50 protein-coding genes and 1 pseudogene (1 of these 51 cut by a window edge) are annotated in these 57373 nt (G+C 60.4%); 29 read left to right on the forward strand and 22 right to left on the reverse strand.

Annotation, left to right across the window (positions count from 1 at the left end; genetic code table 11):
* Positions 1 to 2 precede the first annotated feature (2 nt).
* The 5 genes from AB7M22_RS12825 to AB7M22_RS12845 all read right to left on the reverse strand — a co-directional run bounded on the left by AB7M22_RS12825 (position 3) and on the right by AB7M22_RS12845 (position 4034).
* Entirely contained in the window at positions 3 to 332 is a 330-nt protein-coding gene (locus AB7M22_RS12825) for a hypothetical protein (RefSeq protein ID WP_454186563.1), read from the reverse strand.
* Between the two features lie 75 nt (positions 333 to 407).
* Complete coding sequence (locus AB7M22_RS12830; RefSeq protein WP_454186564.1) at positions 408 to 1085, reverse strand: phosphoribosyltransferase; 678 nt, start codon at positions 1083 to 1085, stop codon at positions 408 to 410.
* A 44-nt stretch (positions 1086 to 1129) separates the two neighbouring features.
* Positions 1130 to 2017 carry a universal stress protein gene (locus AB7M22_RS12835; protein WP_454188796.1) on the reverse strand — a complete coding sequence of 296 codons (888 nt, stop codon included), beginning with the start codon at positions 2015 to 2017 and terminating at the stop codon, positions 1130 to 1132.
* Between the two features lie 174 nt (positions 2018 to 2191).
* Positions 2192 to 3010: an alpha/beta fold hydrolase gene (locus AB7M22_RS12840; RefSeq protein ID WP_454186565.1), complete on the reverse strand. Its 819-nt coding sequence runs from the start codon at positions 3008 to 3010 to the stop codon at positions 2192 to 2194.
* A gap of 130 nt (positions 3011 to 3140) precedes the next feature.
* The gene (locus AB7M22_RS12845; protein ID WP_454186566.1) at positions 3141 to 4034 is read right to left on the reverse strand and encodes a LysR family transcriptional regulator; all 894 of its coding nucleotides are present in this window, start codon (positions 4032 to 4034) and stop codon (positions 3141 to 3143) included.
* A 105-nt stretch (positions 4035 to 4139) separates the two neighbouring features.
* Here AB7M22_RS12845 and AB7M22_RS12850 point away from each other — a divergent pair, with 105 nt between their 5' ends.
* The 6 genes from AB7M22_RS12850 to AB7M22_RS12875 all read left to right on the forward strand — a co-directional run bounded on the left by AB7M22_RS12850 (position 4140) and on the right by AB7M22_RS12875 (position 11185).
* Positions 4140 to 4805: an RraA family protein gene (locus tag AB7M22_RS12850; protein ID WP_454186567.1), complete on the forward strand. Its 666-nt coding sequence runs from the start codon at positions 4140 to 4142 to the stop codon at positions 4803 to 4805.
* Entirely contained in the window at positions 4805 to 5467 is a 663-nt protein-coding gene (locus AB7M22_RS12855) for an RraA family protein (RefSeq protein WP_454186568.1), read from the forward strand. Before AB7M22_RS12850 ends, AB7M22_RS12855 begins: the two co-directional genes overlap by 1 nt.
* Positions 5467 to 6105: an RraA family protein gene (locus AB7M22_RS12860; RefSeq protein ID WP_454186569.1), complete on the forward strand. Its 639-nt coding sequence runs from the start codon at positions 5467 to 5469 to the stop codon at positions 6103 to 6105. Before AB7M22_RS12855 ends, AB7M22_RS12860 begins: the two co-directional genes overlap by 1 nt.
* A complete protein-coding gene (locus AB7M22_RS12865) occupies positions 6102 to 7316 on the forward strand; it encodes a pyridoxal phosphate-dependent aminotransferase (RefSeq protein ID WP_454186570.1) in 1215 nt (404 codons plus the stop codon). The genes AB7M22_RS12860 and AB7M22_RS12865 overlap by 4 nt, the downstream gene beginning before the upstream one ends.
* Before the next feature lie 286 nt (positions 7317 to 7602).
* Positions 7603 to 8826 (forward strand): DUF3422 domain-containing protein, encoded by a 1224-nt coding sequence (locus AB7M22_RS12870; protein ID WP_454186571.1) that lies wholly within the window; start codon positions 7603 to 7605, stop codon positions 8824 to 8826.
* A gap of 172 nt (positions 8827 to 8998) precedes the next feature.
* On the forward strand, positions 8999 to 11185 hold the full coding sequence (locus AB7M22_RS12875; RefSeq protein ID WP_454186572.1) for a TonB-dependent siderophore receptor: 2187 nt from the start codon (positions 8999 to 9001) through the stop codon (positions 11183 to 11185).
* A 106-nt stretch (positions 11186 to 11291) separates the two neighbouring features.
* Here the strand turns inward: AB7M22_RS12875 and AB7M22_RS12880 are convergent, their stop codons facing one another.
* Positions 11292 to 13379 (reverse strand): TonB-dependent siderophore receptor, encoded by a 2088-nt coding sequence (locus tag AB7M22_RS12880; protein WP_454188797.1) that lies wholly within the window; start codon positions 13377 to 13379, stop codon positions 11292 to 11294.
* Between the two features lie 317 nt (positions 13380 to 13696).
* Between AB7M22_RS12880 and AB7M22_RS12885 the strand changes: the two genes are divergently transcribed.
* Positions 13697 to 14743 carry a Rieske 2Fe-2S domain-containing protein gene (locus AB7M22_RS12885; RefSeq protein WP_454186573.1) on the forward strand — a complete coding sequence of 349 codons (1047 nt, stop codon included), beginning with the start codon at positions 13697 to 13699 and terminating at the stop codon, positions 14741 to 14743.
* On the forward strand, positions 14740 to 15690 hold the full coding sequence (locus tag AB7M22_RS12890; protein ID WP_454186574.1) for a PDR/VanB family oxidoreductase: 951 nt from the start codon (positions 14740 to 14742) through the stop codon (positions 15688 to 15690). The genes AB7M22_RS12885 and AB7M22_RS12890 overlap by 4 nt, the downstream gene beginning before the upstream one ends.
* A gap of 11 nt (positions 15691 to 15701) precedes the next feature.
* Here AB7M22_RS12890 and AB7M22_RS12895 read toward each other — a convergent pair whose 3' ends face one another.
* The 5 genes from AB7M22_RS12895 to AB7M22_RS12915 form a co-directional block, all read right to left on the reverse strand.
* Positions 15702 to 16415: a GntR family transcriptional regulator gene (locus AB7M22_RS12895; RefSeq protein WP_454186575.1), complete on the reverse strand. Its 714-nt coding sequence runs from the start codon at positions 16413 to 16415 to the stop codon at positions 15702 to 15704.
* Positions 16416 to 16508: 93 nt separating this feature from the next.
* A complete protein-coding gene (locus AB7M22_RS12900) occupies positions 16509 to 17750 on the reverse strand; it encodes a thiolase family protein (protein ID WP_454186576.1) in 1242 nt (413 codons plus the stop codon).
* Positions 17747 to 19630: a feruloyl-CoA synthase gene (locus AB7M22_RS12905; RefSeq protein WP_454186577.1), complete on the reverse strand. Its 1884-nt coding sequence runs from the start codon at positions 19628 to 19630 to the stop codon at positions 17747 to 17749. Before AB7M22_RS12905 ends, AB7M22_RS12900 begins: the two co-directional genes overlap by 4 nt.
* Positions 19631 to 19762: 132 nt before the next feature.
* Entirely contained in the window at positions 19763 to 21211 is a 1449-nt protein-coding gene (locus AB7M22_RS12910; RefSeq protein WP_454186578.1) for an aldehyde dehydrogenase, read from the reverse strand.
* Positions 21212 to 21339: 128 nt separating this feature from the next.
* Positions 21340 to 22170 (reverse strand): p-hydroxycinnamoyl CoA hydratase/lyase, encoded by an 831-nt coding sequence (locus AB7M22_RS12915; protein ID WP_007895816.1) that lies wholly within the window; start codon positions 22168 to 22170, stop codon positions 21340 to 21342.
* A 212-nt stretch (positions 22171 to 22382) separates the two neighbouring features.
* On the opposite strand from AB7M22_RS12915, the gene AB7M22_RS12920 reads away from it, so the two are divergent.
* Positions 22383 to 22871 carry a MarR family winged helix-turn-helix transcriptional regulator gene (locus AB7M22_RS12920; RefSeq protein WP_454186579.1) on the forward strand — a complete coding sequence of 163 codons (489 nt, stop codon included), beginning with the start codon at positions 22383 to 22385 and terminating at the stop codon, positions 22869 to 22871.
* Between the two features lie 57 nt (positions 22872 to 22928).
* On the opposite strand, the gene AB7M22_RS12925 is transcribed toward AB7M22_RS12920, so the two are convergent.
* Positions 22929 to 24239 carry an OprD family porin gene (locus tag AB7M22_RS12925; RefSeq protein ID WP_454186580.1) on the reverse strand — a complete coding sequence of 437 codons (1311 nt, stop codon included), beginning with the start codon at positions 24237 to 24239 and terminating at the stop codon, positions 22929 to 22931.
* 336 nt (positions 24240 to 24575) lie between these two features.
* Between AB7M22_RS12925 and mhpT the strand changes: the two genes are divergently transcribed.
* A complete protein-coding gene (mhpT, locus tag AB7M22_RS12930) occupies positions 24576 to 25793 on the forward strand; it encodes a 3-(3-hydroxy-phenyl)propionate transporter MhpT (protein ID WP_454186581.1) in 1218 nt (405 codons plus the stop codon).
* Between the two features lie 75 nt (positions 25794 to 25868).
* Here mhpT and AB7M22_RS12935 read toward each other — a convergent pair whose 3' ends face one another.
* From AB7M22_RS12935 to AB7M22_RS12960, 6 genes are all read right to left on the reverse strand, one after another.
* Complete coding sequence (locus AB7M22_RS12935) at positions 25869 to 28292, reverse strand: efflux RND transporter permease subunit (RefSeq protein ID WP_454186582.1); 2424 nt, start codon at positions 28290 to 28292, stop codon at positions 25869 to 25871.
* Between the two features lie 52 nt (positions 28293 to 28344).
* Positions 28345 to 29448 carry a WD40/YVTN/BNR-like repeat-containing protein gene (locus AB7M22_RS12940; protein ID WP_454186583.1) on the reverse strand — a complete coding sequence of 368 codons (1104 nt, stop codon included), beginning with the start codon at positions 29446 to 29448 and terminating at the stop codon, positions 28345 to 28347.
* A 69-nt stretch (positions 29449 to 29517) separates the two neighbouring features.
* The gene (locus AB7M22_RS12945; RefSeq protein ID WP_454186584.1) at positions 29518 to 30879 is read right to left on the reverse strand and encodes a DUF1329 domain-containing protein; all 1362 of its coding nucleotides are present in this window, start codon (positions 30877 to 30879) and stop codon (positions 29518 to 29520) included.
* Between the two features lie 15 nt (positions 30880 to 30894).
* Positions 30895 to 32544: a DUF1302 domain-containing protein gene (locus tag AB7M22_RS12950; protein WP_008012966.1), complete on the reverse strand. Its 1650-nt coding sequence runs from the start codon at positions 32542 to 32544 to the stop codon at positions 30895 to 30897.
* 101 nt (positions 32545 to 32645) lie between these two features.
* Positions 32646 to 33413 (reverse strand): coniferyl-alcohol dehydrogenase, encoded by a 768-nt coding sequence (locus AB7M22_RS12955; RefSeq protein ID WP_454186585.1) that lies wholly within the window; start codon positions 33411 to 33413, stop codon positions 32646 to 32648.
* Between the two features lie 59 nt (positions 33414 to 33472).
* A complete protein-coding gene (locus AB7M22_RS12960; protein WP_454186586.1) occupies positions 33473 to 34948 on the reverse strand; it encodes a benzaldehyde dehydrogenase in 1476 nt (491 codons plus the stop codon).
* Between the two features lie 294 nt (positions 34949 to 35242).
* Here AB7M22_RS12960 and AB7M22_RS12965 point away from each other — a divergent pair, with 294 nt between their 5' ends.
* Together AB7M22_RS12965 and AB7M22_RS12970 are read left to right on the forward strand one after the other, a co-directional pair.
* Entirely contained in the window at positions 35243 to 37018 is a 1776-nt protein-coding gene (locus tag AB7M22_RS12965) for a sigma 54-interacting transcriptional regulator (RefSeq protein WP_454186587.1), read from the forward strand.
* A gap of 126 nt (positions 37019 to 37144) precedes the next feature.
* Positions 37145 to 38041: an alpha/beta hydrolase gene (locus tag AB7M22_RS12970; protein WP_454186588.1), complete on the forward strand. Its 897-nt coding sequence runs from the start codon at positions 37145 to 37147 to the stop codon at positions 38039 to 38041.
* A gap of 53 nt (positions 38042 to 38094) precedes the next feature.
* On the opposite strand, the gene AB7M22_RS12975 is transcribed toward AB7M22_RS12970, so the two are convergent.
* Both AB7M22_RS12975 and AB7M22_RS12980 read right to left on the reverse strand, forming a co-directional pair.
* The gene (locus AB7M22_RS12975) at positions 38095 to 38958 is read right to left on the reverse strand and encodes a methyl-accepting chemotaxis protein (RefSeq protein WP_454188798.1); all 864 of its coding nucleotides are present in this window, start codon (positions 38956 to 38958) and stop codon (positions 38095 to 38097) included.
* Positions 38953 to 39750, reverse strand: a pseudogene (locus AB7M22_RS12980) (MCP four helix bundle domain-containing protein); the annotation flags it as partial. The pseudogene AB7M22_RS12980 and the gene AB7M22_RS12975, both read right to left, overlap by 6 nt.
* Positions 39751 to 39966: 216 nt before the next feature.
* On the opposite strand from AB7M22_RS12980, the gene fliB reads away from it, so the two are divergent.
* The 5 genes from fliB to AB7M22_RS13005 all read left to right on the forward strand — a co-directional run bounded on the left by fliB (position 39967) and on the right by AB7M22_RS13005 (position 44925).
* Entirely contained in the window at positions 39967 to 41142 is a 1176-nt protein-coding gene (fliB, locus tag AB7M22_RS12985) for a flagellin lysine-N-methylase (RefSeq protein ID WP_454186589.1), read from the forward strand.
* Between the two features lie 182 nt (positions 41143 to 41324).
* On the forward strand, positions 41325 to 42089 hold the full coding sequence (locus AB7M22_RS12990; RefSeq protein ID WP_454188799.1) for a substrate-binding periplasmic protein: 765 nt from the start codon (positions 41325 to 41327) through the stop codon (positions 42087 to 42089).
* A gap of 61 nt (positions 42090 to 42150) precedes the next feature.
* Positions 42151 to 42534, forward strand: coding sequence for a CesT family type III secretion system chaperone (locus AB7M22_RS12995; protein ID WP_454186590.1), 384 nt, complete (start codon positions 42151 to 42153; stop codon positions 42532 to 42534).
* A complete protein-coding gene (locus AB7M22_RS13000) occupies positions 42531 to 43694 on the forward strand; it encodes a T3SS effector HopA1 family protein (RefSeq protein WP_454186591.1) in 1164 nt (387 codons plus the stop codon). Before AB7M22_RS12995 ends, AB7M22_RS13000 begins: the two co-directional genes overlap by 4 nt.
* 19 nt (positions 43695 to 43713) lie before the next feature.
* On the forward strand, positions 43714 to 44925 hold the full coding sequence (locus AB7M22_RS13005; protein ID WP_454186592.1) for a T3SS effector HopA1 family protein: 1212 nt from the start codon (positions 43714 to 43716) through the stop codon (positions 44923 to 44925).
* 146 nt (positions 44926 to 45071) lie between these two features.
* Here the strand turns inward: AB7M22_RS13005 and AB7M22_RS13010 are convergent, their stop codons facing one another.
* Both AB7M22_RS13010 and AB7M22_RS13015 read right to left on the reverse strand, forming a co-directional pair.
* Positions 45072 to 45650: an N-acetyltransferase family protein gene (locus AB7M22_RS13010; RefSeq protein WP_454186593.1), complete on the reverse strand. Its 579-nt coding sequence runs from the start codon at positions 45648 to 45650 to the stop codon at positions 45072 to 45074.
* A complete protein-coding gene (locus AB7M22_RS13015; RefSeq protein WP_008010958.1) occupies positions 45647 to 46198 on the reverse strand; it encodes an RNA polymerase sigma factor in 552 nt (183 codons plus the stop codon). Before AB7M22_RS13015 ends, AB7M22_RS13010 begins: the two co-directional genes overlap by 4 nt.
* A gap of 353 nt (positions 46199 to 46551) precedes the next feature.
* On the opposite strand from AB7M22_RS13015, the gene sctW reads away from it, so the two are divergent.
* The 12 genes from sctW to AB7M22_RS13075 form a co-directional block, all read left to right on the forward strand.
* Positions 46552 to 47583 (forward strand): type III secretion system gatekeeper subunit SctW, encoded by a 1032-nt coding sequence (sctW, locus tag AB7M22_RS13020; protein WP_238542000.1) that lies wholly within the window; start codon positions 46552 to 46554, stop codon positions 47581 to 47583.
* Positions 47580 to 49673, forward strand: coding sequence for a type III secretion system export apparatus subunit SctV (sctV, locus tag AB7M22_RS13025; RefSeq protein ID WP_454186594.1), 2094 nt, complete (start codon positions 47580 to 47582; stop codon positions 49671 to 49673). The genes sctW and sctV overlap by 4 nt, the downstream gene beginning before the upstream one ends.
* A gap of 11 nt (positions 49674 to 49684) precedes the next feature.
* Positions 49685 to 50650, forward strand: a complete 966-nt coding sequence (locus AB7M22_RS13030; protein WP_454186595.1) for an FHA domain-containing protein — start codon at positions 49685 to 49687, stop codon at positions 50648 to 50650.
* On the forward strand, positions 50650 to 52005 hold the full coding sequence (gene sctN / locus AB7M22_RS13035; RefSeq protein ID WP_454186596.1) for a type III secretion system ATPase SctN: 1356 nt from the start codon (positions 50650 to 50652) through the stop codon (positions 52003 to 52005). The genes AB7M22_RS13030 and sctN overlap by 1 nt, the downstream gene beginning before the upstream one ends.
* The gene (locus tag AB7M22_RS13040) at positions 51992 to 52453 is read left to right on the forward strand and encodes a hypothetical protein (RefSeq protein WP_008010946.1); all 462 of its coding nucleotides are present in this window, start codon (positions 51992 to 51994) and stop codon (positions 52451 to 52453) included. Before sctN ends, AB7M22_RS13040 begins: the two co-directional genes overlap by 14 nt.
* A complete protein-coding gene (locus AB7M22_RS13045) occupies positions 52450 to 52983 on the forward strand; it encodes a type III secretion system HrpP C-terminal domain-containing protein (RefSeq protein WP_454186597.1) in 534 nt (177 codons plus the stop codon). The genes AB7M22_RS13040 and AB7M22_RS13045 overlap by 4 nt, the downstream gene beginning before the upstream one ends.
* Position 52984: 1 nt before the next feature.
* Positions 52985 to 54055, forward strand: coding sequence for a FliM/FliN family flagellar motor switch protein (locus AB7M22_RS13050; protein WP_454186598.1), 1071 nt, complete (start codon positions 52985 to 52987; stop codon positions 54053 to 54055).
* Positions 54052 to 54705, forward strand: coding sequence for a type III secretion system export apparatus subunit SctR (gene sctR / locus AB7M22_RS13055; protein WP_007895863.1), 654 nt, complete (start codon positions 54052 to 54054; stop codon positions 54703 to 54705). The genes AB7M22_RS13050 and sctR overlap by 4 nt, the downstream gene beginning before the upstream one ends.
* Before the next feature lie 41 nt (positions 54706 to 54746).
* Positions 54747 to 55007 carry a type III secretion system export apparatus subunit SctS gene (gene sctS / locus AB7M22_RS13060; RefSeq protein WP_007895864.1) on the forward strand — a complete coding sequence of 87 codons (261 nt, stop codon included), beginning with the start codon at positions 54747 to 54749 and terminating at the stop codon, positions 55005 to 55007.
* Between the two features lies 1 nt (position 55008).
* A complete protein-coding gene (gene sctT, locus AB7M22_RS13065; RefSeq protein ID WP_454186599.1) occupies positions 55009 to 55809 on the forward strand; it encodes a type III secretion system export apparatus subunit SctT in 801 nt (266 codons plus the stop codon).
* A gap of 33 nt (positions 55810 to 55842) precedes the next feature.
* Entirely contained in the window at positions 55843 to 56934 is a 1092-nt protein-coding gene (gene sctU, locus AB7M22_RS13070) for a type III secretion system export apparatus subunit SctU (RefSeq protein WP_007895866.1), read from the forward strand.
* A 255-nt stretch (positions 56935 to 57189) separates the two neighbouring features.
* Positions 57190 to 57373: the 5' end (the start) of an AvrE-family type 3 secretion system effector gene (locus tag AB7M22_RS13075; protein WP_454186600.1), read on the forward strand. The gene runs 5558 nt beyond the window's last position; 184 of the gene's 5742 nt are visible here — the first part of the coding sequence; it begins with the start codon at positions 57190 to 57192; its stop codon lies beyond the right edge, outside the window.

Consider the following 57373-nt stretch of genomic DNA (forward strand, 5'->3'; position numbering starts at 1 on the left):
GGCTACCGTTGCGCCAGTTCATGGTTGATGCATTGCTCGTAATACGTTTGCTTGATGCCGGACGGCTTGAGGCGCGAGGGACTGTTGTAGGTTTGTTCCGTGATCCCCATGGCTGTCATGCGCATCCACGGCCGGGGGAATTTTCGCGCTTGCAGTTTCCTGCGTGCCCCGTAAAGCGTGAGCCCGGAAAGCTTCGACGCCTGTGCGCCGGCAGCTATGTCCGACCCCCAGCTGCAGACGAAACGACTGTTTTTGCTCAGGTCCTTTGCCTGGGCCTCAAGCGAGAGAGTCACCCAAAAAAACGTTGCAGCCATCCAAACCAAAGTCCGCATATCGCCAATGCCTAACCTTCTGAAAAGAAAGCAAGTCTGACAACGAAACGGACATCGGGGGGCCAGCAGTTCGCCTCATTTCATCGCTGGCTCTCTCTGCCACGCCCGATGCAAAAGATCGATGACTTCTTCGTCCGATGTCTGCGAAAAATCCGTGTACCAATGCCCGATCGATATCAGCCAATCAGGGATCAGCGGGCAAATCAGCTCGTCCACTTCGTCGCGCAACGCCTCTGCCGTCTCCAGGGGGGCCACCGGCACGGCAACGACGATGCGAGACGGTGTTTGCAGGCGCACAGCCTGTATCGCGGCCATCATCGTAGCCCCTGTCGCCAGGCCGTCATCGATCAGAATCACCACCTGATCCTTGAGTGCTACAGGTACACGCGATGCCCGGTATACCCGCTCGCGACGCAACAATTCCTGCGTTTCCTTTGCAACCACGCCATCGAGCGTGCGTTGATCTATACCGTTAGCCCGCAGCGCATCGTCATTGACGATTTGTATGCCGCCACTGGCAATGGCGCCCATGGCGAACTCCTGGTGGGTCGGTACTCCCAACTTGCGCACCAGCATCAGGTCCAGGCGAACCTCCAGGGCCGTGGCCACTTCATAGGCAACCGGAACGCCGCCCCGGGGCAAGGCAAGGACGATGACGTCGGCTCTTTTAGCGTATTTAAGCAACGGCTCCACCAGGCCTCGGCCGGCATCGACCCGGTCATGCAAGATGGTTTGCAATGAAGGACTAGTCATTTGAAAACCTCCCTGGGGCGGGAGCCCGATAAGGGTGTCCGCCCCTAGACCGCCAGAATGCTGCAAGGCACCTGGTACAGGATATGCTCGGTTGTGCTGCCAAGCAGCCGCTCCAGGCCATGGTATTGAGCTCTGCCCATCACGATCACATCCACTTGATGCACGTGGGTGAATTCGCTCAGTACCGAGACAGGTTGCCCCATGATGAAATGTCGACACTCAGGCGGGACACCGACCCGAGCGGCCAGCTTGAGAAAAGCTTTTTCCAGGTCATTGCGCAAATCCTTGGTCAGCTCCGAGAGCGTCAGACCGCCGCCCAGATCCGCCAGAAAAGCTGCCGAAATGTCACACGCGTACAGCAGGTGCAGCTCGGCATTGCACTGCAGCGCAAGGCTCGACGCCTGCAGGATGATCCGGTCATTGAGTTCACTGTTCGAAGGCTCGGTGTCTGACACGTCAACCGCGGCCACCACCTTCTGCGGCAAGGCATGGCATTCACCCCCCACCAGATAAACCGGGACCGGGCAATGGCGTAACAAACGCCAATCCAGCGGCGTGAAGAACGCGCGCTTGAGCACCGGCTCATGCTGCACTTGCTTGATCAACAGATCGGGCTGCATTTGCGTGACGTGGTCAAGGATGTCCTGGCGCATGTTGTCAGCCCATGCGACTTCGGTTGCCACCTCGATCCCCCGGCCTTGCATCTTTACCGCCTGCTCCTCGAGCCAGTCGCGGTGCTCCTGCAGGTAGGTCGCGCGAGCCATTTTGCGGTCGCCTTCTTCGAGCAGCGACAGAATGTCCAACGAGGGAATAAGGCCGGCAATGTGCAAGCTCGCCCCGCTGGCCTTGGCCAGGGCGGCGCCATGGTTTATCGCAGGAGAATGGCGCAGGAGCGGGTTGATGATCAGTAATAACCGTTGATACTGGCTCATGATCTGACTCCAGACAGGTTGATCCTCGACGTCGGCTCGAGAATCCAGCATCAGGCCCAGACTCCACCCTTGAAGCCTCTTGGGCCTTGATTTATATCAACTCCTTGAATGAGGCATTGCAGGGGCCACTTGAGAAGAATAGTTCACAACGCTGCTGTTCATCTTGTGCCGGACTCATCCGCGATGGCCGTTCGCCTGAAAATCGGCGATCTGCTGCCACATCGCGATCGGGTTGGAATACATGGGGAAATGCCCGCACTGCGCGATCGGCGCCAACCGCACGCCTTGGGCCTGGATATGCGGCAGATAGGACAATGAAGCGTTTTGTTCGCCGTACATGAACATGCGCGGACATGGCAGGCCGAGGAACTTGCCCATCAAGTCGGCGTTGTCGGAGAGATCGACCATCGACTCGAAAATCCCGCGCACCGCTCCGGCACGCACCTTGTGGCGCAAGCTTGCGGAGTAAAGCGCACTGGCATAAGCCGGCGCGTGCCGGGCGCGTTCGATGAAGGCGGCGAAAAACACCTCGGGATCGTCCGCCGGGTAATCGACGATCTGCCGGCTGAGGAAGCAATCCTCCGGGGCGATGTTGCCCTCGATGTCGACGAAGCTGAGTACCCGGTCCGGGCATTGATGGGCCAGCATCAGTGCGGTCAGCCCACCCATGGAATGGCCGACCAGATGAAAGCGTTCGATACCGAAATGCTCCAGCACCTGCAACGCGGTCTTTAGCAGCAAAGGGATGGAAATCCGCGAAAGGTCACTGCACTGGCTTTCACCGCAACCCGGTGCGTCATAAGCGACGAAAGGATGACCGGCGAAGGCGGCCTGCTGCACGATGTCGGCATAGTCTTCCTTGGTCGAGCCAAACCCATGCAGGAACACAATCGGCGCCAGGACCCCGTCTCGGTGAAGGGTAGCGATGTTCAGCTGGACGCCCTCCACCGTCAGAGGAATGTGCGCTTGAGTGAAGGTTTCGGGTTTGGACACGTGATGGATTCCTTGAGCGAAAAGGTGACCGCCGGGCCGACTTTGCCGCCCGCAGCAAAGTCGTCAATCTCGCGGGGATCGGGCCTTCTGTAAATTCCTCATTCGGGAATACCGTCATAGGTCAAACCTATCAAACTGATTTTTTGAGCCGGGCGACCACCTCCTCCACCAGCGGATTGGGCCGATCGGCGTTCCAGGCAACCGCTGTCGTCACCACATTGAGCGGCTGGCTCAGGGGTCGCAACACCACATTATCGGGGGCCAGTTTTTTCAGCGACGCTGGCACCAAAGCGATGCCTTGCCCACAACTGACGAACGCGATTTGCGAAGCGACGGAGCGCACTTCATGCAACACGCGCGGGGAAAAACCGCTGGCGCGGCAGGTTGCGATCAGATTGTCGAAGTACACCGGGCTGACCTTTCGGGAAAACATCACCAAGGGCTCGGTGGCCAGGCTCGACAGGCTGATACGCTTGCGCGCAGCCAATGGATGATCGCTGGGCAGGGCCACGACCAGACGATCCTCGGTCAACGGCAGTGACTTGATCGAAGCCCCCAGGTCACCGTCCAGACGGGCGAAGGCCAGGTCGATGTCCCCGGCTTCCAGCGCAGGCACCGCTTCGACACTGTCGATTTCCCGTACGGACACGCTGAGGTGCGGGTAATCGATCTTCAGTTTCTCGATCAACCCGGGCAACACATCGAACATGGCCGTGGAAATCGCACCGACGGTCAACATCCCCGACTGCCCCGCCACCGCCTCTTCCACGGCCAGTTCGAGGCGCTCCAGTTGCTCGGCGAATTTTCGCACCGCCGGCAGGATCGCCGCCCCCACCGGAGTCAGCTTCGCGCCACGCCGCGAGCGGTCGAACAGTTTGACCTTGAGCGCCTGCTCCAGCACTTGAATCTGCTCGCTCAGCGGCGGCTGGGACATTCCCAAGCGTTTGGCGGCGCGGCCGAAATTCTGTTCTTCGGCGACGGCCAGGAACAACCAGAGGTGACGAATCAGACGGAAATTGATCATGGCTAATCCATAGGTTTAACGTATGTAACGCTTCTGTGATTAGTAATATACCTATCAAATTGTCTCGCTGACACTGGGCGCCTCCGTCACCACAGGGGCTTTCCCATGATCAATAAGAGTTTGCTGGATCGCTTGGCGGCGCTGGATACCAACACGGTCTCCGATGCGCTCGACTTCCTCGGCCTGCCGGGTGCCACCGTGGGGCTACGTCCGCTGTGGAACTGCCCGAAGATCGTTGGCCGCGCCAGTACCGTATTGCTGGCGCCCAAGTCCGACACCGTGCCCACCGTGCACCTGATTACCCCGGTGGTTGAACAAATCGACAGCGACGATCGTGTGCTGGTGATCGCCGGCGGTATCGAAGGTATTTCCTGCTGGGGCGACATCCTCGCCAACGCAGCGGCCGGCAAGCAGGTGCGCGGCACGGTGATCGACGGTTTCAGCCGCGACATCGACGGCAGCGAAGCGATTGGTTACCCGGTTTATGGCCGAGGCGTGACCATGATCAGTGCGCGCAACCGGGTGGTGCAGATCGATGCGGCGGTGACGATCAAGGTCGCCGGTGTCGACGTCAGCGAGGATGACTATGTCATTGCCGATACCTGCGGAACCGTGTTCGTCCCCCAAATCCATATCGAAAAGGTCATCGATCTCGGCGAGCGCATCGCCCGCCGCCAGGACGGCATGGTCGAGGCCGTGCGCAGCGGTCGCTCGGTGGCCGAGGTGATGCACGACACCCAGTTCGAAGCGATCCGCGTGGAGCACGCCTGATGAATCTTGAAGATCAAACCCTGGTCGCCTTGTTTGAAGGCCTCGACACTCCGGGCGTCTCCGATGCCCTGGACAAGCTCGGCCTGCCCGGTCAATGCCTCGACGTGGCACCGCTGGACAATTACCGCAAGGTCATCGTCGGGCCGGCGTTCACCGTGCAATACGTCTCGGCCAGCGTCCCGCCGGGCACCGTGGGTGATTTCATCGAAGACGTCGCGCCTGGCGACGTGGTGGTTATCGACAATGGCGGCCGCACCGACTGCACCGTTTGGGGCGACATCATGACCCAGTACGCCGGCACTCGACAGATCGCCGCAACGGTCATCGATGGAGTGTGCCGTGATGTGAACAAGGCGTTGGGCGATGGCTACCCGATCTTCAGCAAAGGTCGCTTCATGCGCACCGGCAAAGACCGCGTGCAAGTGCAGTCGGTCAACCAGCCGGTGTCCATCGGCACGGCGCGGGTCTGCTCCCGTGACATCGTGGTCGCCGATGCCAACGGCGTGGTGATCGTGCCTCGCGCCCGTGCAGCTGAAGTGGCGGCGTGTGCCCGCCAGATCGAATCGGTCGAAGCCGATATTCGCGCCCTGATCACCCAAGGCAAAACCCTTAAAGAAGCCCGGGCCGCCCTGGGTTACCACAACCTGCAGAGGAAAGTCTGATGACCACGCTCCCCTTCCCCCTGGATTTTCGCGCGCGGGCAAAAGTACTGGGCAGCTCGACACTGTATGAAGCGTCCCATCTGCCTTGCGCGGTCGACAGTGCGATCCGGCCGATCTGGGACGGCGCCTTCATCGCCGCCCCCGCCTATCCGCTGGAGTGTTCGCCGGGCGACAACCTGGCCCTGCATCTGGCGATGGAACGCGTGCCCCGTGGCAGCGTACTGGTCGTGGGCACGGGCGGCTTCATCGCCGGTTACTGGGGCGAGGTGCTCACCGTGGCGGCCGAAGCGGCGGGCGTGGTCGGTTTGGTCATCGATGGTGGCGTACGCGATATCGCGGCGCTGAAGAAACGCCAGTTTCCGGTATTCGCCCGTGGCATTTCGGTGAAAGGTACGGTCAAGGCCAGCGCCCCCTCAGTGGGACAACCGTTCAATTTCAATGGCGCTTTTGTGGCGCTGGGCGATCTGGTGGTGGCTGACGACGACGGCGTGATCATCATCCCCAAGGCCGATGCCGCACGTACCCTCGCAGAAGGCGAAGCGCGAGCGAACAAGGAAGCGCAGATGATGCAGGCGCTGACCGAAGGTCGCTCGACCCTGGAACTGATGAACCTGACTGAGTGGAGAACCCGCGCATGAGCGTCGATATCCAACGGCTGAGCCAGCGCCTGGCCAGTGCGCAACCCTCGGCGACTTACCGGATTATGGATCGGGTGGCGGAGCGTCGGGCACAAGGGGCGAAGATCATTTCGCTGTGTGCCGGCGAACCCGATTTCGACACCCCAAAACATGTGCGCGAGGCGGCTATTCATGCCATCGAGCACGGCCATACCCGCTACACCCAGGTCGCCGGTGTGCGCTCGTTGCGTGAAGCGGTGGCGGCCAAGTTCCGCCGTGAAAACGGTCTGGAAGTGAACTGGCAAGACACGCTGGTTTGCAACGGTGGCAAACAGGTGATCTACAACGCCCTGGCCGCAACCCTCAACGAGGGCGACCAGGTCATCGTGCCGGCGCCGTACTGGGTCAGTTACCCGGAGATGGTGCAACTGTGCGGCGGTGAAGCGCGGATCGTCACCTGCGATGCCGATACCGGTTTCAAACTGACGCCTGCGGCACTGGCCGCCGCGATCACCCCGCAGACCCGTTGGTTGATTCTCAACTCGCCGTCCAATCCAACCGGTGCGGTGTACAGCGAGGTGGAACTTCGTGCCCTGGCGGCGGTGTTGCTGGATCATCCCCATGTGCTGATTCTGGCCGATGACATCTATGAACACTTGATCTTCGACGATCAAGCGTTCTACACCCTGGCCCAGGTGGAGCCACGACTGGCACCGCGAACCCTGACCATGAACGGTGTCTCCAAGGCCTACGCCATGACCGGCTGGCGCATCGGTTTTGCCACCGGGCCGCGCTGGTTGCTGGAGGCCATGGAAAAACTGCAGGGCCAGCAGACCTCGGGGGCGAGTTCTGTCTCGCAACAGGCTGCGCTCGCAGCACTGGAAGGTCCCAAGGATTTCATCCGTGAAAGCCGCGTTGCATTCCAGAGTCGTCGCGATTTGATGGTGGCGTTGCTGAATGACACCCCAGGCCTTGAATGCGTCAGTCCGGCCGGAGCGTTCTATGCGTTCGCTTCCTGTGCCGGATTGATCGGCCGCACCACGCCTGCTGGTCGAGTGCTGCACACCGACGAAGATGTCGCCCACGCGCTGCTCGACGAAGCGGATGTGGCGGTGGTGCATGGCAGTGCGTTCGGCCTTGGCCCCTATATTCGTATTGCCTATGCGCTGGATGACGCTTCATTGCGCCAGGCCTGCGAGGCGATTCGGGCGTTCTGTACAGCGTTGCGTTAAAACCTGTGGGAGCGGGCCAGCGTTGATCACAACATTCCCGAACGACACCGAACGAGTGTGGGAGCGAGCCTGCTCGCGATAGCGGTGTATCAGGCGACATCAATGTTGACTGTGCCGTCGCCTTCGCGAGCAGGCTCGCTCCCACATTGGGCCAGCGTTGATCACAACACTCCCACAGGGATTGCGGTTTGGCTGACTGGCATTGGTCGATCGCCGGTTTTGTTTGTGACTCAAGAATGGGGCATCCAGTCCCAAGAACAAACAACTCCAACATGGCCCAAACAGCATGCATCCGCAAAGACTGATCCTGCACAACGAGTTGCACGCGCGCCCTTCTCTGTATTTCGACGAGCCCGCCCACGTGTTTCATCTGGCGTTTCTGGTGGATGACGGGGAATGCGACACCCTGCTGAGTCGCTGCTGCCCAGGCCCGGTCGACCCGGATGCTGCCCAAGGCATCACCGAACTGGAGGGCCATGCCTTGAAGTGGGAGCGGCACGCGGAGTTCCTGACGCTGACGCTGGTGGTGCCCTCCTCCAGTCACGAACCGTGCTGGAGCCCGCCACCCAGAGCCTTGATGGAGCGGGTCGAACCCTTCATGCAGCACGTGATCAACGCGGTGCAGATTGTGGTGCGCACTGATACGTCCTTTTCCGGCGATTTGTCTGTTTATGGATTCAAAGATCCTAGCGGCTCTTGCATCGGCGGTGGCGATGCGACGGTCTGGAGCGATTTTCGCCTGAGTGAGGACGGCACCAACCGATTCCTGTTCATTAACAAACGCCTGAATGCGTATCGGCTGGGACGGATGATCCGTCGCCTGCTGGAAATCGAAACTTACCGAATGATGGCTTCGCTTTCACTCATCACCGCGAAAGCCTTGAGCACTCAGCTCAACGTCTTCGACAAGACCCTGGTCAACCTCTCGGAACGTAACGCCGGCCCCGATACCGGAAATGCGAAAGCGTTGCTGACCGACATTGCCAACCTGTCGGCGCAAGTAGTCAGCAGCAGCGCAAAAACCCGACACCGCTTCAGCGCCACCCAGGCCTATGCACAGCTGGTTTTCGAACGCCTGGGCGAACTGCGCGAAAGTCATGTGGGTGATTGCCAGCGACTGGGTATCTTCATCGAAAGACGCTTTAAACCCACGGTCAGATACTGCGCGGTCACCGAACAACGCCTGGAGCAACTGGCCGAAAGCGTGGCCAACCTCGGGGATTTGTTGCAGGCCCGTGTCCAGGTCGAAATGGAAGAGCAGAACTCGGAAATCCTGAAGAGCCTGAACGCCCGCGCCGATACTCAAATCAAAATCCAGCGCGCCGTCGAAGGCTTGTCGATTATCGCCATCACCTATTACTTGTTGAGCCTGTTCAAGCTGTTCTACTCAGGATTGCATGTCATGGGCGCGGATATTTCCGCGAGAGACGCCCTGCTGGCCATGACCCCGCTCGCGCTCTGCGTCCTGCTGTTTATTTTGATCAGAATCAGGAAAGCCAAAGAGCATTGACCACCGTAAAATGCCCCTGGCGCGCTGATTGCCGTGCGCGCCAGGGGTCATGCACTACCAGCCCTCAGGGCACATCGCTTTTTCCAGTTTTAACCGACTCATTCCTGAAGCGCGCCCGGGCACCTGTGCCCGGTATTCGCGAGCCCGGGAGCGCAGTCGTCGAGGAGTTTTCATGGATATGCTTTACCGGACCTCCCGCGAGGGAGTGACCGCCCCGCGGTTCGCGTTCAATCCCCTGAACCTGGGCCTGCTGCTGGCCAGCGCGATGCCTTCGGCCTGGGCCGCCACCGAACTGCCGGCGGTGACCGTCACCGGCGAAGACACCTCCGGTTATCAGGCCGAAAGCGCTTCGGTTGGTGGTTTCGAAGCGGCGCCATTGCTTGATACGCCGGCCTCGATTTCAGTGGTCAACGAGGCCTTGATCAAGGATCAGCAGGCGCGCCTGCTCAGCGAAGTGCTGCGCAACGACGCCTCGGTGGGTGAAAGCTACGCGCCGGTCGGTTACTACGAAAACTTCGTGGTACGCGGCTTCTCCCTCAACTCCGCCAGCAGCTACAAGATCAACGGCCGCACCATCACCGGCGAGCAGAACGTCGGGCTGGAAAACAAACAGCAGGTGGAGTTGCTCAAAGGCCTTTCCGGCCTGCAAAGCGGTGTCAGCGAGCCCGGCGGGCTGGTCAACTACGTGACCAAGCGGCCTGCCGATGTGCGTTCGGTCACCGTCTCCACCGATGATCGCGGCAGCGGTTACCTGGCCACCGATGTCGGTGGATGGTTCGGCAGCGAACAGCAGTTCGGTCTGCGCGCCAATCTGGCACATGAAGACCTTCACTCCTACGTCGAACACACCAACGGCCAGCGTGATTTCGCCTCTCTGGCCTTCGACTGGAACATCAGCCCCGATGCCCTGCTGCAACTGGATGCCGAGTACCAGACCAAGGAACAGCGCTCGGCACCGGGTTATCAACTGCTCGGCGGTTCCAGCTTGCCGCACCACGCCTCGCCGAAGAAGCTACTGGCACACCAGAGCGGTTCGAAGCCGGTCACCACCGATGCGCTGAACCTCAACGGCAACTTCGAATACCGCTTCAGCGACCAATGGAAAGGCAGCCTTAGCGCCTCGCGCAGCCGGGTGGTGATCGATGACTACAGCTCATTCGCCTGGGGCTGCTACGGCTCAACCAGTTGCGCCAGCGCGGCGGTGCCGAACTACTTCAGCCCCGAGGGCGACTACGACATTTACGATTTCCGCAGCCCCGACGATACCCGCCGCAACGACGAGGTGCAGGCCGCCCTCAGCGGCCGCTTCGAAACCGCCGGCCTGAGCCATGAACTCAGCGTGGGGACCAGCGCGTTCCGCCGCGTGGTGGACAAGCGCGACGCCATCAACCAGATGATCGGCAGTGCCAACATCAACAGCGAACCGGCTGATTTTGCCCGCTACGACGGGCCGCTCAACGATTCCTATCGACGCCTGGACAGCCGTCAGTACGGGTTGTTCTTCAATGACCGGATCAGCTTCAACGAGCAATGGCAGACCGTGCTCGGCGGGCGCGAAGTGCGCCTGGATGAAGAGACCTTCGACAGCCAGGGCGACACCACCCGGCACACCCAGCGCTATGTGTTCCTGCCGCAGGCCGCACTGATCTACAAGCCGCTGCAAAACCTGTCGCTGTACACCCGCTACAGCAAGGGCCTGTCCTTGGGCGGCGAAGCGGCGTGGTTCACCACCAATGCCTTTGAAATCCTCGCACCCACTGTGTCGCGACAAATCGAGGCCGGCATCAAATACGACTGGCAGCGCATCAGCCTGGCCGCGGCGCTGTTCCAGATTCGCCAGGCTTATCAGTACTCGCGACCGAATGATGACGGCACGTTCACGTTCACCCAACAGGGCGAACAGAAGAACACCGGGCTGGAGTTCTCGGCCAATGGCTGGGCCAGCCAGCGCCTGCAGATTTCTGCCAGTGTCGCGGCGATTCGCGCGCGCGTCACCGACAGCGGCACGCCAGCTTATGAAGGCCACCAGGCGATCAACGTTCCGACCCTGCGCGCCAGCCTCTACGGCGACTACGCCCTGCCCTGGTTCGACGGCCTGGCGTTGCTCGGCGGCGTACAGTACAGCGGCAACAAGTACGCCAACCGCCAAGGTGAAGTGCAGACCGGCGCCTATGCCATCTTCAACATCGGCAGCCGCTACAGCACGCGCATCGACGGTTACGACACGGTGTTCCGGCTGACCGTGGATAATCTGTTCGACAAGCGCTACTGGCGTGACGCCGGTGAGTACATGGGCGATGGCTACCTGTTCCAGGGCGCGCCACTGACTGCGCGGCTGAGTGCCTCGATCAACTTCTGATGCCAGTGTTGGCCGACGCCTGAAGCGCCGTCGAGGTTGAGGATGACCGCCACCCCGTTCCGTCGGCTACAAGGACAGAACGGGGCAGCGCGTCAAGGCAGTGCGATCAGAATGTCACACTGGCGCTGAGGCGTGCCGTGCGCGGCTCGCCGACATTGACCTGCAGCTGGCTGCCGGTGGAGGACGGGTAGTACTGTTTGTCGAACAGGTTGTCGACATTGAACTGCAGCGAAGTCTTGTACCCGAACATCGGCGATTCCCAACGTACGAAGGCATCGGCCACGGTGTAGCTGCTCAGCCAGAAATCGTTGGCGTTATTCGCCGCACGCTCGCCGACGTAACGTGCGCCGGCACCGGTATGCCAGGCCCCGAACTCGGTCGGAATGTTCAGGTGATGCGTGAGGTACAGGCTCGCGGTGTGCTTCGGCGCGTTGGCGAGACGGTGACCCTCGTCATCCGGATCGTCGAGGATTTCCGTGTGGGTGTAAGCGTAGGTGCCGATCAGGTCCCAGCGCTCGGCCACACGCCCGGTGATGTCCAGCTCCAGGCCCTGTGAACCGACCTTGCCTGCCGCCTCCGAGAGGCTGACGCCATTGACCGTCTGGCTGGTCACGACGTTTTTCTTGACGATGTCGAACAGCGCAAGGTTGATGTTCAGCCCTGGCAGCGGATCGTACTTCGCGCCAACCTCGTAGCTGCGGCCCTCCTCCGGATCGAAGGTGTGGCCGGCATCGTCGACATCGGTATTGGGCTTGAATGAACGGCTGTAGTTGCCGTACAGCGACAGGCTATCGGTGGCTTTGTAGACCAGACCCAGGAACGGCACGAAGGCATCGCCGTTATCGTCGCGGTTGACGGTATAGCTGCTGCCGCGGCCCTGATCGCTGTACTGATCGTAATGCTGCTGGCGACCACCGAGAACCAGGATCCAGCGGTCATCGAGGTGCCAGTTATCCTTGAAGTACACGGAGCTGGAGGTCAGCTGGTTACTCAAGTCGCTTTGAGCGGCGCTGACGAGGCTCGGCTCGGCCAGACGACCATAAACCGGCGACGTGATGTCGAAGCCTGACCGTGCTGTATTACGGTAGGTTTTGCCGCGAAATTGGTCGGAGGCTTCAGTATCCGCGCCGACCAGCAGGTCATGGCGTTGGCCGAACAGTTCCTGCTGGCCAATGAAATCCCAACTGGCGTAGCGGGTCTCATCGTCGTAATGAGCGCCGTTGGCAGCACGTCGCAGATTGTTGCCGGTCAACGAATTCGGCTGGGCAATCGAGAGGCTGTAGCGGTCGTTGTTCCAGCCGTAGGTAACACGGGTTTTCCAATCATCACTCAGCTGATATTCGAAGCGCGCGGTGGCCAGTTCACGGATACCGACGCTTTTCGCCCAGCGTTCGTCGAGGCGCTTGTCGTAGTCGATGTCCGCCGGATGACCGTTGGTGAACACGGTGCCGCGGTCGAAGGGATTGGAGTATTCGTTGTACTCGTAGCTCAGCGTCAAGCTGGCGCGGTCGCCGGTCCAGGTCAGCGATGGTGCGACCAACGTGCTCTCATTCACGCCGTAGTTGCGCCAGTAATCTTCATGGCCACGTTCCGCGATCAGGCGATAGGCCAGGCCCGTATCTCCCATCGGCCCTGTGGTGTCCATCGCCAGGGTGCCGCCGCCTTCGCTATAGGCCGAGCCGCTCAGGGTTGTGCTCTGGGTGTATTCAGGCTTCTTGCTGATCACGTTGATCAATCCGCCAGGCTCCAGCGCGCCGTACAGCATCGAGGCCGGCCCTTTGAGCACTTCGACACGATCCGTCGTGGCGCTGAAGTTGTGTCCCAGGTTGGAGCGCACGCCATCGCGCAGGATCGAGCCGTCATCGTTGGTGCCAAAACCGCGCTTGACCAGCGAGTCCCGGGAGCCGCCCAGGGTGTTGCCCTGGCTGACGCCGCTGACGAACTTCATGGCGTCGGCCAGCGAGCGCACCTGATAGTCGGCCAGGGTTTGTTGGGTGACCACATTGACCGATTGCGCCTCTTCCTTGATCGGCACATTGCTTTTGCTCGCCGTACTGGCTTGAGAAGTGGTGTAGCTCGTGTCTTGGCTGACGCGGCTTGCCTGAATATCAGTGGTCGGCAGTTCGATGGCTTCCTGTGCCCACAGTGGACTGGCAAACATAACGCAGGAGAGTGTTGGCAACGCGTGTTTCATGAAAACCTTGCGGCGGGCAAAGGGGTGGGGATGGCTCAAGACGTCGCACTCAATGAGTTAGTAGTAATGATTCTCATTGTATGGTGCGACGTATTTCCAGTAAATACCCTCAGTACTATTAACTAACGACTTACTGAGCGCTGAAACTTCACGGCCCAGGCGCCGTTCCGGGCAGGTCCGATGAGTACATTGACCGTTTGGCAAAACCATCAATGGATCCACTGAATCGTTAACAAACAGAATCAGTTTGACAAACACCCCATAAATCACCATTAATGGATCCACTAAATAACAACAAACAACCTTGGAGAATCTCCATGTACCCCAAGAACACCTGGTACGTCGCCTGTACACCCGATGAAATCGCCGACAAGCCGCTAGGCCGTCAAATCTGTGGTGAAAAGATGGTTTTTTACCGCGGGCACGAAGGCAAGGTGGCAGCTGTCGAGGACTTCTGCCCTCATCGCGGCGCACCGCTGTCTTTGGGTTATGTGGAAAACGGCAACCTGGTGTGCGGCTATCACGGCCTAGTGATGGGCTGCGACGGCAAGACCGTGGAAATGCCCGGGCAGCGAGTTCGCGGCTTTCCGTGCAACAAGACATTCGCCGTGGTCGAGCGTTACGGATTTATCTGGGTATGGCCCGGCGATCAGGCGTTGGCCGACCCGGCGCTGATCCATCATCTGGAATGGGCGGTCAGCGACGAGTGGGCCTATGGCGGCGGCCTGTTCCACATCCAGTGCGACTATCGCCTGATGATCGACAACCTGATGGACCTGACTCACGAAACCTACGTTCACGCGTCCAGCATCGGCCAAAAGGAAATCGACGAAGCACCGCCGATGACCACGGTCGACGGCGACGAGGTGGTCACTGCCCGCCACATGGAAAACATCATGGCCCCGCCCTTCTGGCGCATGGCCCTGCGCGGCAACAACCTGGCCGACGATGTACCCGTGGACCGCTGGCAGATCTGCCGCTTCACCCCGCCCAGTCATGTGCTGATCGAAGTCGGTGTGGCCCATGCCGGCAAAGGTGGTTATCACGCCCCCCAACAGTTCAAGGCGTCGAGCATTGTCGTCGACTTCATCACGCCGCAAACCGAAACCTCGATCTGGTACTTCTGGGGCATGGCGCGCAATTTCAACCCGCAGGATGAAGCCTTGACCGCGAGCATTCGCGAGGGTCAGGGGAAGATTTTCAGCGAAGACCTGGAGATGCTTGAACGCCAGCAACAGAACCTGCTCAGCCATCCCCAGCGCAACTTGCTCAAGCTCAATATCGACGCCGGCGGCGTGCAGTCGCGCCGTGTTCTGGAGCGCCTGATCGCCGAGGAACGAGCCCCGCAGGAGTCAATGGCATGATCGAAGTGCAGGTGGTATCGCGCAACAACGAAGCCCAGGACATCTGCAGCTACGAGCTGGCCAGTGTCGATGATCGACCGCTACCGACCTTCAGCGCCGGTGCGCATATCGATGTGCACCTGCCCGGCGGCTTGATCCGGCAATACTCGCTGTGCAACCACCCCGAAGAACGCCATCGCTACCTGATTGGCGTGCTCAAGGATCCGACCTCTCGCGGTGGTTCACTGGCCATGCACGAGCAGATCCACCCCGGCACGCGGCTGTCTATTAGTGAGCCGCGCAATCTGTTTCCACTGGCGCATGAGGCCCGGCGCAGCCTGCTCTTCGCCGGTGGTATCGGCATTACCCCGATCCTGTGCATGGCCGAGCGCCTGGCCCACAGCGGCGCGGATTTCGAACTGCACTACTGCGCCCGTTCGCGAGAGCGCGCAGCCTTTGTCGAACGCCTGCAACACTCGCCTTTTGCCCACCGGGTATTCCTGCATTTCGATCAGGAACCCGACACCGCGCTGGACGCGGCCAAGGTCCTGGCCACACCTCAGAACGATGTGCATTTATATGTGTGTGGCCCCGGCGGTTTCATGCAGCATGTGCTGGACACGGCCAAGGCCAAAGGCTGGCAGGAGCAAAGCCTGCATCGCGAGTACTTCGCCGCCAACCCCGTCGACACTGGCGCCGATGGCAGTTTCTCGATCAAGGTCGCCAGCAGCGGCCAGGTCTTCGAGGTGCCGGCCGACAAGAGCGTGGTGCAGGTGCTGCAAAACCAGGGCATCGAGATCGCCATTTCCTGCGAACAGGGCATCTGTGGCACCTGCCTGACTCGGGTGCTGGAGGGCGTGCCGGAACACCGTGACCTGTTCCTCACCGAGGATGAACAGGCCTGCAACGACCAATTCACCCCTTGCTGCTCGCGCTCGAAAACGCCGCTGCTGGTGCTGGATATCTGAAAGAATCGCGCCTATTCCGAGCGGAGGATGACCTTCATCCGCGCTTCGGCCGTCGCCGAGCCGAAGATCTCGGCATAGCGCAGCGTGGCGTTGGCGTGCTCGCGCATGATCGCTTCGGCACGCGCGCCCTGGCGGTTGACCAGGGCATCGAACACCGAATGGTGTTGCATGTGGGCGTAGTTGAAGCGTCGGTATTCCCGGACCATGTCGTTACGGTCCACAGCCAGGGCTGTTACCGAAGCGAAGGGCAAATGATCGTTGCGCGCCAGTGCGTCGGCGATCGCCGGGTTGTGGCTGCCTTCGACAATCACTTCGTGAAAACGCATGTTGAGGTCGTGATAGACCTCCAGGTCCTCGATGGTCACAAACCCCTTGTCGAACAGCTGATCACCTTGCATCAGGCACTGTTCAAGGGTCGCCCGGGCTTCGTCCGATAGCCCGCGCTCGGCGGTCTGACGCGCCGCCAGGCCTTCGAGCACACCTCGCACTTCAACCGCACCGGCAATGTCATCGGGGCTGACCGAACGCACCTGAAACCCACGCCCGCCAAAGCGCACCAGCAAACCTTCCTGCTCCAGCGTGCGGAACGCCATGCGCACCGGCATTCGCGAGACACCAAACAACTCTGCTGTGGGAATTTCCATCAAGCGCTCGCCAGCCGCCAGCTCGCCCGAGGCGATCATCTTGCGCAACGCGACCAGCACCGTTTGACCGGGCTTACTCATCCAGGCAACTTCCAGAAAGGTGGGTCTGCATAGTAACGCAAGACAGTGACGCAAGGATTGGGCTGACTGCAGCAAAGACCTCGGGGTTTTGCTTCAGCCTTGATACGCCGGGTTTTCGATCAGCAGTGCCATGCCCTGCCCGCCACCGATACACGCGGCGGCGATGCCATAACGCAGATTGCCCTCGCGCAGTTGCCTGGCCAGGGTCAGCACCAGGCGCAAACCCGTGGCGGCCAAAGGATGCCCCAAAGCAATCGAGCCGCCCCGCCGGTTGAGCCGGTCACCGTCCAGCTCAAGCGCCTGGGCCACAGCCAATACCTGAGCGGCCTGGGCCTCATTGATTTCCAGCAAGCCGATTTCACCAAGGGCCAGCCCGCTGCGTTGCAACAGCAACTGGATGGCTGGCGCCGGCCCTATGCCCATGAATTCCGGTGCCACGCCTACCACGGCACTGGCCAGCAAATGGGCCAACGCCGGACGCCGGGCCGCAGACGCTCGCCCCACCAGCGCGGCCGCCGCGCCATCGACCACCGCGCAACTGTTGCCGGCCGTTTGCACACCGCCTGCATGCACCGCCCGCAACCGGCCCAAGGCGTCCAGATCGGTGGGTCGCGGATGACTGTCGCGAGTCACGCGGTCTACGCCCCGTGGCAACTGGATACTGCGTGGCTGATAGCCAGTCAGTTCAAAGCGCTCATTGCCCAGCGCCACCAGCTCCGGTTCAAACCAGCCCTCGGCCTGGGCCAGCAGCGCGAGTTGATGGCTGTCGAGGGCGTAACGATCCACCTCTTCGCGGCTCAGACCGTGCCGCCGGGCCAGGTTGTCAGCGGTGGTGATCATGTCTACACCCGGGGCCGGGTCGTAGAGGGCTTCCCAGAGAAAGTCCTTGAATTCCACGCCCGCACCGAGCCGGAAACCGCTGCGGTGGGTATAGGCGGCAATCGGGTTGCGCGACATGGATTCAGCCGCCACGCACAGGGCTAACTGCACGCCGTCATCCAGCTGCCTGGCGGCCTGCCGCAAGAGTTCGAAACCGGTGGCGCAGATGCGCTGCACACCCAGTGCCGGAGTCTCTTGCGGCACGCCACTGTAAAGGCCGATATGCCGAGGCAGCAGGTAAGCATCGAAACTGGCCTGAGCCATGGAGCCAGCCAACACGCTATCGACCAAAGATGGATCGATAGCGGCGCGGGCAAGCACCTCGCGTCCGACCTTGATCCCCAGGTCGATCGGCGAAACCTGGGCCAAGGCCCCGCCGAGATCGACCCAAGGCGTGCGCAGTGCTTCGAAAATGGCCACATCGCCAAAGCTCGAATACTGCCCCGCCCCACTCACGGCAGAGGTCCGGCACGCAAGATGGAAGGTTCTTCTCCGCGATACAGCGCCTCCACTTTGTCGGCGCGCCACTGCAACACCGCACGCTGGTTGATCGAGCCCTTGTCGGTGATTTCACCGCGGTCGATGGAGGCAGGTTCGTCGAGCAGCGCAATCCATTCCAGGCGGCTGGCATTCCCGGTGGCGTCGCGATTGAGCCGTTGCAGCCAATCGCCGAACCATTCTCGCACCGGCACGCTGGCCAGGACCTCGGCATCACTGGCGTGCGCACTCAAACCGGCCAGACGTCGGCATTCGTAAAGACGAGGGAAGACCAGCGCACCCAGGCACTCGCGGTCCGGCGCGGCCACCACCAGGTCCTGAACATAGGGTGAACCTTCGAGCACTGCGCGGTTGCGCAACGGGCCGACGCTGACAAACACGCCGGAGCTCAGTTTGAAGTCCTCGGCGATGCGCCCGTCAAACATCAACCCCAGTTGTGGATCGCGGGCGTCGGCCAGTTTCAATGCGTCGCCGGAACAGTAAAAGCCCTGCTCGTCGAACACTTCGGCGGTCTGCTGTGGCGCACGCCAGTAACCCGGCATGATGTGCGGCCCGCGAAAACGTCCCTCCAGCTTGCCGTCCACCGGCACCAACCGCACTTCGCATCCGGGTGCTGGCAGGCCGATGTAGCCGGCCATGGACAATGGCCCGGTGGTGAACGTGCAGGACGGTGCCGCCTCGGTCATGCCGAGCCCGGCCATCATGCGAATGCGTTCGCCACAATGCTGTTCGGCAACCCGGTCCAGGCGATCCCAAACGCGTTGGGACAAACCGGCGGCGGCGAAAAAGAACAGTTTCATGCGCGAGAAAAAACGTTCGCGCAACTCGCCGTCCTGCTCCAGCGCATTGACCAGTTCTTCCCAACCCTTGGGTACGGTGAGGTACGCGGTGGGCGATATTTCCTTGAGGTTGCGCAGTGTTTCAGCAAACCCCTGGACGGTCGGCTTGCCGTCGTCCAGATAAAAAGTGCCGCCGTTGTACAGCACGATCCCGACGTTGTGGCTGCCGCCGAAGGTGTGATTCCACGGCAGCCAGTCCACCAGCACCGGAGGTTCTTCGCCGAACACCGGGAAGGTCTGCAACAGCATCTGCTGGTTGGCGCAGAGCATGCGCTGGGTGGTGATCACTGCCTTGGGCAACTTGGTGGAGCCTGAGGTAAACAGGAACTTGGCGATGCTGTCCGGCCCGGTAGTCGTGAAAGCACAATCGGCCTCGGCACCGCCGGGTTGTTCCAGCAGGCTGGCAAAGCTCGCCTGATTGCGACCTGGCATTTGACCGCGCACGGTGATCAGCGGCGTTTCGGCCGGCAGCACCGCCTCGATCGCCCGCTGATAGGCCGCGGCGTCGCTGACGAACACCAGGCCCGGTTGCAGCAGCTTGCAGACATGCCGCAGCTTGGCGAAATCCTGGGACAACAATGAATAGGCAGGAGAAACCGGGCAGTAAGGAATCCCGGCATACATCGCGCCCAAGGCAATCTGTAAATGCTCGATGTCGTTGCCCGAGAGGATCGCCAGCGGTCGTTCCGCCGAAAGCCCATAACTGAGCAGGCGTTGGGCAATGGCGCGGACGCTGGTCAGCATCTCGGCGTAACTCACCCGGCGCCAGTCGCCGCCGTTCTGGCGAGCAGCGATAAAGGTCTGTTGCGGGCGCACATGGGCCCAATGCACCAGGCGATCCAGCAAACGTACAGGCAACTTGGCCAAGGGTTCCAGGGAGCGCATATGCAGGATGCCCTGCTCTTCGCTGACCTCGACCGCAGGATTGCCGATGGACACCTGGCGATAGCGCGGCGCGTTGGCTTCGGTCTGGGGTGGCGATCTGAATTCGGAACTCACGTGCTTGCTCTCCATCAAGGCATACCACCGGCTCGCACAAATGCGTGGTTGCAGCCTCTTTATTGTTATGTCTGCCTGCACGCGGGCAGCGACTGCTCTCAAGCATTCGTCGCCCGACGGTGCGGCGGATGCTCAGATCGGGTAGTGCCGCGGGCCATTCTGCAAGGTCACCCAGCGTAACTGGGTGAAATGCTCGATGGACGCCTTGCCGCCAAAACTGCCATAGCCGCTGGACTTGACCCCGCCGAAGGGCATCTGCGCTTCGTCGTGCACGGTCGGGCCGTTGATATGGCAGATGCCCGACTCGACCCGCTGGGCCAAGGCCAGAGCACGGCCGGTGTCGCGGCTGAAGATCGCCGCCGACAAGCCGAACTCGGAATCGTTTGCCAGGCGCAGCAATTCTTCATCGCCCTCGCCACGCAGCACCACCGCCACCGGGCCGAAAGACTCTTCGCGGTACAAGCGCATGGCGTCGGTGACGCCGTCGAGCAAGGTCGGCTGCAGAATGCTGCCCGCAAGCTGACCACCCGTGACCAGGGTTGCGCCCTTGTCGAGAGCATCGTCGATCAACAGTTTGATGCGTTCACCGGCGCTGCTGTCCACCAGTGAACCGAGCACCGAACCTTCGGCGTTGGGGTTGCCGGCGGGCAAGGTAGCGATCTTCGCCGCGAGTTTGGCGACAAAGGCATCGGCCACTTTGGCATCGACGATCAGGCGCTCGGTGGACATACAAATCTGTCCCTGATTAAAGAAGGCGCCGAAGGCCGCAGCCTCCACCGCTGCGTCCAGGTCGGCATCCTCCAACACCAGGAACGGCGCCTTGCCGCCCAGTTCCAGCAACGCCGGTTTGAGATGACGCGCCGACAGTTCACCGACGATGCGCCCGACATGAGTCGAGCCGGTGAAGTTGACCCGACGCACCGCCGGGTTGGCGATCAGCCGCTCGACAATCGCCGCGGCATCCTGGGGCGCGTTGCTGATGACGTTGACCACGCCATCGCCGAGGCCTGCGTCCTGCAACACCTGGCCAATCAATCGGTGCACCGCCGGGCTCAGTTCCGACGCCTTGAGCACCACGGTGTTGCCGCAGGCCAACGGCATGGCGATGGCGCGGGTGGCGAGGATCACCGGAGCGTTCCACGGCGCGATGCCCAGCACCACGCCGCACGGTTGCCGCAGGGCCATGGCGAAGCTGCCGGGCACATCAGAGGGAATGACTTCGCCGGTGATCTGGGTGGTCATGCACGCCGCTTCACGCAGCATGTTCGACGCCAGGTGCACATTGAAACCGTACCAGTTGGCCATGGCGCCGGTCTCGCCGGCCGCCGCGATGAATTCCGCGCTGCGGGCCTGCAACTGTTCGGCCGCACGCAACAACCGGGTGCGTCGTTCATTGGGGGCCAGGGCCGCCCAGGCGGGGAATGCCGCTTTGGCCGCGGCGACCGCAGCATCGGCATCTTCCAGAGTGGCGGCGGCAACCCGCGACACGACTTCGCCGGTCACCGGATTACGCCGCTCGAAGGTTCGTCCGTCTCGGGCGGGGCACGACTGGCCGCCGATCAGCAGGGGCACGTCCAGCATGGTGATTCCTCTTTATTGTCTTTATCGGGAATACGTTCGAGGGGCTCACAGTAGCGCCTGGGCGCCGGGGCGAACAGCTGGCAGACGCTCGATCGCCCGGCCAGCTCGCCCTGATTCATGTCCGGGTTTCAGCGTTTGTAAGCCTGCAGACCGGGCTTGATGCTCTTGTCGTCGAGGAACTGTTTCATGCCCTGCTCGCGGCCACCTTCGGTGTCCAGCAGGCGCGACTGATCGAGCTTGGCGTAGAGGTAATCTTCGTTCTGCTCCCAGGTCAGTTCACGGCAACGCTTGAAGCCGTGCTTGGCCGCCCGCAGCACCACCGGGTTTTTCTCCAGCAGGTTACGCGCCAGCTCGATCGTCACTTCACGCAGTTGCGCCAAGGGTACGCTTTCGTTGACCAGGCCCATCTCGGCGGCTTTCTGCCCGCCAAAGGTTTTGCCGGTCATGATGTAGTACAGCGACTGGCGATGGCCCACGGTGTCGGCCATGGCCTTGCTCACCAGGTTGCCTGGCGGGATGCCCCAGTTGATTTCCGACAGGCCGAAGGTCGCTTCATCGGCGCAGATCGCCAGGTCGCAGGCCACCAGCGGGCTGAAACCGCCACCGAAGCACCAACCGTTGACCATGGCGATGGTTGGCTTGGCGTACATGCGCAGCAGTTTCCATTGCCACTGAGAGGCTTCACGGCGAATTTTTTCCTGCAGGATTTCCGGGCCGGCGTCGACTTCGCGGAAGTATTCCTTGAGGTCCATACCGGCGGTCCAGGCTTCGCCCGCACCGGTCAGCACCAGCACACCGGCGTCTGGATCCTGCTCCAGGGTTTCCAGAACATCGATCATCTCGCGGTTCAGGGTCGGGCTCATGGCGTTGCGTTTTTCCGGGCGATTGAGGATGACCCAGGCAATGCCTTCCTCGATTTCCACTTTGACCGTTGTCCAGCGACCTTCGTAATTGCTCATGGCGTTGCTCTCTTGTTCTTGGCTTGACGATGGGTAAAAACTAAACCGCAATATTAGTTATGTCAATTAACTATTAATCAAGTTAACCGAATATTTTTTGTCCTGAAAACAAGCGCAACGCCCAGAGATCTGAAAGAGGTCATGGCTATCCCCGGCCAATCTCGGCAAACTAGATAGTCTTCTTAACCGCCAGCCTGAGGATTCACCCTGTAATGGCCAAGTCTTCCAAGATTGCCGCCGCCCCCGAGGCCCCTGCCGACAGCGCCGAAACCCAGGCGCCGCTGGATTCCGCCCTGGACGATCTGATCGGTTACGCCATGCGCCGGGCGCAGCTCAAACTGTTCCAGAACCTCATTGGTCGGCTCTCGGCCCATGACTTGCGACCGGCGCAGTTCTCGGCCCTGGCGATCATCGACCAGAATCCCGGGCTGATGCAGGCCGATCTGGCCAAGGCGTTGACCATCGAACCACCGCAAGTGGTGCCGCTGCTGAACAAACTGGAAAGCCGGGCACTGGCGGTGCGGGTGCGCTGCAAACCGGACAAGCGCTCATACGGGATTTTTCTCAGCAAGACCGGCGAGGCCCTGCTCAAGGATCTGAAACTGATCGCGGCCGAGAGCGACCTGGATGCAACGTCCAACCTCGACAGCCAGGAACGCGAAGAACTGCTCAGGCTCTTGAAAAAGGTCTACCAGGCCTGAAACGCCAACGCCGGCGCGTTCCTGGGGAACGGCCGGCTACTTGGCAGGTAAAACGACTTACCAGATCGGCACGGTGTAGAGCACCAGAAAGCGGGTCTGGTTTTCATCGCGAAACGCTGCGCCGGCGGGGAAATCATTGCGATAGATCGACTTGCGCGCCATCAGCCCGACGTTCTTCAGCGGACCGCTCTGGATTACATACCCCAGCTCCATCTGGAATTCTCGCTCCTTGCGATCGTCGGCATTCAACGCCGTCAGCTCGATATGGTCACCGCGCACATAACGTAGCCGGCTCTTCAGCCCGGGCACCCCGACGGCGGCAAAGTCATAGTCGTACATCGCTTGCCAGGTCCGCTCCTTGGCATTGAGGAAATCCGAACTCATGGTCAGCTCACTCATGCCCATCAACTCGGTGCCCGACACATAAGGCGTCGCGGTGTCGCCACTGGCGTGCATATAACCCAGGCTCAGGCGATGACCGCCGAAGCGATAGCCGAACAGCGCCGACAAGTTACGGTTGTCCACCTTGCCGGCCTTGGCGCTGCCATCTTCGTCGCTGAAAAAACTGCGCAGGTCGGTGGTCAGCGTGCCCTCGCCCACCTGCAGATTGTGCAGCAAGGCCAGGGTGTTCTGCTGGTACAGGTCCGCCACTTCGGCGTGATAGGCACGCAGACTGAGGTCCTTGTTCACCTGATAATCGCCGCCGACATAGGCCATGTGCGATGAAGTGGCCGCGCCGTTGAAACGCCGGTTCGGCGAGGCGATGCTCATCGGCTGGTAGTCGGTGGAATCACGCTTGTTGATGCGATCGATGTAGCCGGTGTTGAGGGTCAGTCCGTCGATGTCCTTTGAGCTTAGGGTGGTGCCGCGAAAAGTCTGCGGCAACAGCCGCGACGGGCTGGCGAAAGCGAACGGCAGGAAGATCGACACATCACCGGTCTTCACCGTGGTCTGGGCAAAACGCATCTTGGCGGTCATGGCCAGGCGCGAATATTCGTCCGCCGCGCGCTTGTCGCTGCTGGACACCGGCAGCAACTCGGTGCCGCTACGGTCCGGCGACGAGTCCAGCTTCACCCCCATCAGCCCGCGGGCATCCAGGCCGAAGCCGACAGTCCCCGGGGTAAAGCCCGACTCCACATTCATGATGAAACCCTGAGCCCATTCCCTGGCCGCGGTTTTCGCCCCGTCATCCTTGTAGTCGCGATCCAGGTAGTAATTGCGCAAGGTCAAGGTACCGTGGCTGTCGTCGATAAAGCCTTCAGCCAACGCCGGGGTGGCAATCACACTCAAGCCCAACAGGACCAGGCAAGGTACGCGAACAGGTAAGGCTGAAGTCGCCGCAAGGGCGTTCCAAGGGAGCTTTGGCATGTTCGATGTCCACTTATTGTTGTTGTTTTTTGAACGGGATCGCTAGGGTTGCCCCAGGAATCTCAGGCCAGAGGATGGAAACAGCTGAGGGTGACGTCAATCCACAATGACCGATAAACGAACATTAATATTATTATCTATTTTTTAGATCCATCTTCACCCATACGTCATGACATTGATTTCAATGGAGTTAATGACATTTTCTAGCGAATATCCTTGACCGTTCATTTTTTAGTTATCTTTGTTAATCTTAATTCCAGCCTGTCATCGCTTGAGGCGAGTAGGCTCGCGTTCACCCGTCAGCACACCCACAAAAAAACAATAATGAGGTTCGCCATGGACACCCCATCACGTCGTACGACGCTGACCATCGCCCTGTGTTTTATCGTTGCACTGATTGAAGGCTTCGACCTGCAAGCTGCCGGCACTGCCGCCGCGGGCCTGCGCCAAACCTTTGCCCTGGACCCGAAAATGATGGGCTGGGTGTTCAGTGCCGGCATCATCGGCTTGCTGCCGGGCGCCTTCTTCGGCGGCTGGATTGCCGATCGCATCGGTCGCAAGAAAATCCTCATCGGCGCCGTGCTGCTGTTCGGCGTGTTCTCGCTCAGCACTGCCTACGTCAGCACGTTCTCCAGCCTGCTGCTGGCGCGCTTCATGACCGGCCTGGGCTTGGGCGCCGCCCTGCCCAACCTGATCGCCCTGTGTGCCGAAGCCGTGGGTGAACAACGCCGTGGTACCGCCATCAGCATCATGTATGCCGGCGTGCCGTTGGGTGGAGCACTGGCGGCGGTGGTCGCCATGCTGTTCACCGATCATTGGCAGGCGACCTTCATCATCGGCGGTCTCGCACCGCTGCTGGTGGTGCCGCTGATGATCCTGTTGCTGCCCGAGTCCAGCGCCTTTCGCCAGCAGCAAGGGACTGTCAATGTGGCGCGCGCTTCAACCGGCCAGGCACTGTTCGGCGAAGGCCGGGCTCGCGTCACCCTGGCGTTGTGGCTGAGTTACTTCTTCACCCTGACCGTGATGTACATGTTGCTCAACTGGCTGCCATCACTGCTGCTGGAACTGGGTTTCAGCAAACCCCAGGCGGGCCTGGTGCAGATGCTGTTCAATATCGGCGGCGCTCTCGGCTCCCTGCTCGGCGGGCTGCTGCTGGATCGCTGCAACGGCATCAAGGTGGTGCTGTTTGTCTATACCGGGTTGCTGGTGGCGCTGGCCGGAGTCGGCCTGTCGGTGGGCATTGTCCCAATGGGCATCGCCGGGTTTGCCGCGGGGTTGTTTGTGATGGCTGCGCAACTGGTGCTTTACGCCCTGGCACCGCCGTCGTACCCGACCTCGGTGCGTGCCACCGGTGTCGGCGCGGCAGTGGCCATCGGTCGCCTGGGGTCAGTCGCCGGGCCCTTGGCCGCGGGGCAGATTCTGGCGGCCGGAGCTGGCACTACCGGGGTATTGCTGGCGACCTCCCCCGGGTTGGTGATTGCAGCACTGACCATCATCAGCGTGATTGCCCGTTCGGCCCCACTGACTGTATCGATGGAAAAGGCCAAGGCCTGATTCCCGTCAGTTAAAACGCGAGACCTGTGGGAGCAAGCAAGCCCGCTCCCACAGGGTCCGGCGTGCCGAGCCCCTTCAGCCCTCCTTGACCCACTGCACAAGCACGCTCGCCTCAGGCTTTTTTGCGAAGACCTTCTGCGGCAGTAGCAGCCAGGCCAGCGCCGGCAGCAGGATCAAGGCACCGAGCATGTTCACCAGGAACATGAAGGCCAGCAGGATGCCCATGTCGGCCTGGAATTTGATCGGCGAGAAGGCCCAGGTCGATACCGCGACCGCCAGTGTCATGCCGGTCAGCAGTACCACTTTTCCGGTGAACAACAGCGCCTGGTAATAGGCCTGGGCCAGGGTGTCACCGGCACGCATTCGAGCCAGGATCACGCTCAACACATAGAGCGCATAGTCGATGCCGATGCCCACGCCGAGCGCGATGACCGGCAGTGTCGCCACTTTTACTCCCATGCCCAGTCCCACCATCAGCGCCTCGCAAAGAATCGAGGTGAGCATCAGCGGCAGCATCGCGCAAAGGGTTGCACGCCAGCTACGGAAGGTCAGCAGGCACAGCAGGCTGACCGCGCCGTAGACCCAGAACAGCATCTCGTGCATGGATTTTTTCACCACGATATTGGTCGCGGCTTCGATACCGGCGCTGCCGGCGGCCAGCATGAATTTGACCTCTGGCACCTGATGAGCAGCGATGAAGGCCTCGCTCGCCTCCACCACCCGATTCAAGGTATCGGCCTTGTGATCGGACAGGTAAACGTACAGCGACAGCATCGAACAGCCCTGATTGAACAGCTCCCGCGGTGCACGGGTCTGCACGGCGCCCAGCGCACCGTCATTGGGGATCAGCTCATACCACTTGAAGTTGCCTTCGTTGTAACCGGCCGTGGCGATCTTGCTCAGCGCCGCCATCGAAGTGGTCGACTCCACGCCAGGTAATTGCTCCAGTTGCCAGGCCAACGCATCCACCGCAGACAGGCTGGCGTAGCGCGTGCACTGATCTTCTGGTGTCTTGATCATGATCACAAAAATATCCGAACTGGCCGCATAGTTTTGGGTCATGAACAGCGCGTCGCGGTTGTAGCGCGAGTCGGCGCGCAACTCCGGGGCGCCAGGATCGAGATCGCCGATCTTCAGGTTAAGGCTCACGGCAAAACCGAACGCTGCCAGCAGCAGGCCGCCCAGCATGGCGCCAATGGCCCAGCGCCGCTGGGTGAACAAATCGAGCACACGCCACAACGGATGCTTGATCTGTGCTTGCAGCTCGGCGGTTTCCGAACTCAGGCTGCGTTGCGCCGCTGTCGGGCTGACACCGATGTAGCTGAGCAGGATCGGCAGCAGAATCAGATTGGTGAAGATCAGCACCGCCACGCCGAGACTGGCGGTAATCGCCAGATCCTGAATCACCCGGATATTGATCAGCAGCAACACGGCGAAACCCACCGCATCGCAGAGCAACGCGGTCATGCCGGCGGCGAACAGTCGGCGAAAGGTATAACGCGCCGCCACTACCCGATGGGTGCCACGACCGACGTCCTGCATGATGCCGTTCATCTTCTGCGCGCCATGGCTCATGCCGATGGCGAACACCAGAAACGGCACCAGCGCCGAGTACGGGTCCAGCTCAAACCCAAGTATCGCGAGCAGGCCCATCTGCCAGAGCACGGCCACCAGCGAACAGGTCACCACCACCAGGGTGCTGCGCGCGCAACGGGTGTAACCGTAAAGCACCACCACGGTCACCAACACAGCCATCACGAAGAACAACAAGACCTGGGTCAGCCCCTCGATCAGGTCGCCGACGATCTTGGTGAAACCGGTGATGTGGATGCGCAGTTCATCGGTCTGGTACTTGTCCCGCAGCGCCTCCAGCTGTCGGGAAAACTCGCCGTAGTCCAGGGCTTTGCCGGTCTGCGGACTGATTTCCAGCAGCGGCACGAAGATCACGCTGGACTTGAAGTTACCGGCCACTAATTGACCGACCTCACCGGAACGGGCGACGTTGGTCCGCACCTGCTCGATGCTGGTCGCCGAGCCATCGTAATCGTCGGGGATCACGGTGCCGCCATCGAGCCCCTCTTCGGTCACGGCGGTCCAGCGTGTGGTCGGGGTCCATAACGACTTCATGTAGGGGCGGTCGACACCCGCCAGCAGATAAAGCTCGTCGTTGAGCCTGGCCAGGGTGTCGAGGTAATCCTTGGTGAAGATGCTGCCCTGGTTGACCTCCACGGCGATCCGCAACGAGTTGCCCAGACCGCTCAACTCGCTGCGATTCTCCAGGAAGTTGGCGACATAGGGGTGCCCCGTAGGGATGGTCTTCTCATAGCTGGCGTTGATGCCAATGCGCGTGGCTTGCCAACCGAGCACCAGCGTCACCAGCAGACACAGCAGGATCACCAGCGGCCGATGGTTGAAGATCATTCGCTCGGCGAAGTTGCCCGACGCCTGGTCGAAGTCTTCCAGGCGGCCGATCACGGTTTGGGTTTTGTCGTCTTTCAAGTCTGACTCCTGTTGCACGGGCCATGGCCCGATAGCGCTACACCGTGAAGTTTCAAGGTTTGGCGGAGGCCCGCGGATCCTGATCAGTGGCCACGCCACTCAAACCGACGCTGGCCAGACTGCCGTCGGTTGTCTGTTGCACGGCAGCGACCGTCCCGCCGCTGCGGCTCTGGCGCTTGTCGAAGCTGCGACCCTGGTCATGGCTGAACAACAGTTCGCCGCTCTGGCTGGCCAACAGCAGGCTGCCGTCACGCAGTTCGATGGCGGTCGCCAGCGTTGATTCGACGCCGGTGTCGAGGCGTCGCCAACTGCTGCCACGGTCCTCGGACCACCAGGCGTTGCCGCGCAATCCATAGGCAATCAACGCTCCGTCGCGGGTACCGAGAAGACCGAAAAAGCTGCCTTCATAAGGTGATTTCAGGGCCTTGAACGAATGCCCGGCATCGGTCGAACGCAACAACAGACCGCGCTCTCCGACCAGAAGCAGATCGTTACCCGAAGCACGGATCGCATACAGGTTCAGGCCCTGCGGATTGTCCACATGCTGCATCCACGGTCGCCAGTTTCGTCCGCCGTCGTCGGTCCGATAGATCTGGTTATAGGCACCCACGATGTAGCCATGCAGCCGGTCACTGAAGTACAGGTCGAGAAACGGTTTATCCGGCCCGTCATCCAGCATCTGCCGTGCCTGCGCAAGGTGGCTGGCGCCGCCCGGCTGATCGGCATCGCGCTCCGCGGCCTGCACCGCCAGCGCGGCGGCACGCTCACCGTCGAGTTGCTTGTGCCAGGTTTCGCCTCCGTCCTCGGTGTGCAACACCACCCCCAGATGACCGACCGCCCAGCCCTGCTCCGCGTCGACGAATTGCACCGCGGTCAGGCTGACGCTGACCGGCACACGGGCCTGGCGCCAAGTCATTCCAGAGTCATCCGAGAGCAACACGATGCCGCGCTCTCCGACCGCCACCAGACGCTCGCCAGCCCGGGCCAACCCAAGCAATACCGCGCGCGCGGCCTTGGCGGTCGGCAGTGCCGGCTGCTGTAGCACAGCAAACGTCGCGGCCTGCGCAACCATGGACGTGCTCGCCAATAGACACAACGCCAGCGCGCAGCCACTCCATCGCAGACCGAAACTCGCAAAGATTTTTTCAACGTTCATGTCTTTATCCCGCCTGGAAAATCGCCAGCGACCGCGACGAGTTTTTCACTCGTCACGGCGCTCCATGGTTCAACGCATGTTTTCGTTGGCCATGGCATCCGGTGTGTAAAAGGAAGCCGAAGGTTTTGCGATCGTCTGGTACTGGACCGCCAGATCGTTGCTCGAAGAGTTAAGGAAGTAGGCGCCCGTATCGAGGTTGTAGCTGCCCCACATGACCTGCGCAGTGAGCGCCGGCAGGTCCGGTGCCAACAGCGTCAGCGAATACATCTGCCGACCCAGTTTGCCCTGGGCGTCATACCCGTCGACCATCAGGATCTGCCAGGAGTCCTCGTCGACGTAGTAGGTCCGATGCGGCACCACATGGCGCTTGCCGGGTTTGAGCGTGGCCTCGACCACCCAGACCCGATGCTTCTCCCAGCGCACCAGATCAGGATTGAGGAAGTTCTGCTTGACCAGGTCGTCGCTCTTGGCCAGGCCGGCGCGATTATTGTTGTAAGGGACGATCAGTTCTTTCTTGCCCGCAAGCTTGAGATCGTAGCGGTCGGTAGGCCCGAACAGCATGAACGCTTCGTCAAACAGACCGACACCAGAGGTGACGAAGTCCGGGGTGTCGTAGGCGATGTTCGGCGCTCGCCGTACCCGGCGCTGGCCGACCAGATATTGCCAGGCTGCACGGTTGGCCGGGTCCATGTCCCAATGGGTCATCAGTCCTTCGCCGGCCTTGGATGACGGCAGCTCGGTCAGCAGCTTGCCAATCTGGTACTTGCCGGCAAAATTTTCCAGGCTGCCGCTTTCGGAGTAGTAGGGAAACTGATAGCTGAACAGCGCTCGGGTCGCCTGGACCTTCTTGCCACCGGCGGTCATCAGCCAGGTATCAAAAGGTGCGCTGATGGTCTCGCCACCCTGCCAGGACAACCGGTAGTTCCACAGCACTTGCGCGCCGTTATCCGGGATCGGGAACGGGATACCGCCATAGGCGCTGCTGACTTTCTCGGTGTCCACATCCAGCGTGGCACGGGTGGCATTTTTGCCGGTGTTGTCATACACCCATTGCGGGGCCGCTGCCGAGCGATGGGTCGGGTATACGTCCAGGCGATAGTCCGGGTATTTCTTCAGCAGGAGCTTGGTGCCTTCGGCCAATCCGCTGGCGTACTGCTCCATGTTCGAGGCCTTGATCGAGTACAGCGGTTTCTCGCCGGCGAATGGATCGGCACGTTTGTCACCCGGCTTGTAGCCCGGCGCGACCTTGGTGTAGCCGCCGTCCCAGGCCGGGATGCTGCCATCGGCATTGCCGGCGCGCTCACCACCAAGGGGCGTTAGTTCAGACTTCAAACGTGCAGCCTGTTCAGGCGACACCGCTGCCTGCGCCGGGCTGATGCCGGCCAGGGCCAGGGTAAGGACGCAAGTGTTCAGGAAAGCGTTGTTCTGCATGGCGAATCCACCTTATTAGAATGAGGTTTTCACGTAGAGCGAGACAAAATCGCGGTCGGCCAGCGATTGCCCGTAACTGAAATTGCCGTCCTCGCGCAGCCCGGCTTTCGGCGCACCGAAGAAGTTCACGTAGTTCAGGCCGACATCCCAGCGCTGCAGGTACGTGGCCTTGAGCCCGACACTCCAGTCACCCGCATGGGTATTGCCGAAGCCCGATTTGTTGACGGCCGAAGAACGCCCGTCGAGCACCACGCCCATGCCGATTGGCACGGTCAGGTCGATCCCGTCGACAATCTGGAAGTACGCAGGCTCTACCAAAACCCTTAGCGCCGTGGCATCACGGGTGGTGTTGGAGTCCAGCGCCGCAGCGTTCTCGGTGACGCTCAGGGTTCGGTTCCAGGCCAGTTCGGCCAGTGCCGAACCGCCATCCCAGAAAGCGCCAGGCGATAACAGGTAAATCGCCGACAGGTTGGCGTGAGCGGTTTTGCCTCGGGCAAACAGTGAATCATCGCCGCCATCGGCCTCCATGCCTGGGGTCACCACTTGCAGGTTGCTTACCAGCGGCGCATTCCAGCGCACGGAGGTTTCACCGGCAAAGTTGAACGGCCCATAGGCAGTGGAGAAACTGACGCCGGCAGTCTTGATATCTTCGGCGTAGACCTGACGATAAGAACCCAGGATCGGCAGCCCGGTGGCCGCCGCGGCCGCACCGTCGAGATAGGCATACAGGCCGATCGGGGTTTTGTCGTGATACTGCGCGGCGTAGAAACCCAGCTCCAGTTCGGTCCCGGTCGGTTTGAAGCGAATCTGCATGCCGCCCTGCCCCGAATTTCGTGGCTTCACATCGCCGCCATTCACCGTGTCGTTGCCGAACACTTCGCGCAGCGAACCGCTGCCGTAACCGATGGCATCGACATCGCTCAAGTAGCTGCCGGCGCCGGGCAGATTGGAACGCTCCCACTCAAACTGGTAGTAAGCGCCCACCGACAACTGCGGGTTGATCTGCAACTGCCCGGAGATCTGATTGACCGGGCGCAGGATCTCCTTGAACTGGGTTCCCGGCACGCTGAGCAACTTGACCACATCGGTCGGGCCCTGGGCATTGGCAATGCCGTTGCCACCGTAGAACAGGCTTTCACCGTAGATCAGGCTGTGCCGGCCCAGACGCACCACGCCCTGGGAGTCGTCACCGAGGTCACCGCGCAGGAACACGAAGGCGTCGAGAATTTCCGCGTCGCGACCGTGGAGCTCGCGGGTTTCGCTGAGGAAATGCGGCTGCTCGCTGCTGTCGGTGTCCTGATTGTAGATATCGTCGTACCAGGCCGCGCCGCTCACACGCAACCCATAGTTTTGCCGACTGAGGTCCATTTCGGAAAACAGGTCCAGGCGGTTGGAGACCAAGCCGCTGCTGAAGTTTTTATCGCCCTGACTCTGGATCGAGGGGTACAGGCCATTAGCGGTCGGTGCGTTGACCAATCGGCTGTCCTGACCTTGCAGACGCCAGGCCTGGCTGTACTTGATGGTGTTGTCCCAACGCAGTTTCCAGTCCGAATCACCCAGGTCCATTTGCATGGCCTCGGCCCTTTCGACCATTACGCCAGTGCTGCATAACGCCAGGAACAGGGCGCAATGCTTGAAACGAAAGCAACGTTTAACGTTGTCCATGGACGCTCCTCATTATTTTTATTTTTGGCATGGCTTTGCACGTGTGGCGCCAGCCAGCACGCTCAGTTAGCGGCTTGCGCCGCTGTCTACAGGTGTGCGTTTCAGATGTAGGTGGAGGCCAATCCGCCATCGACCGCCAGGTTGACGCCGTTGATCCAGCGCGACTCGTCGGCACACAGGAAAGCGATCACCGCCGCCACCTCATCGGCATAACCGGGGCGCTTCATGCGATGGGCATCGGCCTGGGTTCGTGCTTCACCGAGCATGCTCACGAAGTCGCCGAGGATGGGCGTGAAGACCGGGCCCGGCGCCACGCTGTTCATGCGCACTGAATGTTCGAGAAACCAGGGCTGGGCCTGCAGGTAGTTCCAGACGATCAAGGCTTCCTTGAAATACTGGTAGCAGGTCTCATCCGGTACCGGGTGCTCGGACAGCCAGGCTTGCGCGGCGGCGAAACCTTCGATGCGCGCAAGCGCCTTGTGCAACTCCAGGCGTAATGGCCACTCGGCGCCGAGGATCGAGGCGATATTGACGATGCTGCCGCCAGCGGTGATGCGTGGCAGCAATGCCTGGCTCAGGTGACGCAACCCCAGGTAGTTGACCTGCGCCAGCAGTTGCGGGTTCGCAGTGCCCGGCACCCCGGCGATATTGCACAGGCTGTCGATCCGTTCCGGTAGCTGCGGCAGGAGCCGGTCGATGTTCTCGGCACTGCTCAGATCACCCTGAACAAAACCGTCCAGGGTCATGTGCGGGGCCTTCAGATCGACGCCAATCACGTGGGCGCCATGGGCGCGCAGCAGGCTTGCAGTGGCGGCGCCGATACCCGAAGAGACCCCGGTCACCAGCACAATCTTGTTGTCGAGTTTCATGTTGAGTCCTCTTATTATTTTTGTGTACTCGCCCGACCTCGTCGGTCTGGTCTTGTCCGTCAGAACGGGTAGCGTGGCGCCTTATCCTTGACCGTCACCCACTGCCATTGGGTGTATTCGTCCCAGTCGGCCGGGCCGCCCACGCTGCCGCCATTTCCCGAACTGCCGCGCCCACCGAACGGATTGATGCACTCGTCGGCCACCGTCTGATCGTTGATGTGCAGCAGACCGCAATTGAGTTGCTCGCCAATCGCCATCGCGTGCCCGACCGAAGGCGAAATGATCCCCGCGGACAAGCCATACTCGGTGCGGTTAGCCAGGTCGATGGCCTCATCGTCGCTGGAAAAACTCACCACCGTGGCCACCGGGCCGAAGATTTCCTCGTCGAATGCGCGCATGCCCGGGCGCACGCCGGAAAGCACCGTGGGTTGGTAGAACAGCCGTTCAAACTCGCCGCCGGCGTCCAGTGTTGCCCCGGCAGTCACACTCTCCGTGACGATTTCATGCACCCGTTGCAGCTGTCGTTTGTTGATCAAAGGCCCCAGCACCGCCTCGCCGCGAGCGGCATTGCCGACCGTGATCGCCCGGGCTTTCTCTGCCAGCCGGCGGACCAGTTCTTGCGCGATCGATTCATGGGCCAGGATGCGTCCGGTGGCCATGCAGATTTGCCCCTGATGCAACCAGGCACCCCAAGCGGCATTGCTCGCCGCCAATTCAAGATCGGCATCTTCGAGCACGATCAACGAGTTCTTCCCTCCCAACTCCAGGGCGACTTTTTTCAGATGACGCCCAGCCACCTCCGCGACCTTGCGCCCGGCTGCGGTAGAACCAGTGAACGCGATCATCCGAACATGCGGGTCGCGGCACAGGGCCTCACCGGCCACTGCTGCGCCCGGCAAAACCTGCAGCAGTCCCTTGGGCAGACCGGCCGCCTCGAACAACCGGGCAATGATGAAACCGCCACTGACCGGGGTCTGCGGATCGGGCTTGAGCACCACCGCGTTGCCGGCCGCCAGCGCCGGTGCCACCGAGCGCAGGGAGAGCACCAGGGGAAAGTTGAACGGCGAGATCACCCCGACCACGCCATGGGGCAACCGGCGCGCATAGGACAAACGCCCCGCTTCGCTTGGGAGGACCAACCCATGGGGTTGCGACAGCAGGCCGGCAGCCTGATGCAGCAACACGATCGCCTCACGAACCTCATGCTCACCCTTGAACAGGCTGCCGCCGCTTTCCCGAGCGATGTACAGCGCCAATTCGGCAAAGTGTTGCTGGGCCAAGGCTGCGGCGTTGCGAAAGATCTCTGCGCGTTCCCGTGGCCCCAATGCCGCCCAGGCCGGTTGAACACGGGCAGCGATCAGGCTGGCAAACGCGATGTCCGCCGCATCGGCCAATCCTGTGACGGTCAGTACCTCTCCGGTGGCCGGCTCGATGACTCTATTGACGCCGCCCAATGGACGTATCCAGTCGCCATTGAAGATGCGTTCGCACCACAGCTCGTCCCGCAGAAAATCAGATGGTTCACTTACCGACATTTCGGTCTCCCGGCTCTTGTGTTTGTAATTGCCTGACGCGGCCTTGCTAAAGCGATGAAGGTCGTCTGCGTCTTGAAGCACTAGAGCAAGGGCTGTGCCGACTTCCTGCGTTGCACTGCGTTTTAGGTAGCGAAGGCTCTGGCCTGAGGGCTTGGGAGGAGCATCGACGAATAGAGCGAAGCGTTCGGCCCTCGGCCGACACCCGGCCACTTGTCCAAATGATAAAGTTATGTTTAATAACTGTTTTGCTAATTGATCATTTCGATCAGTCGACTCGCTCAGGGGCATATAACAATGAATAATCCCCATTCGCTGCTTCCTCATCTCGCGGTGCAGGAGGAACATTTCTCGCCCCGGGGAGACAGTACGCAACTGGCCGAGGGCAACTCACCGACCCTGGCCGAGTTGACCGAATGCCTGTTCTTTTCCCCTGTCGACGGGCGCATCTGGCTCAACGACCAGCGCATGCTGCTATTGCACAGTTCATCCTTCGGCGCGCTGCGGCGGGAGATTATCGAGCGCCAGGGACTGGAACAGACCCGCGGTCTGTTTACCCGCACCGGCTATTTGTCCGGTGCACGCGATGCGCGGCTGATCCGCGAGCGCTGGCCAGACGCCGATGCCGCGGCGGTTTTCTCCGCCGGCACGCGCCTGCACACGCTCGAAGGCATGACCAAGGTCGAACCCCTGCACTTCAAATTCGACGCCGACTCAGGCTTCTACGAAGGTGAGTTCCTCTGGCACCACTCCTGTGAGGCCGACGAACATATCGCCGCCTACGGGATCGGCCAGGATCCGGTGTGCTGGACCGAACTGGGCTATGCCATCGGTTATGTCAGCGGGCTGTTTGGCCGCCTGGTGATCTTCCGTGAAACCGAGTGCCGCGGCATGGGCCATGAGAGCTGCCGGGTGATCGGCAAGACTGCCGAGCAATGGGGCGATGTCGAACAGGACCTGAGTTACCTCACCGCCACGCCATCCAGCGTCGCCCCCAAGCAGCGTCCAGCTCCGGCGCCCGCGCCCCTGGATGACGACAGCGAACTACCCGGCGGGCCAAAACCCATTGGCGCCAGCGCCGCCTTCAACGCCGCGACCCTCGCCTTGCAGCGCGTTGCGCCGACGCCGGCCACGGTGCTGTTCAGCGGCGAGTCCGGGGTCGGCAAGGAATTGTTCGCCCGTCAGTTGCATCAGTTCAGCCCACGCCATCTAGCACCTTTCGTGGCCCCCAACTGCGCCGCGATCCCGGACAATCTGATCGAGGCCGAACTGTTCGGTGTCGAGCGCGGCGCCTATACCGGCGCGACCCATTCGCGCCCTGGACGCTTCGAACGGGCTCACGGCGGCACGCTGTTTCTCGATGAAATCGCCAGTCTCAGCCTGCCCGGGCAGGGCAAGCTGCTGCGTGCATTGCAAGAGCGTGAGATCGAACGCATCGGTGGCAGCCAGCCGATCAAGGTCGATGTCCGGGTGGTGGCGGCTACCAATGTCGACTTGCGCAAAGCCGTGGCGGCCGGAGACTTTCGCGAGGACCTGTTCTACCGCCTGAACGTCTACCCCATCACGTTGCCGCCATTGCGCGAACGTCGTGACGACATCCCATTGCTGGTCAACGCGTTCCTGCGACGCTTCTGTCAGGCCTACGCCCGCAAGCCCGCCGGGCTGACCATGCGCGCGCTCAAGGTGCTGTTGCGCTATGACTTTCCCGGCAACGTGCGGGAATTGCAGAACCTGGTCGAGCGCGGCCTGATCGCCAGCGAAGACGGTCAAGCCATCGATCTGGTCCACCTGTTTCGCAACGAACCCATGCCGCAGGAGGCGTACTCTCTGGACGGCAATGGCAGCCTCGCAGCCACTGACCCCAGCCCCGCCAGCACACAGCCTCGGCCGGCCTTGCTGGAAACCCTGGCTCGTCTGGAACACGGCTTCTCCATTGAAGGTCTGGAGTCGCGCTTGATCGACGAAGCGCTGCAAAAGAGCGAAGGCAACCTGGCCGCCGCCGCGCGACTGCTGGGATTGAGTCGTGCGCAGTTTGCCTACCGACTGAAGAAGTACCGACAGGCATCGGCCTGATGCAGGCCGACCTGGGGATGAAACGAAATTATCTTGCCAATATAGTTATTAACATTAACCATGTTGAAAGTTAACTTGTTTGGCGGAAGAACCCATCCCATCGCGGTACAACGATCAGGAAACCACATGGCCCACAACACTATCGACGGCCTCATCGAACAACTCAGCCAACTGCCGCCCCTCGGCTCGCTGACGATCGATCAACAACGTCAACAGGCAGAACAACTCTTCGGCAGCGCTTCCTGCGCCGAGGGCGTGACCTTTGAGGACGCCAATCTGGCCAGCGTCAGCGGGCTTTGGGCCATTCCCACGGATGCCCGGCCTGACTTCGTGTTGTTGTATCTGCATGGCGGAGGCTACTCGTTCGGCAGTGCCCAGGCCTATCGCCCGCTCACCAGCCAATTGGCAGCCCGCAGCCGAATTCGTACCCTGTGCATCGATTACCGCCTGGCCCCGGAACACCCTTTCCCGGCCGCCGTAGAGGACGCTCTGGATGTCTACCGTGCACTCCTCGAAAACGGTGTGAACGCCGAACACCTGGTGCTGGCCGGCGACAGTGCCGGCGGCGGTCTGTGCATGGCTCTGATGTTGGCTGCCAAGGCCGCGGGTTTGCCGCTGCCCGCGGCTGCGGTAGTGATGTCGCCTTGGGTGGACATGGCTCAGACAGGAGAGTCCTGGGATTTGCAGAAGGCTCGAGATCCATTGCTCGGCCCGCTTGCTGGCAAGACCCTTATGGCCGACATCTATCTGCAGGGCGCCGAGCCACTGAATCCGCTGGCTTCCCCCCTGTACGGTGACCTTCAGGGTCTACCGCCAGTGCTGATCCAGGTGGGCAGTCGGGAATGCCTGCTGGACGATTCAACCCAGCTCGCCAGCCGCCTGGCCAGCGCCGAAGTGGCGGTCCACCTGGACGTCTGGCCGGGAATGATTCATGTCTTCCAGACCATGAGCGATCAACTCGAAGAAGCCCGCCGGGCACTGGACCAGATCAGCGCCTTCCTCCTACGCCACCTGGATCGTTGATATCGGCCTGGGCGAGCTCAATCTCTACCTGTGCGTATCGCTGAAGTTTTCTCTTATAACGAAAACTTCAGCACCATCTCCCGCAAGCCCTGAGCCAACCTGGAAAGCTCACCGCTGGCCACGCTGGAGCGACCGGCATCTTCGGCGGATTGCATCGAGAGTTGGCGAATGTTGACCAGATTATGATCGACCTCCCGAGCCACTTGGGCCTGTTGCTCGGCGGCGCTGGCAATGAGCAGATTACGTTCAGTGATCAGCTCGACCGCAGCGGCAATTTCGTCAAGGGCGCTGCCCGCAGAATTGGCGACTTCGAGCGTGCTTTCAGCTCTGCTCGTGCATTGACTCATGGAGTGTGTGGCACCATCGACGCACGTTTGAATACTGGAAATCATCGCTTCAATCTCAACCGTCGATGCTTGAGTTCTGTGCGCCAGAGCCCTTACCTCGTCCGCCACAACGGCGAAACCGCGACCACTTTCGCCGGCACGGGCGGCCTCGATGGCGGCATTGAGTGCCAACAGATTGGTTTGATCGGCGATGTTACGGATCACATCCAGCACCCGGCCGACTTCCCGGCTTTTATCGGCCAGCCCCAGGACCAACACCGAGGTATGGCCCAATTCATCGGCCATGTTCTGAATCGCACCGACCGTGGCAAGCACCTGGTCCCGCCCTTGCCGGGAAGAACGATTGGCGATGACTGATGAATCTGAAGTCGACGCGGCATTGCGTGCCACATCATCGACGACCGTACTCATTTGATTGACGGCGGTTGCAGCCTGGATCACTTCATCACTCTGCTTGTGCATGTGCTGCGTATTTTTCTCGGTAGCCACCTGCATCTGTTCTGCGGAGACGGCTACTTTGTCTGCCGTGTCCGAGATGAGCCTGATCGTGCCACTCAGACTCGACTGCATACCGACCAGCGCATTGAGCAGCCCTGCCAGCTCATCTGTCCCCTTGATATTGACCACCCCGGACAAATTACCGGAAGCAATATCCTGAGCCAGCTTTGAAGCCTGGCGCAGTGGCTGCGTGATGCTGCGCGTCAGCAGCCATGCCATCACCGCACTGAGCAGAATCACTCCGAGTGCCAGCGCCCACATCAGTGCATCAAAGCTTGTCGCGACATCGCGTGCTTGCGCCGCAGCCTTCTGGTTCATCCTTTCTTCGAGGTTGATCATTTGGTTAACCACGCGCAACCACTCCACAAAAGCAGGCCGGGCTTCGGCAAGCAAGACCTCTACCGCGCGTGGCGCTTGCTCGCTCATGCGTAAATGGATGACCTTTTCAATCAACGGCAAGGTATTGACCTCGACCTCTTTGATCGCTGAAAGCGCTCGCTGTTCTTCGTCGGTTATATCGGTGCGCGACGCAAAAATCTTGTCCAGGGCGATGGCCGCTTCAGCGTAGTTCGCCGCGAGCTGTTTTATTTTTTCAAGTTCAGGATAGACATCCTGAATGTTGTTTATCAGCAGGATGTCACGCAAGACAATCGCCCGATCATGCACACTTCCCCGGAAGTTGATGGCATAGCGGGTTTTCACATTGTTGACGTCATTGATTCGCGTCAATGTGTCCTTGATTTCATGCACGCGACTCATGGCCAACAATATGGAAGCAAGCGTCAGTATCAATACAAAGGTAAAGCCCAACCCCAGTTTCTGCCCAACGTTCAGCTTCAGCCCCATGTTGATCTCCATGCGCATTATTTTATTAAAATAAGAATTCCGTCGTTGGCGAAAAACAAAAACCGAACGTTCTCCTGCAAGCCAGCGGTTTTAATTCAGTGGCTGCCCGAAGCGATTCAGTTCCATTGCAACGCGATCAAGATGATCCGAAGTTCCCTCGTTATTTGCGCTGCAGCCATGGAACAACTCCAGCACTACGTCCACTCAGTCTGAAACGAACGCTGGAGATTGTTCATGGGAATTCAGTCCACCAGGGCTTTCAGGTATGTGCAGCAATTCGCGTGCTTGGCCGAACGCTGCGAAGACAACTGCTGCAAGGGCGACTGGCGCATCGCGGTCAGTGATCGCAGTCAGGATTTGTATAGCCGAACCTACCCTGAGCTCTTGAACCTGATCGTCAAAGACGATTCCGGTTATCAAATGAGCCGGGCTGGCGGTCAGTGTGGAGCGCTACAGGGCGGACGTTGCCAGATACACGCGCAACAGGGCGAACAAGTACTCACGGATACTTGTGCCAACTACCCGCGCATGTATCGCCGGATCAATGACTCGCTGGTGAAATCGGCGACCATGAGCTGCCCGGAAATCGCCCGTCTGGGGCTGTTTGGCGACGACCCGTACCGTATCGAGGAAAGCCGGCAAGACGACTTCCACCTTTACGGGGCAAGCAACCAGGCGTTTGCTGGCATCGACGCGTCCCACTGGCGTTCAGTGGTCGACTTTCTTCTGCAGATGGCGCTGTCGACGGAACTGTCCACCGGGCAGGTATTGCTGCGTCTGCACTGGATCGCCGCCAGGCTGAACGCGTTGCCCTATGCCTGTTGGGCCGAAGAGCTACCCTTTCAGGCGGCAGGGTATGAACCGCCAATAGCCAGCAGCGAGCCGATCATTGCGGACCCGTTGCTGATCGTGCTGATGAACATTCTGAACGCATCGGGCGTGCCGCCGGCATTGCGTCAACAAATCCTCGACGCCTCGCTCATCGAGCCCGGTGAAACGCCGGAACAGGCTCAATGGATGCTTAAGCCTGCCTATCGCGACCTTTACCGAGAAAAGATTCATGGCACGCTCGACCCGATCCTGAAGCGTTTCATTGCCGCCGAAATGACCCGCACCGGATTCCCGTTCATTTCGAGTACCAGTGCCGGGCTTGATTATGGGGCGAGCCTTACCGAGTGGGCGGCCACACTGGCCATCCGGACCTTGACGCTACGCCACCTGCTGCTTGCCCATTGTGATGCGGACACACGGCAGGCACCGGACCGGCAACAAGTGGTTGATCTGGTTTATCGATTCTGCCGGGCGGCCAGCCATAACGCTGTCACGGTAACCGAGAGGACATTGCGTAATGCAATCGGTGACAGGGGCGCAGCGTATTTGTGCGCGCTGATCGCGCAAATAGAGGCTTGAATAAAGAGCCACAAGCGCCCCTGTCACCCTGGGAGGATGTGTCCTGACCTCAAGTCTGCGTAGAATGCCGGGTCGATACCGGATTCAATAACAAACAACGGTCGGCAGACTCATCATCCCTGTGATCAACACCACTGGTGACTTGTGGCGCCCTTTTACGTTCAATGCCTGAACTATCAACCATGAACGAGAGTTCACGGGTATCAAATGCCAATACAAAAGCGCTTTGCAGGCTTTGTCTGTGGGTATCGCTGCTGATCACCTTTAACGCGCAGGGCGCCTCCTTGCCGCTTGAGTTGTATATCCCGGACGCTCCGCCACTGACGTTTGTCGATGGTTCCAAAGGCCACGGAATGGTCGGAGAAGCCGTCCTGACGGCCATCGCCAACGCGGGTTATGTCGCTCATGTCCATGGGCTTCCCTGGGCCAGATCGCAGAAGTACGTCAGCGAGAAGCAGGATCTCCTGATAGCTCCCTTGTCACGTACGCCAGAACGCGAGGATCGCTTCACCTGGATCGCGTCGATCATGCCCATGGAGCGAGCCTTTTTCAGCCTCGACCGGCCAGTGAGCAGCTTTGCGCAAGCGAAAAAAACCTACCGGGTGATCGGCGTCGGCCTGGGCAGTGCGCAGGAGGAAATCCTGCGTGCACAAGGCTTCAGCGACGAGCAGATCTACCCGCTGACCATTGGCGACAATCCTGCGCAGATGCTCTTGAAAGGTCGCATTGATGCCTGGTTCAACGGTGTGCCCGAGAGTCAATACATCTGGCCGAAGATGTCTGAACGCAAGCTGTTCATGAGCCCCGTCATGAGCCGCGCGGAGCTCTATCTGGCTTGCTCCAGGCTTTGTTCCGAGCAACTGGTGCAAGACTTGCGCAAGGCGGTTAAAACGCTTCGCGATGACGGCTCCCTGGCGCGTATACAACAGAGCTATTTGTCGCAATAACGGAACCGCCAGCGCCCGCCACACCACTTAGCCCCTATGTCCATCATTAACGGGTTAAGCCATGAGTGGCCTCTTCTACAAAACCTTGCTCAAAGATCTTTCCACCGCCCTTGAGATGCAGCCCTTGGCGTTCGATGCCCGAGGGATGTGCGATCTGATCATCGATGACACCTATCCGCTGAAGCTGGCATGCAATGACCCTCATCAGCGCCTGCTGCTGATCGGCTTGCTCGAGACGCCAAAAGACCTGCCGTTGCAGCGCTTGTTGGGTGGTGCGCTCAATCCCCTCGTCAGTGCCGGTCCCGGGCTCGGTTGGGATGCTGGCAGCGGTTTGTATTTTGCCTATCAAAGCATCACCCGGGAAAAAGCCAGCGTCGCGGTGTTGATGCGTGAAATCGCGACGCTGATCGACTGGATCAAAGGTTGGCGTGAGGCGCGTATATGAATCCCCTGCAATCACGCTTTACCAGTGTCGAAGCGCTGAAAGACTCGACTGTCGACGTGCGGGCGCTCAAGGCCCACGGCCGGATCGAGGTCAATGGCAAGCATTATGAAATCCGTGCCGCAGCGGATGGGCAACTCAGTGTGCAACGCCCGGACAAACAGGCCGCCGTGGACAAGTTCTTCAAGAGTGCCAGCCATCTTCTCGGTGGACAGAGCCAGAGCGCGCGGATCGCCCAGACACTCAATGAGAAAGCCGCCGCAGCCTCTGCACGGCCGCAGCTTACGCGCCAATTGGGTGGACGCCTCAATCTGCAACAGATCAACCTGGAGCAAGGCCAGAGCAGTTCCTCGGCGACCGCCGTTACGGCAAAAGAAGGCGAGATCCCCGACGGCAAGAAAGCCTTTGCCAGCCTGCTCGCCTGGACGAAAAAAGCGCAAAAGCTCAAACAGCCCATGCAGGAAACCATTTACCAGCTGTTCAAGCAGGAAACCCCCAAGTCCAAGCCCATGGCGCCCGACGCGCAGAAAGCCTACATGGAGGGGTTTAAAAAGCTCGAACGCACGGAGGGTATCGATCTGTGGCCCCAAGGGCTGGACGGCATGAACAAGGAAGACCGCCTAATCGGCGTCTACATGGCCGAGCATCCCGGTGCAGGCAAGGACTTCTACCGGATCGTGCCTGAACACTCTCGTCGCACAGAGGAAGACGATACGGGACGGCTGACCATCGGTGTCGAGCCGCGCTATGCCGGCGAATTGGCAAAGGCCATGACGACGCTGATCAAGAACGAGGGCAATGTCCTCAGCGGCAAAATAGCCGGGCCGGAAATATTTGGCCAACGAACCGATTCGGCCATTCTCTATGTGCGCAGCGATTACGCAGAGACCCAGGCGTTGGGCCGCAAACTACAGAGCATGTTGCCCGCGCAGGCCTTCATCGACCATACCCCCGCGGGCATGCAGTCGGCGGGTAAAGGTCTGGCCTATGCCGAAACGGTCAAGGGTGACTCGAGCAGTCATGGCCTGTCACGAGCAGACATCATTGCGACCGTGCTGAGCGATCACAGCAGCGGCTCCCTGGAGAAAAAGCTGAAAACCGCGCTTGCCGCGAAAGGCTATAACCCGGACAACCCGGCTTTCAGGCAAACATCCACTCGCTGAACAAGGACGCCTCTGCGCCATGAATCCTCTGCAATTTCGCTTCCCCAGTGTCGAGGCACTGATAAACGCGCCCGTCGATATCCCGGCGCTCAAGGCCCATGGCCAGATCGAGGTCGGCGGCAATACCTATCGGATCAGTAATGCGGCGGATGGCCAATTTCAGGTCGAACGCCCGGACGATCAAGCCACACAGTGGACCTTCTTAAAAAGCGTCTACGCCCTCCTCAATGGGCAGAACGAGGATTCGCATATCGCCCGGACACTGAACGAGAAAGCCGCTAATCCCCCATCAAATCCACGGCAAGAACCTTTCCCGGGGGAACGTTTCCAGCTCAACCCGCTCATCCTCGAAAAAGGCCAGAGCAGCAGCCCGGTAACCGAAGTAAAAGACCAGAGCGTGCTCGACGGCAAGGAGGCCTTTGCCAGCTTGCATGAATGGGCCAAAAAGGCCGAACACCTCAAACAGCCCATAACCACGGAAGACATTTACACCCTTTATCTGGATGACAACCCCAAGGTTCAGCGCCTCCAGCCTGCTGAACAAAAGGCCGTCTTGAATGAGCTGGTAAGACTCGACCGCGAGCAAGGTGTCGATATAACGCCGCAATCGTTCGATGAGATGCCGGCCGAATACAGAAGAGTCGTCACCCTCGACAGGCTCATTGAGGGTCATCCCGATCCGGGCATGGATTTCTACCGGTTCGAGCCGAAAGGACGGACTTCCCAAGAGCTGAGTACGGGGCGCCTGACCGTCAATATCGAACCGCGCTATTCGGGTGAATTGGCGCAGGTCATCGCGACACTGGTCAAGAGTGAGAACGCTATTGTCGCGGCCAAGATAGCCGGCCCCAGCGAAATGGGAGCCCGGCCGGACTCTGCCGTTCTCCATATCAAGGCTGACTACGCAACGACCCAGGCACTGGGGCGCAAGCTCCAGGCCATGCTTTCCCAGGATGCCTTGATCGACCATGCACCGGCGGGCATGCAGCCGTTGGCCAAGGGGCTTTACTATGCCGAGACGATGAAGAATGACTCGAGCAGTCATGGCATCTCGCGCGCCACGCTGATTGAAACCGCGTTGAAGGATCAAAGCGACGGCGCATTGGAGAGCAAACTGAGAAAAGCGATTGCCGAGCGGGGTTACAACCCGGACAACCCGGCTTTCAGAATGACACCAACACCCATGTTGACTGACACACCGCCATCGCGAGCAGGCTCGTTCCCACATTAAAATCCCGGTGTGCCACTCATTGCATCAACACCACCCCCCCCCTGTAGGAGCGAGGCTTGCCCGCGAAGAGGCCGGCACATCCAACATCGATGCTGGCTGACACACCGCCTTCGCGAGCAAGTCCACACAGGTTGATCTGCTTCCTATCAAGCGTCTTGATTGGACAGTTGCGCCGGACTCGAGAGCTCTTCATAGAGCGGTAAACCAAACAGCAGCACATCGGCACGGGTTTCGCCGAATCGGGCGATGTTGGGCAGGCGCGCCCACAGACGTGCTCCGATGGCCTGAACAATGTGCTGGCTCGGCTTGTTCGCGCCCATGATCCATGACACCACCGTTTCCAGGCCATATTGCCTGGCGAGGATCACCGACGCCTGGCCCAGGCGCACGCCCACTCCCCGACCGTAATGGTCAGCGCGCACATAAATGGCGGCTTCACCCGTGTTGCGACACGCCTGGGTGCCCCAACTGAACCGGTTGATCGATAACCAGCCGACCACTTCGCAACACCGCTCGATGACATACACCGGCAAGCCATCGTTTTTGTACAGGTTGATATAAAAGGTGACCTCCTCCAGCGTCATGGGACGGGTCACCGGTGAATTGGCCCCCGTGTCGGCCGTCTCGTTGAAGATCGCCATCATGGCGGGAAGATCCGCGTCAGTGGATTCGCGGACACCGCGCGGCAGGACTTGCTGGGGAACGCCTTGCTTGAGGCTACTCATGAGTAAACGGCTCCTGCAAAAACGCTGGCCTTCAACTGCTCGCGAGCACGGGACAAGCGCGAGCGTACGGTGCCGATCGGGATACCCAGGCTGTCCGCGGCATCCTGATAGCTGATATCGGTTTCAACCACCAGTGTCATGACGTTACGCATGTCCTCCGACAGTTCGCCAATGGCCTTCAGCGTCCGACTGAGAACACGCTGATGATCGCTCACATTACTTGGATCATGGCCATGTTCAAGGTTGTCGGCGCCTGACTCTTCCAGTTCGCTACATTGCGGCTGGCTGTACATACACTTGAAGTGATTGCGCACAAGATTCATCGCAATGCCAAACAACCAGGTTTCCGGTTTCGAAGCGCCGATGAACTTGTGCTGGTTACGCAGTGCTTCCAGGTAAGTCATTTGCATCAAATCATCGACATCGGCGGCATTGAACACCCGCTGGGTAATAAAGCTGCGCAACTTTCGCTCACTGTTTTTTGCCAACGCCCCAACATCCAGATGTATCGAGCCCATCACCTCAGGCTGAACGCTGTTTAGTTCCACAATAAATCCCTCGCTTCATGCAATTGAAATAGCCAACATGGCGAGAGAGATAGAGCAGCTTACGTACCAGCTTTTATAAAAATATAAACACCTGATTTGCTTGAATATTTAAAAAGCAGAATAGTGGCACCGTGCCATTTGTTGCATTCCAGACACAAACCAAATGCAATTTCTTGCACAACTTTTAAAACAGAAAAAATAATTAATCATTCACGGAACTCAACACCTGAAAGTGCCACACAGAACACACATCGACTCTTTTATGGCGTTCCTTATTTATGAAAATCGGCGCTTATAACGACACGCCTGTAATACCGGATTTCATTCCTCCGCTCGCCCCCAAAGTAGAACGCATGGAGGTCCCCAGAAACCCGTTGCTGGACTCCATGGAAGAAATCGGCATGAAGTTCAGCGAGAGTGTCGAACGGCACTCCAAGCGTATCGACGAACGTCACGTGCAGACCTCCCATGCGCCGAGCCGGCTGGAGAGAATCGAGAAGCTGACCGAGCTCTATCGGTTGCTCGACCATCCTGACCAACCGAGCCTGGAACAGCAGGCCCGGCGCATGCAGATGCTGCTGCAACAGCAACCGTCGATGCAGGCGATGCTGGCACTCACCCAGGATGATCCGGCACGCACCGACATCGTTTTGCAGCAAACCCTGCGCCTGGCTACCGCCAGTGGCGACGAGAAAGAAATCGCTGACGTGCAGGCCGCTATTGAGGAATTGCGAGCATCACATGGCGACAAGATTCGCGCCGGGCTGAACACCGCCAGCGCCATCGCCTTGTTCAGTCAGGACGCAGACCAACGCAAGATCATTCGTCAGCTCTATTACAAAGCAATCGTCGGGCAGCAGCCTTTGTCCAGCCTGCTGGAGTCGCTGTTCGAACGCTTCAATGAGGAGCAATTCCCCCGGGTGCTGCGCACCTTGCAACGGGCACTGGCCGACGACATCGCGGCCATGGCACCGTCTTTGCCCGGCGCGGCATTACGCTCGATGTTGCGCGGTCTGGGTGCTTCCAGCCAATTGAGCAATATGCTGCAGATCTGTCGCGACCTGCTGGAACGACTCGCGCTGAAGAACCCTGCCGGCAAAATGACCACCCTGCAGCTGGCTCGCCGGATCGTGCGGTTCTGCGGCAATGGCTTCTTTGCCCGTGACCTTTCCACCCTGACCGAAGAAACCGTCGGCCGCGATCAACGTCTGCAACCGATTTTCCTCAATGGTTTGCTGTCTCTGTTGCAGCGTTTGCCCTTGCCGGTATGGAAAGACAACAAGACCCGGCAGAACAGCCTGCGGTTGATGCTGGGCTTGATGGAGGAAATGTCCCGGCATGAGCGCAAAACCCTTGGGCTTCCCGATGGACAGTCCAAGCGATGAACAAGCTCATCTATTGGCTCAACCGGCTGGCCATATCGGCGATGCGCCGTACCGAAATCGTCGGTGCGTTCATGGTCATGGCCATCGTCTTCATGATGATCCTGCCCTTGCCCACCGCTCTGGTGGACGTGCTGATCGCCCTGAACATTTGCATCTCGTCCTTGCTGATCGTGCTGGCCATGTACCTGCCACGACCGCTGGCGTTTTCGACGTTCCCGGCGGTGTTGCTGCTGACCACCATGTTTCGCCTGGCACTGTCCATCGCCACCACGCGCCTGATCCTGCTGCAACAGGATGCCGGACACATCGTCGAGGCCTTTGGCAGCTTTGTCGTCGGTGGCAACCTGGCGGTCGGCCTGGTGATTTTTCTGATTCTCACCATCGTCAACTTCCTGGTCATCACCAAGGGTTCGGAGCGTGTCGCGGAAGTGGCCGCGCGCTTTACCCTGGACGCGATGCCCGGCAAGCAAATGTCCATCGACAGTGACCTGCGAGGCGGTTTGATCGATGTCCGCGAGGCCCGCCAGCGACGCGAACAATTAAGCAAGGAGAGTCAACTGTTCGGTGCCATGGACGGTGCCATGAAGTTCGTCAAGGGTGATGCCATCGCCGGTCTGATCATCGTGTTTATCAACCTGATCGGCGGCTTCTCGATCGGTGTCTTGCAGAACGGCATGGAACCGGCGGATTCGATGCACCTGTACTCGGTGCTGACCATCGGTGACGGCTTGATCGCACAAATCCCCGCCCTGCTGATTTCCCTGACCGCCGGCATGATCATCACCCGCGTGGCCCCCGACAGCCAATCCCTGGATCTGAACATTGGCCGCGAAATCGCAGAACAGTTGACCAGCCAGCCCAAGGCCTGGGTCATCTCCTCGGTGGGGATGCTCGGCTTTGCAGCCATCCCTGGAATGCCCAGCCTGGTGTTCATCACGATCAGCATGCTGTGCCTGAGCAGTGGCTTGATTCAACTGTTGCGCGCCAGCCATAAAAGCACCCAACAGGCCAACGCCGGAGAAGAGCGACTCAAGAACCCTGAGTTGAATGGCCGTGAAGACATCCGCCGCTTCAACCCGTCCCGGGCCTATCTGCTGCGCTTCCATGTCAGTCATCAGGGTAGCCGCGAAGTCGAGCAATTGATCCAGATCATTCGCCAGCGGCGTAACACCCTGGTTCATCGGTTCGGCCTGACCCTGCCCTCCTTCGATATTGAATTCGACGAGCTGCAAAAAACCGACGAGTTTCTGTTCAGCGTGTATGAGGTGCCGCTGATCCGCGCCAGTTTCGCCACGCAAAAACTGGCCGTGGCTTATCACTTGGTCAATGAAGACGATGGCGGCGAACCCGGCACCCCCGAGCGCGATGAAAGCCAGTGGTTCTGGTTCGATCCCGAGCACCCCATCCTGCTGCGTGACGAGGTCGAAGGCGCCCGTTGCGATGAGCTGATTCTCGAACGCATGAACCGCGCTTTCCAGTCCACGGGCCCGCAATTTATCGGCTTGCAGGAAACCAAGGCGATTATCGGCTGGCTGGAAAGCGAGCAACCGGAACTCGCCCAGGAGCTGCAACGTACCCTGCCCCTGGCGCGCTTCTCGGCGGTGCTGCAGCGACTTTCGTCCGAACTGGTTTCCCTACGGGCGGTGCGCCTGATCGCCGAAACGCTGATCGAGCAAGGCCAACATGAACGCGACCTGAGTGCGTTGACCGATTATGTGCGCATCGCCCTCAAGGCCCAGATCTGCCACCAGCACAGTGAAGGTGGGGTCATGCACGCCTGGCTGGTGACCCCGGAAACCGAGGTGCTGTTACGCGACGCATTGCGCCAGACCCAGAGCGAATCCTATTTCGCGCTCGAACAGGAACTGGCCGGCGCCTTCGTCGAGCAACTGCGCGAAGCCTTTCCATTGCGTGCCAGGCCGGCGCCGGTGCTGCTGGTTGCTCAGGATCTGCGCAGCCCGATGCGCAGCCTGCTGCAGGATGATTTCAATCATGTTCCGGTCTTGTCCTTCGCCGAGTTGTTATCCGCGGTGCAGGTCAATGTCCTGGGGCGTATCGACCTGGAAGAGGCACAGGCCTTGCTGGCCTGACGGAGCACAACATGCTGTATGAATTGCGTGTATTAACCGGTTTGCATCGTGGCGCCGCACTGCCTTTGTCCGGCGCTGAGTGGAGCATCGGCTCATCGAGCGACGCCGACCTCGCGCTCTACGATACCGGGATCAAACACCGCCACTGCCTGCTACGGCTGGTTGACAGCACCTGGTCGCTGACCGGTCAGGAAGGCGTCGTCACCGACAACGAGGGGCACCGCGTCGAGGCGATTTCGACCTTGCAACCCGATACCCCGTTTTCCCTGAACGGCGTCTGGCTCTCGGTGGTCAGCGCCAACACCGACTGGCCTGAAGACGAGACCACCACTGCCGAACAAGCGCCTCCAGCGTCTGACACGCCGTCGATCGTCAGTGAACAGCCTCAAGAGCAGCCAGAACTGCTGTCGATGAGCGCCGAACGTGAGGAAACGGCACACACGCAGCCGGGCAGCCAGCCCCCCTCGCTGATCGCCTCACTGCTGCTGATCACAGGCCTGGCACTGTTTCTCGGGATTCTGCTGTGGGCATTCAACCGGCAGGAACCGGTACCCGCCGCACCGCCACCTGCCGCCAAAGTGGTGCTGGCCGATGCGCAGGAAGTGCGCAAAGTCATCCTGAAGATGCTGCAACAGCGCGACCTGCAAAATCGCATCACCTTGACCGAAGAGCCGGGAAAAATGTTCTTGCACGGCAACTTCGCCGAAGACGATTTGCTGCAGTTGACCGAACGGATGTTGCTGCGTTTCGAGCGTCAGTATCAAAGCCCGATCCGGGTACAGAGCGCCCTGCCGGTCGCGACACCAATCCTGCCTTTTACCGTGGCCCAGATCAGCAATGGCCGACTGGCCCATATCGTCACCAACGATGGGCGCCGACTGTTCCTCGGTGACGAAATCGACGGGATGCGTCTGGTGGAAATCAACGATAACCGGGTGATTTTCGAAGGCGATCGCCGCGTCGAGTTGAGCTGGTGATGCGTGAGGCTTTCGAGCGTTTAGACGACTGGGCGCAGGGCGAACGCGAACGCCTGCAACGGGCGGCTCCCGTGGAAGTTCACGGGCGTATCTGCGCGGTCAGCGGGATTCTCCTGCACAGCCAGATCCCCCGGGCGCGAATGGGTGATCTGTGCGAAATCCGCCGAGCCGACGGCAGTCTGGTGCTGGCCGAAATCGTCGGTTTCGATCGCCAGAATACCTTGCTCGCGGCCCTCGGCCCGCTTGACGGCATTGCCATTGGCGCGCCGGTGAAACCGTTGTTCCAGCCCCACAGCCTGTGTGTCGACGAGGGCTTGCTGGGCGCGGTGCTGGACGGTTTCGGACGCAGTCTGGATGGCGACGGTCCCAGCGCGTTTGCCGATGCCGGCACGCCAGGCGCCATCCCGGTGATTCGCGATGCTCCGGCAGCCACCGCCCGCCCACGCATCGAGATGCCCCTGCCCACCGGGCTGCGCAGCATCGACGGAATGCTGACCCTCGGCGAGGGGCAACGGGTCGGGGTGTTCGCTGGCGCCGGTTGCGGCAAGACCACCCTGCTCGCCGAGCTGGCGCGCAATACCCCTTGCGATGCGATCGTGTTCGGCCTGATCGGTGAGCGTGGGCGCGAACTGCGCGAATTTCTCGATCATGAACTCGATGAGCAGTTACGCAGCCGCACTGTGCTGGTGTGCTCGACGTCCGATCGCAGCAGCATGGAGCGAGCCCGGGCGGCCTTCACCGCGACCGCGATCGCCGAAGGTTTCCGTGAGCAAGGCAAATCGGTACTGCTGATCGTCGATTCGCTGACGCGTTTCGCCCGGGCCCAGCGCGAAATCGGTCTGGCCAGTGGTGAACCCAGCGGTCGCAGCGGATTGCCACCCTCGGTGTACAGCCTGCTGCCGCGCCTGGTCGAACGGGCCGGACGAACCCACGACGGGGCGATCACCGCCCTGTACTCGGTGCTGATCGAACAGGACAGCATGAACGACCCGATTGCCGATGAAGTCCGGTCGCTGCTTGATGGCCACATCGTGCTCTCGAGAAAACTCGCCGAAAGCGGCCATTACCCAGCGGTCGATATCCTCGCCAGTCTCAGCCGCACGATGAGCGGCGTGGTGGGAACCGAACAGGTCAGAAGCGCCACCCAGATACGGAAATTGATGGCGGCGTATCAGCAGGTGGAAATGCTCCTCAAGCTCGGTGAGTACCAACCGGGTCATGACCCCTTGACCGATTGTGCGGTGGACTCGCGCTCGGCCATCAATGACTTCCTGCAACAGTCACTGCGCGAACCGGTGTCCTTCGAGGACACCCTCGATCATCTTGCCCAGGTAACCGCCAATGTCCCACTCTGATGCAGACCAAGACGACTGCCCTGCCGGCGAATTCGCTGCGATTGGCCAAACGGTCGACATGCTGGCGCCTATTCGTCGGCAACGCCTGAGGCTCGCTGAACAGGCCTGGCGCCGCCAGCGCCAGGTGCTCGACGAGATGCGCGCCCGGCTCGACAGTTTGACTACCGAAGCCATGCGCTTGCGGGCGATCCATCGCCAGCGGCGCCTCGAGTTGCTCGAACAGTATCGTGACAAACCGATGCCCCTGACTGAACTCAAGGATTCCCTGGCCGAGGAACAACTGTCGCTACGCCGAATCGAGCGCAGCGAGCAGGCACGCATCGCGCTGCAAAAAGAACACGACCAACAATCGCTCTGGGCTGAGGAAAGTCGCCTCGAAGTCAGCCGTCGACTGCGCGATGTCGAGAAGCTCGATTACCTGCTCGATCTTGCCCGGGAGGCGTCATGAACCAGGCTCACGCCCCGGCCAAAACGGCCAACGCCCGCCCCCAGGAAACGACTGGACGCGCCGAGTTCCCCAGAGCCGCGCGCCCGTTCGAGCCGGCGAGCGAGGTCCGCCACGACGGTGAAGTCTTCGAGACGCTGATCAGCCCCGATCTCGGCTGGTTCACCCCGGCGCTCACGGGATTCACGGGCGAAGGTTCCTCGCAGGGTTTCGCCGGCAGCTCGCCGTCGTTCGAGCAGGAGTCTGCTGCCGCGACCTATAGCGCACCGTTGTGGGATGCCCTGATCCAGCATATCGACGAGCAGCCGCCACTTATGGATGACCTGCCCATCGAGGCCGTCTTCGAATTGCCGAACCTGGGCGAAGTCGCCGTACAGGTCATGCGCCAGGGCAACGTCATGGATATCGCCCTGCGCTTTGCCCAGGGCGAAGCCTGGGCACGCTGCCGGGAAAGCCAGGAATCCAGTCGCCAACTGTTGAGCCAACGGCTCGGGCGGCGAGTCAAGTTGTCATTCGATCTGAAGGACCGTTGAGATGACCGTTCAAGCACTCAGGCTGCGGCCGATGAAAAGCGATGAAGCGCAGGTGCGCAGACGTCTTGGTAAAGGGTTGAATCTGGACTTTCAGCTGGAAGCGGCCCGCGGCACATTGAGCGTGCACCTGCTCGACACCGCCCCCCGGTCGATCACCGGCAACGTCATGACCAGCGGCTGCGGTCCCTTGTTACTGAGCGATGCGGAAGCCTTTCTCAGCCTGATATCCAGTTGCCCGGCGATGCTGCCGGACAGTGATCGCAACCCGGAGGACAGTGCCTGGTATTGGCAGATCTATAACCAGTACCTGAGCCCCGAATTGCAGGCGCTGTTCGTCCATCTTGAACCCGCGCAAACGACGCTTGATGACGGCCTGGAATGTTTGCTGGAAGCGCGCATCAACGGCTTGCGCATTTGCAGCCGGCTACGACTGGCACCGACCACCTTGCTGCGGCTGCTCGATCGGGGCAACTGGCGCCCACCGCTGTCAGGTCCGGAGAGTGACCTGCCCCTCTGCATCCCGTTGCTGCTGGGTCGTACCCACATGAGTGCGGCGGTCCTGCGCTCCTTGCGTCAAGGCGACATCGTATTCCCCGAGCAGGCCATGTTCGCCCCTGACGGGCAAGGCCCGCTGCAAATCGGTGGCTGCCGCCTGGGTCTGCAGTTGGAGAGTACCAACCCGCCGCGCTTCATTGTCACCGAACTGGAAGAAACCGCCATGAATGCCCCCCTCGATCACCTCAGCCCTCCCAGCCTTGACCACCTGCAGGCCATTGAAGGTTTGCCCGACCTGGACAACCCCAACCACGAGCGTGACGCCGCCGAGGAAACACTCACCAGCCTCGACCGCTTCGCCGACCTGCCACTGGCGTTGACCCTGCGCATGGGCAGCGTCTCGCTAAAGCTCTCCGAACTGCACAATCTGGCCATCGGCTCGGTACTGATCGTGGAGGGCAGCACCGTAGGCAATGCCACGCTGTGCCATGGCGAACGGCCTTTGGCCCACGGTGAACTGGTGGATGTGGAGGGCCGTCTCGGCCTGCAGATTACGCGCCTGGAACAACAGCGATGAGTGAGGGACAGATCGATCCGATGATGCTCGCCTTGTTTCTCGGCGGGCTCTCGATGGTGCCGTTATTGATGGTGATCTGCACTGCCTTCCTGAAAATCTCCATGGTGCTGCTGATCACCCGCAACGCCATCGGGGTGCAACAGGTGCCGCCAAATATGGCGCTGTATGGCATCGCGCTGGCGGCGACCCTGTTCGTCATGGCCCCGGTGTTCAACGAGATGGGGCAACGCTTCAAGCAATTGCCGGAACGCCATGAAACATTGGCGCAGATGCAGAGCTCCGCCAGCCAGATCGTCGAGCCGCTACGGCTGTTCATGTCGCGCAATGTCGATCCCGACACCCAGACCCATCTGCTGGAAAACACCCAGCGTATGTGGCCGGCGGAGATGGCGGCCAAGGCCAGTCGCGAGGACATTCTGGTCATCGTCCCGGCCTTCGTGCTCTCGGAGTTGCAGGCCGGTTTTCAGATCGGTTTTCTGATCTATATCCCGTTCATCGTCATCGACTTGATCGTCTCCAATATCCTGCTGGCCCTGGGCATGCAAATGGTCGCGCCCATGACGATTTCCCTGCCACTGAAAATCCTCCTGTTCGTTCTGGTGGACGGCTGGACACGCCTGCTCGACGGTCTGTTCTACAGCTACCTGTAACCGCCTGCCTGCACTGTTGTGCGCGATAAATTGAGGCACTTATGGAAATCCTGAACCTGTTCAAGCAGGCCATGTTGCTGGTGGTCGTGCTCTCCGCCCCGCCGCTGATCGTGGCGGTGATCGTCGGCATCGTGACGTCGTTGCTGCAAGCGGTTCTGCAGTTGCAGGACCAGACGCTGCCGTTCGCCATCAAACTGGTCGCGGTCGGCGTCGCCCTGGCCCTGACCGGGCGCTGGATCGGTGTCGAGTTGATGCAACTGACCATTTTGTCGTTCGGCATGATTGCGCAGACAGGGCACTGAGATGTTCGAGCACGCCATCAGCCTGTTGTCCGACTCGGTCATCGCCCTGACCCTCGGCATGGCGCGGATCTACCCTTGCCTGCTGCTGGTGCCGGCGTTTTCCTTTCGCGAACTCAAAGGCATGCAACGCAACGGCATCGTCCTGGCATTGGCGCTGATGCCCATGCCGGGGATCCGCGCCACGCTGGCCGGGGTTGAATTCCATTGGCTGAACCTCTGCGGCCTGGCGCTCAAGGAAGCGGTACTCGGCATGCTGCTGGGGATCTTGCTGGCCATGCCGTTCTGGTTGTTCGAATCCATCGGCTGCCTGTTCGACAACCAGCGCGGTGCCCTGGTCGGCGGGCAGATCAACCCGGCGCTTGGCGATAACACCTCTGAACTCGGCTTCATGTTCAAGCAAGTGCTGATCATGCTGTTGATCCTCGGCGCCGGTTTTTCCAGCCTCACCCAAGTGCTGTGGGACAGCTACAGCGTGTGGCCGGCGACCCGCTGGATGCCGATGCCTGCAGCCGATGGCTTCGCTGTTTACCTGAGCCTGATCGCGAGCATTTTCCGCTTCATGGTGCTCTATGCCGCGCCCCTGGTCGGCCTGCTGCTGCTGATCGAGTTCGGCATGGCGATCCTCAGTCTGTACAGCCCGCAACTGCAAGTTTCGACGCTGGCGATGCCGGCCAAGAGCCTGGCCGGGCTGGCATTCCTGGTGCTTTACCTGCCGATGCTGTCGTTCCTTGCCGAAGGCCGGCTCGATGCCTTGGGCGATCTGCGCCATACCTTGCCGTTGCTATTGAACCCAAGGCCCTGATGCCTCGAAAGACACCCTTGCGAGGAGCCCGCGATGAGCGAAAAAACAGAAAAACCGACCCAGAAAAAACTCAACGATGCGCGCAAGAAAGGCCAGATCGGGCAAAGCCAGGATGTTCACAAGCTATTGATCTTCGGCGCTCTGATCGAGCTGATTTTCACCCTGGCCGAAAGCGGCATGGATAAGCTCAAAGGCCTGATGTCCGTACCCTTCGGGCAACTGGGCATGCCCTTCCAGGCCGCGCTCAAGGAGATGTTCGTCAAGGCCAGCATCGACCTGCTGCTGTTCATGCTGCCGGCACTGGGTCTGGCGGTGATCATGCGGGTGATCGGCGGCTGGTCACAGTTCGGCATCCTCTTCGCGCCCGAGGCATTGAAACTGGACTTCGACCGACTCAACCCGATCAATCAGTTCAAGCAGATGTTCTCGGCCAAACAACTGTTCAACCTGTTCAACAGCCTGAGCAAAGCGGTGCTGATCACCTGCGTGCTGTATGTGCTGTTACCGCCCGCCGTGGGGGATCTGATCGGGCTGGCCAATACCGATCTGGACACGTACTGGCGCGCCATGATCGACATGTTCTCGCGGCTTTCGCGCATATGCCTGGGGGTGTTGCTGGTGTTGGCGGCGCTTGATTTCGGGCTGCAGAAATACTTCTTTCTCAAAGGTCAACGCATGAGCCACGAGGACATCCGCAAGGAACACAAGGACTCCGAAGGTGACCCGCACATGAAATCGCACCGCCGCTCCATGGGCCGCGAGCTCACCCAGGGCGGTGCCGCGCCCGCTCCGCAAAAGGCCCCGGTGGAAGACGCCGATATGCTGCTGGTCAACCCCACGCACTACGCCGTGGCGCTGTTCTACCGGCCTGAGGAAACCGCACTGCCGCGCATCATCTGCAAGGGTCAGGACGCCGAAGCCCGCGACCTGATCGAGCGTGCCCGCGAGGCTGGTGTGCCGGTCATACGCTTCGTCTGGTTGGCCCGCACCCTGTATCGCACTGAGGTTGGCCGCTTCATCCCGCGCGAAACCCTGCAAGCGGTGGCCCAGGCTTATCGCCTGTTGCGTGAGCTTGATGAGCACGCCGCTGACGACATTATCGAGATAACCGACAACCCGCACTGATCCCGCGCCGCTCTCTTTGTAGGAGCTGCCGAAGGCTGCGATCTTTTGATTTTGCGTTTTCAAGATCAAAAGATCGCAGCCTTCGGCAGCTCCTACAGGGACCGTACGGCGGCGCATTCCTCGATGCCCGTCGAAATTCCCATGGAACCGGCGGACGTGGCCTGCCACTCACCGGACTGAATACATCCCTAATGTTCGCCCAAGGCAGGGTCTGTCCGGGCGCGCGGATTTCAGTACGAGTCGAGGAGCACCTACATGATCCCATCATCAAATGTCCGGACCTCCAGTTCAGGTTCCGTGGATGCCGCGCAACGAACCGGCGGCAGCAGCGAATTTCATCAACAATCGGAACAACCGACCCAACGCAGCTCGCATTCATTGGGCAGTATCGGTAAACGCTTCAGGAAAAAGCTCGGTAAGCTCCTGCATATTGGCTCTT

The organism is Pseudomonas sp. ADAK2 TE3594 (assembly GCF_053628675.1).

What these genes read in the sequence shown, in the direction of transcription:
- AB7M22_RS12875 (WP_454186572.1), top strand. Translation starts at nt 8,999, where the DNA reads ATGGATATGCTTTACCGGACCTCCCGCGAGGGAGTGACCGCCCCGCGG.
- AB7M22_RS12965 (WP_454186587.1), top strand. Translation starts at nt 35,243, where the DNA reads ATGAATAATCCCCATTCGCTGCTTCCTCATCTCGCGGTGCAGGAGGAA.
- sctU (WP_007895866.1), top strand. Translation starts at nt 55,843, where the DNA reads ATGAGCGAAAAAACAGAAAAACCGACCCAGAAAAAACTCAACGATGCG.
- AB7M22_RS12910 (WP_454186578.1), bottom strand. Translation starts at nt 21,211, where the DNA reads ATGCTGGACGTGCCCCTGCTGATCGGCGGCCAGTCGTGCCCCGCCCGA.
- AB7M22_RS12850 (WP_454186567.1), top strand. Translation starts at nt 4,140, where the DNA reads ATGATCAATAAGAGTTTGCTGGATCGCTTGGCGGCGCTGGATACCAAC.
- AB7M22_RS13045 (WP_454186597.1), top strand. Translation starts at nt 52,450, where the DNA reads ATGAACCAGGCTCACGCCCCGGCCAAAACGGCCAACGCCCGCCCCCAG.
- AB7M22_RS12940 (WP_454186583.1), bottom strand. Translation starts at nt 29,448, where the DNA reads ATGAACGTTGAAAAAATCTTTGCGAGTTTCGGTCTGCGATGGAGTGGC.
- AB7M22_RS12990 (WP_454188799.1), top strand. Translation starts at nt 41,325, where the DNA reads ATGAACGAGAGTTCACGGGTATCAAATGCCAATACAAAAGCGCTTTGC.
- AB7M22_RS12865 (WP_454186570.1), top strand. Translation starts at nt 6,102, where the DNA reads ATGAGCGTCGATATCCAACGGCTGAGCCAGCGCCTGGCCAGTGCGCAA.
- sctT (WP_454186599.1), top strand. Translation starts at nt 55,009, where the DNA reads ATGTTCGAGCACGCCATCAGCCTGTTGTCCGACTCGGTCATCGCCCTG.
- AB7M22_RS12895 (WP_454186575.1), bottom strand. Translation starts at nt 16,415, where the DNA reads ATGAGTAAGCCCGGTCAAACGGTGCTGGTCGCGTTGCGCAAGATGATC.
- AB7M22_RS12885 (WP_454186573.1), top strand. Translation starts at nt 13,697, where the DNA reads ATGTACCCCAAGAACACCTGGTACGTCGCCTGTACACCCGATGAAATC.
- AB7M22_RS12855 (WP_454186568.1), top strand. Translation starts at nt 4,805, where the DNA reads ATGAATCTTGAAGATCAAACCCTGGTCGCCTTGTTTGAAGGCCTCGAC.
- AB7M22_RS12960 (WP_454186586.1), bottom strand. Translation starts at nt 34,948, where the DNA reads ATGTCGGTAAGTGAACCATCTGATTTTCTGCGGGACGAGCTGTGGTGC.
- AB7M22_RS12890 (WP_454186574.1), top strand. Translation starts at nt 14,740, where the DNA reads ATGATCGAAGTGCAGGTGGTATCGCGCAACAACGAAGCCCAGGACATC.
- fliB (WP_454186589.1), top strand. Translation starts at nt 39,967, where the DNA reads ATGGGAATTCAGTCCACCAGGGCTTTCAGGTATGTGCAGCAATTCGCG.
- sctW (WP_238542000.1), top strand. Translation starts at nt 46,552, where the DNA reads ATGGAGGTCCCCAGAAACCCGTTGCTGGACTCCATGGAAGAAATCGGC.
- AB7M22_RS12860 (WP_454186569.1), top strand. Translation starts at nt 5,467, where the DNA reads ATGACCACGCTCCCCTTCCCCCTGGATTTTCGCGCGCGGGCAAAAGTA.
- AB7M22_RS12920 (WP_454186579.1), top strand. Translation starts at nt 22,383, where the DNA reads ATGGCCAAGTCTTCCAAGATTGCCGCCGCCCCCGAGGCCCCTGCCGAC.
- AB7M22_RS12970 (WP_454186588.1), top strand. Translation starts at nt 37,145, where the DNA reads ATGGCCCACAACACTATCGACGGCCTCATCGAACAACTCAGCCAACTG.
- AB7M22_RS12845 (WP_454186566.1), bottom strand. Translation starts at nt 4,034, where the DNA reads ATGATCAATTTCCGTCTGATTCGTCACCTCTGGTTGTTCCTGGCCGTC.
- sctR (WP_007895863.1), top strand. Translation starts at nt 54,052, where the DNA reads ATGAGTGAGGGACAGATCGATCCGATGATGCTCGCCTTGTTTCTCGGC.
- AB7M22_RS12915 (WP_007895816.1), bottom strand. Translation starts at nt 22,170, where the DNA reads ATGAGCAATTACGAAGGTCGCTGGACAACGGTCAAAGTGGAAATCGAG.
- AB7M22_RS13010 (WP_454186593.1), bottom strand. Translation starts at nt 45,650, where the DNA reads ATGAGTAGCCTCAAGCAAGGCGTTCCCCAGCAAGTCCTGCCGCGCGGT.
- sctS (WP_007895864.1), top strand. Translation starts at nt 54,747, where the DNA reads ATGGAAATCCTGAACCTGTTCAAGCAGGCCATGTTGCTGGTGGTCGTG.
- AB7M22_RS13030 (WP_454186595.1), top strand. Translation starts at nt 49,685, where the DNA reads ATGCTGTATGAATTGCGTGTATTAACCGGTTTGCATCGTGGCGCCGCA.
- AB7M22_RS13000 (WP_454186591.1), top strand. Translation starts at nt 42,531, where the DNA reads ATGAATCCCCTGCAATCACGCTTTACCAGTGTCGAAGCGCTGAAAGAC.
- AB7M22_RS12995 (WP_454186590.1), top strand. Translation starts at nt 42,151, where the DNA reads ATGAGTGGCCTCTTCTACAAAACCTTGCTCAAAGATCTTTCCACCGCC.
- AB7M22_RS12975 (WP_454188798.1), bottom strand. Translation starts at nt 38,958, where the DNA reads ATGCAGTCGAGTCTGAGTGGCACGATCAGGCTCATCTCGGACACGGCA.
- AB7M22_RS12835 (WP_454188796.1), bottom strand. Translation starts at nt 2,017, where the DNA reads ATGAGCCAGTATCAACGGTTATTACTGATCATCAACCCGCTCCTGCGC.
- AB7M22_RS13005 (WP_454186592.1), top strand. Translation starts at nt 43,714, where the DNA reads ATGAATCCTCTGCAATTTCGCTTCCCCAGTGTCGAGGCACTGATAAAC.
- AB7M22_RS12830 (WP_454186564.1), bottom strand. Translation starts at nt 1,085, where the DNA reads ATGACTAGTCCTTCATTGCAAACCATCTTGCATGACCGGGTCGATGCC.
- AB7M22_RS12950 (WP_008012966.1), bottom strand. Translation starts at nt 32,544, where the DNA reads ATGGACAACGTTAAACGTTGCTTTCGTTTCAAGCATTGCGCCCTGTTC.
- AB7M22_RS12880 (WP_454188797.1), bottom strand. Translation starts at nt 13,379, where the DNA reads ATGAAACACGCGTTGCCAACACTCTCCTGCGTTATGTTTGCCAGTCCA.
- AB7M22_RS12925 (WP_454186580.1), bottom strand. Translation starts at nt 24,239, where the DNA reads ATGCCAAAGCTCCCTTGGAACGCCCTTGCGGCGACTTCAGCCTTACCT.
- AB7M22_RS13040 (WP_008010946.1), top strand. Translation starts at nt 51,992, where the DNA reads ATGTCCCACTCTGATGCAGACCAAGACGACTGCCCTGCCGGCGAATTC.
- AB7M22_RS12945 (WP_454186584.1), bottom strand. Translation starts at nt 30,879, where the DNA reads ATGCAGAACAACGCTTTCCTGAACACTTGCGTCCTTACCCTGGCCCTG.
- AB7M22_RS12825 (WP_454186563.1), bottom strand. Translation starts at nt 332, where the DNA reads ATGCGGACTTTGGTTTGGATGGCTGCAACGTTTTTTTGGGTGACTCTC.
- AB7M22_RS13050 (WP_454186598.1), top strand. Translation starts at nt 52,985, where the DNA reads ATGACCGTTCAAGCACTCAGGCTGCGGCCGATGAAAAGCGATGAAGCG.
- sctN (WP_454186596.1), top strand. Translation starts at nt 50,650, where the DNA reads ATGCGTGAGGCTTTCGAGCGTTTAGACGACTGGGCGCAGGGCGAACGC.
- mhpT (WP_454186581.1), top strand. Translation starts at nt 24,576, where the DNA reads ATGGACACCCCATCACGTCGTACGACGCTGACCATCGCCCTGTGTTTT.
- sctV (WP_454186594.1), top strand. Translation starts at nt 47,580, where the DNA reads ATGAACAAGCTCATCTATTGGCTCAACCGGCTGGCCATATCGGCGATG.
- AB7M22_RS12955 (WP_454186585.1), bottom strand. Translation starts at nt 33,413, where the DNA reads ATGAAACTCGACAACAAGATTGTGCTGGTGACCGGGGTCTCTTCGGGT.
- AB7M22_RS12870 (WP_454186571.1), top strand. Translation starts at nt 7,603, where the DNA reads ATGCATCCGCAAAGACTGATCCTGCACAACGAGTTGCACGCGCGCCCT.